The organism is Candidatus Methanoperedens nitratireducens (assembly GCF_900196725.1).
In the GTDB taxonomy this organism is placed as follows: domain Archaea; phylum Halobacteriota; class Methanosarcinia; order Methanosarcinales; family Methanoperedenaceae; genus Methanoperedens; species Methanoperedens nitroreducens_A.
Genome location: NZ_FZMP01000203.1, coordinates 1 through 57,671, shown reverse-complemented (window position 1 = coordinate 57,671; position 57,671 = coordinate 1). Strand labels below are relative to the sequence as shown.

General features: G+C 46.2%; 60 protein-coding genes and 4 tRNA genes (1 of these 64 running past the window's edge). 41 read left to right on the top strand and 23 right to left on the bottom strand.

Going from position 1 to position 57,671, the window contains the following annotated elements:
- The 7 genes from MNV_RS14340 to MNV_RS14310 all read left to right on the top strand — a co-directional run.
- On the top strand, positions 1 to 56 hold the 3' portion of the coding sequence (locus tag MNV_RS14340) for a vWA domain-containing protein (protein ID WP_096206634.1). 1,183 nt of this gene lie to the left of the window's left edge; only the last 56 of its 1,239 coding nucleotides appear in the window; its start codon lies beyond the left edge, outside the window; its stop codon occupies positions 54 to 56.
- 115 nt (positions 57 to 171) lie between these two features.
- Positions 172 to 678 carry a deoxyuridine 5'-triphosphate nucleotidohydrolase gene (locus MNV_RS14335; protein WP_394336550.1) on the top strand — a complete coding sequence of 169 codons (507 nt, stop codon included), beginning with the start codon at positions 172 to 174 and terminating at the stop codon, positions 676 to 678.
- Positions 679 to 947: 269 nt separating this feature from the next.
- On the top strand, positions 948 to 3,179 hold the full coding sequence (locus MNV_RS14330; RefSeq protein WP_096206632.1) for a hypothetical protein: 2,232 nt from the start codon (positions 948 to 950) through the stop codon (positions 3,177 to 3,179).
- Positions 3,180 to 3,193: 14 nt separating this feature from the next.
- Positions 3,194 to 5,110 (top strand): P-loop NTPase family protein, encoded by a 1,917-nt coding sequence (locus MNV_RS14325; RefSeq protein WP_096206631.1) that lies wholly within the window; start codon positions 3,194 to 3,196, stop codon positions 5,108 to 5,110.
- Positions 5,110 to 6,240, top strand: a complete 1,131-nt coding sequence (locus MNV_RS14320; protein WP_096206630.1) for a DUF444 family protein — start codon at positions 5,110 to 5,112, stop codon at positions 6,238 to 6,240. The genes MNV_RS14325 and MNV_RS14320 overlap by 1 nt, the downstream gene beginning before the upstream one ends.
- Before the next feature lies 1 nt (position 6,241).
- Positions 6,242 to 7,894, top strand: coding sequence for a SpoVR family protein (locus MNV_RS14315; protein WP_096206629.1), 1,653 nt, complete (start codon positions 6,242 to 6,244; stop codon positions 7,892 to 7,894).
- Between the two features lie 136 nt (positions 7,895 to 8,030).
- On the top strand, positions 8,031 to 8,645 hold the full coding sequence (locus MNV_RS14310; RefSeq protein WP_306453655.1) for a methyltransferase domain-containing protein: 615 nt from the start codon (positions 8,031 to 8,033) through the stop codon (positions 8,643 to 8,645).
- Between the two features lie 556 nt (positions 8,646 to 9,201).
- On the opposite strand, the gene MNV_RS14305 is transcribed toward MNV_RS14310, so the two are convergent.
- Entirely contained in the window at positions 9,202 to 9,651 is a 450-nt protein-coding gene (locus MNV_RS14305; RefSeq protein ID WP_096206627.1) for a hypothetical protein, read from the bottom strand.
- Between the two features lie 95 nt (positions 9,652 to 9,746).
- On the opposite strand from MNV_RS14305, the gene MNV_RS19825 reads away from it, so the two are divergent.
- Positions 9,747 to 9,905: a hypothetical protein gene (locus MNV_RS19825; protein WP_179294003.1), complete on the top strand. Its 159-nt coding sequence runs from the start codon at positions 9,747 to 9,749 to the stop codon at positions 9,903 to 9,905.
- 247 nt (positions 9,906 to 10,152) lie between these two features.
- Here MNV_RS19825 and MNV_RS14295 read toward each other — a convergent pair whose 3' ends face one another.
- The 3 genes from MNV_RS14295 to MNV_RS14285 form a co-directional block, all read right to left on the bottom strand.
- The gene (locus MNV_RS14295; RefSeq protein WP_096206625.1) at positions 10,153 to 10,482 is read right to left on the bottom strand and encodes a type II toxin-antitoxin system PemK/MazF family toxin; all 330 of its coding nucleotides are present in this window, start codon (positions 10,480 to 10,482) and stop codon (positions 10,153 to 10,155) included.
- Complete coding sequence (locus tag MNV_RS14290; RefSeq protein WP_218838036.1) at positions 10,479 to 10,670, bottom strand: hypothetical protein; 192 nt, start codon at positions 10,668 to 10,670, stop codon at positions 10,479 to 10,481. Before MNV_RS14290 ends, MNV_RS14295 begins: the two co-directional genes overlap by 4 nt.
- A 118-nt stretch (positions 10,671 to 10,788) precedes the next feature.
- Positions 10,789 to 11,994, bottom strand: coding sequence for a TIGR00375 family protein (locus MNV_RS14285; RefSeq protein ID WP_096206624.1), 1,206 nt, complete (start codon positions 11,992 to 11,994; stop codon positions 10,789 to 10,791).
- Between the two features lie 108 nt (positions 11,995 to 12,102).
- On the opposite strand from MNV_RS14285, the gene MNV_RS14280 reads away from it, so the two are divergent.
- Together MNV_RS14280 and MNV_RS14275 are read left to right on the top strand one after the other, a co-directional pair.
- Positions 12,103 to 12,747, top strand: a complete 645-nt coding sequence (locus MNV_RS14280) for a molybdopterin-dependent oxidoreductase (RefSeq protein WP_179294002.1) — start codon at positions 12,103 to 12,105, stop codon at positions 12,745 to 12,747.
- Positions 12,744 to 13,343 (top strand): cytochrome b/b6 domain-containing protein, encoded by a 600-nt coding sequence (locus MNV_RS14275; RefSeq protein WP_179294001.1) that lies wholly within the window; start codon positions 12,744 to 12,746, stop codon positions 13,341 to 13,343. Before MNV_RS14280 ends, MNV_RS14275 begins: the two co-directional genes overlap by 4 nt.
- Positions 13,344 to 13,347: 4 nt before the next feature.
- Here the strand turns inward: MNV_RS14275 and MNV_RS14270 are convergent, their stop codons facing one another.
- A complete protein-coding gene (locus tag MNV_RS14270) occupies positions 13,348 to 13,983 on the bottom strand; it encodes a translation initiation factor IF-2 subunit beta (protein ID WP_096206621.1) in 636 nt (211 codons plus the stop codon).
- A 4-nt stretch (positions 13,984 to 13,987) separates the two neighbouring features.
- The gene (locus tag MNV_RS14265) at positions 13,988 to 14,509 is read right to left on the bottom strand and encodes a 50S ribosomal protein L16 (protein WP_096206620.1); all 522 of its coding nucleotides are present in this window, start codon (positions 14,507 to 14,509) and stop codon (positions 13,988 to 13,990) included.
- Between the two features lie 180 nt (positions 14,510 to 14,689).
- Between MNV_RS14265 and MNV_RS14260 the strand changes: the two genes are divergently transcribed.
- Positions 14,690 to 15,247 carry a CBS domain-containing protein gene (locus MNV_RS14260; protein WP_096206619.1) on the top strand — a complete coding sequence of 186 codons (558 nt, stop codon included), beginning with the start codon at positions 14,690 to 14,692 and terminating at the stop codon, positions 15,245 to 15,247.
- A gap of 105 nt (positions 15,248 to 15,352) precedes the next feature.
- On the opposite strand, the gene MNV_RS14255 is transcribed toward MNV_RS14260, so the two are convergent.
- The 16 genes from MNV_RS14255 to MNV_RS14190 form a co-directional block, all read right to left on the bottom strand.
- Complete coding sequence (locus MNV_RS14255) at positions 15,353 to 18,508, bottom strand: type I restriction endonuclease subunit R (protein ID WP_096206618.1); 3,156 nt, start codon at positions 18,506 to 18,508, stop codon at positions 15,353 to 15,355.
- On the bottom strand, positions 18,505 to 19,626 hold the full coding sequence (locus MNV_RS14250; RefSeq protein ID WP_096206663.1) for a Fic family protein: 1,122 nt from the start codon (positions 19,624 to 19,626) through the stop codon (positions 18,505 to 18,507). Before MNV_RS14250 ends, MNV_RS14255 begins: the two co-directional genes overlap by 4 nt.
- A 13-nt stretch (positions 19,627 to 19,639) precedes the next feature.
- Positions 19,640 to 19,744, bottom strand: a complete 105-nt coding sequence (locus MNV_RS19095; RefSeq protein ID WP_143311808.1) for a DUF2283 domain-containing protein — start codon at positions 19,742 to 19,744, stop codon at positions 19,640 to 19,642.
- 61 nt (positions 19,745 to 19,805) lie between these two features.
- Entirely contained in the window at positions 19,806 to 21,014 is a 1,209-nt protein-coding gene (locus MNV_RS14245; RefSeq protein WP_096206617.1) for a restriction endonuclease subunit S, read from the bottom strand.
- Complete coding sequence (locus tag MNV_RS14240; protein ID WP_096206616.1) at positions 21,014 to 21,541, bottom strand: hypothetical protein; 528 nt, start codon at positions 21,539 to 21,541, stop codon at positions 21,014 to 21,016. Before MNV_RS14240 ends, MNV_RS14245 begins: the two co-directional genes overlap by 1 nt.
- Positions 21,542 to 21,549: 8 nt before the next feature.
- Entirely contained in the window at positions 21,550 to 22,038 is a 489-nt protein-coding gene (locus MNV_RS14235; protein ID WP_179294000.1) for a type II toxin-antitoxin system VapC family toxin, read from the bottom strand.
- 1 nt (position 22,039) lies between these two features.
- The gene (locus MNV_RS19820) at positions 22,040 to 22,216 is read right to left on the bottom strand and encodes a hypothetical protein (protein WP_179293999.1); all 177 of its coding nucleotides are present in this window, start codon (positions 22,214 to 22,216) and stop codon (positions 22,040 to 22,042) included.
- 99 nt (positions 22,217 to 22,315) lie between these two features.
- Complete coding sequence (locus MNV_RS14230; protein WP_218838035.1) at positions 22,316 to 22,549, bottom strand: hypothetical protein; 234 nt, start codon at positions 22,547 to 22,549, stop codon at positions 22,316 to 22,318.
- Positions 22,546 to 22,980 (bottom strand): HEPN domain-containing protein, encoded by a 435-nt coding sequence (locus MNV_RS14225; protein WP_218838034.1) that lies wholly within the window; start codon positions 22,978 to 22,980, stop codon positions 22,546 to 22,548. Before MNV_RS14225 ends, MNV_RS14230 begins: the two co-directional genes overlap by 4 nt.
- A complete protein-coding gene (locus MNV_RS14220; RefSeq protein WP_096206612.1) occupies positions 22,973 to 23,506 on the bottom strand; it encodes a nucleotidyltransferase family protein in 534 nt (177 codons plus the stop codon). The genes MNV_RS14225 and MNV_RS14220 overlap by 8 nt, the downstream gene beginning before the upstream one ends.
- 132 nt (positions 23,507 to 23,638) lie before the next feature.
- Positions 23,639 to 25,189 carry a type I restriction-modification system subunit M gene (locus MNV_RS14215; RefSeq protein WP_096206611.1) on the bottom strand — a complete coding sequence of 517 codons (1,551 nt, stop codon included), beginning with the start codon at positions 25,187 to 25,189 and terminating at the stop codon, positions 23,639 to 23,641.
- 64 nt (positions 25,190 to 25,253) lie between these two features.
- Positions 25,254 to 25,325 (bottom strand) — tRNA-Thr (locus tag MNV_RS14210).
- A 35-nt stretch (positions 25,326 to 25,360) separates the two neighbouring features.
- Positions 25,361 to 25,435 (bottom strand) — tRNA-Arg (locus MNV_RS14205).
- A gap of 95 nt (positions 25,436 to 25,530) precedes the next feature.
- Positions 25,531 to 26,574, bottom strand: a complete 1,044-nt coding sequence (locus MNV_RS14200; protein ID WP_096206610.1) for a DUF1464 family protein — start codon at positions 26,572 to 26,574, stop codon at positions 25,531 to 25,533.
- Positions 26,575 to 26,623: 49 nt separating this feature from the next.
- Positions 26,624 to 26,830 carry a hypothetical protein gene (locus MNV_RS14195; protein WP_096206609.1) on the bottom strand — a complete coding sequence of 69 codons (207 nt, stop codon included), beginning with the start codon at positions 26,828 to 26,830 and terminating at the stop codon, positions 26,624 to 26,626.
- 70 nt (positions 26,831 to 26,900) lie between these two features.
- Positions 26,901 to 26,973, bottom strand: a tRNA-Asp gene (locus MNV_RS14190).
- A 197-nt stretch (positions 26,974 to 27,170) separates the two neighbouring features.
- Here MNV_RS14190 and MNV_RS14185 point away from each other — a divergent pair.
- From MNV_RS14185 to MNV_RS14065, 25 genes are all read left to right on the top strand, one after another.
- A complete protein-coding gene (locus tag MNV_RS14185; RefSeq protein WP_096206608.1) occupies positions 27,171 to 27,542 on the top strand; it encodes a hypothetical protein in 372 nt (123 codons plus the stop codon).
- Positions 27,543 to 27,843: 301 nt separating this feature from the next.
- Positions 27,844 to 27,917: transfer RNA gene (locus tag MNV_RS14180), tRNA-Val, on the top strand.
- A 332-nt stretch (positions 27,918 to 28,249) separates the two neighbouring features.
- Positions 28,250 to 28,465 (top strand): hypothetical protein, encoded by a 216-nt coding sequence (locus MNV_RS14175; RefSeq protein WP_257000074.1) that lies wholly within the window; start codon positions 28,250 to 28,252, stop codon positions 28,463 to 28,465.
- 6 nt (positions 28,466 to 28,471) lie between these two features.
- Positions 28,472 to 30,661, top strand: a complete 2,190-nt coding sequence (locus MNV_RS14170) for an AAA family ATPase (RefSeq protein ID WP_096206606.1) — start codon at positions 28,472 to 28,474, stop codon at positions 30,659 to 30,661.
- Complete coding sequence (locus tag MNV_RS14165) at positions 30,661 to 31,233, top strand: DUF4255 domain-containing protein (RefSeq protein ID WP_096206605.1); 573 nt, start codon at positions 30,661 to 30,663, stop codon at positions 31,231 to 31,233. Before MNV_RS14170 ends, MNV_RS14165 begins: the two co-directional genes overlap by 1 nt.
- A gap of 87 nt (positions 31,234 to 31,320) precedes the next feature.
- The gene (locus MNV_RS14160; protein WP_096206604.1) at positions 31,321 to 31,557 is read left to right on the top strand and encodes a hypothetical protein; all 237 of its coding nucleotides are present in this window, start codon (positions 31,321 to 31,323) and stop codon (positions 31,555 to 31,557) included.
- A gap of 14 nt (positions 31,558 to 31,571) precedes the next feature.
- Positions 31,572 to 33,095 (top strand): phage tail sheath family protein, encoded by a 1,524-nt coding sequence (locus MNV_RS14155; RefSeq protein ID WP_096206603.1) that lies wholly within the window; start codon positions 31,572 to 31,574, stop codon positions 33,093 to 33,095.
- Positions 33,096 to 33,118: 23 nt separating this feature from the next.
- Positions 33,119 to 33,562, top strand: coding sequence for a phage tail protein (locus tag MNV_RS14150; RefSeq protein ID WP_096206602.1), 444 nt, complete (start codon positions 33,119 to 33,121; stop codon positions 33,560 to 33,562).
- Positions 33,563 to 33,573: 11 nt separating this feature from the next.
- Positions 33,574 to 33,942, top strand: a complete 369-nt coding sequence (locus tag MNV_RS14145) for a hypothetical protein (protein ID WP_096206601.1) — start codon at positions 33,574 to 33,576, stop codon at positions 33,940 to 33,942.
- On the top strand, positions 33,909 to 34,121 hold the full coding sequence (locus MNV_RS21045) for a DUF6760 family protein (protein WP_306453654.1): 213 nt from the start codon (positions 33,909 to 33,911) through the stop codon (positions 34,119 to 34,121). Before MNV_RS14145 ends, MNV_RS21045 begins: the two co-directional genes overlap by 34 nt.
- A gap of 8 nt (positions 34,122 to 34,129) precedes the next feature.
- The gene (locus MNV_RS14135) at positions 34,130 to 34,558 is read left to right on the top strand and encodes a phage tail protein (RefSeq protein WP_096206599.1); all 429 of its coding nucleotides are present in this window, start codon (positions 34,130 to 34,132) and stop codon (positions 34,556 to 34,558) included.
- Between the two features lie 20 nt (positions 34,559 to 34,578).
- On the top strand, positions 34,579 to 35,904 hold the full coding sequence (locus MNV_RS14130) for a hypothetical protein (RefSeq protein WP_096206598.1): 1,326 nt from the start codon (positions 34,579 to 34,581) through the stop codon (positions 35,902 to 35,904).
- Positions 35,905 to 36,567 carry a CIS tube protein gene (locus MNV_RS14125; RefSeq protein ID WP_096206597.1) on the top strand — a complete coding sequence of 221 codons (663 nt, stop codon included), beginning with the start codon at positions 35,905 to 35,907 and terminating at the stop codon, positions 36,565 to 36,567.
- 11 nt (positions 36,568 to 36,578) lie between these two features.
- The gene (locus MNV_RS14120; protein ID WP_096206596.1) at positions 36,579 to 37,640 is read left to right on the top strand and encodes a phage late control D family protein; all 1,062 of its coding nucleotides are present in this window, start codon (positions 36,579 to 36,581) and stop codon (positions 37,638 to 37,640) included.
- Complete coding sequence (locus tag MNV_RS14115; protein ID WP_096206595.1) at positions 37,637 to 38,272, top strand: phage baseplate assembly protein V; 636 nt, start codon at positions 37,637 to 37,639, stop codon at positions 38,270 to 38,272. Before MNV_RS14120 ends, MNV_RS14115 begins: the two co-directional genes overlap by 4 nt.
- 1 nt (position 38,273) lies before the next feature.
- The gene (locus MNV_RS14110; RefSeq protein WP_096206594.1) at positions 38,274 to 38,666 is read left to right on the top strand and encodes a PAAR domain-containing protein; all 393 of its coding nucleotides are present in this window, start codon (positions 38,274 to 38,276) and stop codon (positions 38,664 to 38,666) included.
- 4 nt (positions 38,667 to 38,670) lie between these two features.
- Positions 38,671 to 39,060, top strand: coding sequence for a GPW/gp25 family protein (locus MNV_RS14105; protein WP_096206593.1), 390 nt, complete (start codon positions 38,671 to 38,673; stop codon positions 39,058 to 39,060).
- Entirely contained in the window at positions 39,061 to 42,333 is a 3,273-nt protein-coding gene (locus MNV_RS14100) for a putative baseplate assembly protein (RefSeq protein WP_096206592.1), read from the top strand.
- Positions 42,334 to 42,337: 4 nt separating this feature from the next.
- Complete coding sequence (locus tag MNV_RS14095; protein ID WP_096206591.1) at positions 42,338 to 43,264, top strand: baseplate J/gp47 family protein; 927 nt, start codon at positions 42,338 to 42,340, stop codon at positions 43,262 to 43,264.
- Entirely contained in the window at positions 43,261 to 44,016 is a 756-nt protein-coding gene (locus MNV_RS14090; protein ID WP_096206590.1) for a phage tail protein, read from the top strand. Before MNV_RS14095 ends, MNV_RS14090 begins: the two co-directional genes overlap by 4 nt.
- Positions 44,017 to 44,032: 16 nt before the next feature.
- On the top strand, positions 44,033 to 46,474 hold the full coding sequence (locus MNV_RS14085) for a tail fiber domain-containing protein (protein WP_096206589.1): 2,442 nt from the start codon (positions 44,033 to 44,035) through the stop codon (positions 46,472 to 46,474).
- A gap of 108 nt (positions 46,475 to 46,582) precedes the next feature.
- Positions 46,583 to 46,723: a hypothetical protein gene (locus MNV_RS14080; RefSeq protein WP_218838033.1), complete on the top strand. Its 141-nt coding sequence runs from the start codon at positions 46,583 to 46,585 to the stop codon at positions 46,721 to 46,723.
- 152 nt (positions 46,724 to 46,875) lie between these two features.
- Positions 46,876 to 47,529: a hypothetical protein gene (locus MNV_RS14075; protein WP_096206588.1), complete on the top strand. Its 654-nt coding sequence runs from the start codon at positions 46,876 to 46,878 to the stop codon at positions 47,527 to 47,529.
- 171 nt (positions 47,530 to 47,700) lie between these two features.
- On the top strand, positions 47,701 to 47,925 hold the full coding sequence (locus tag MNV_RS14070) for a hypothetical protein (RefSeq protein ID WP_096206587.1): 225 nt from the start codon (positions 47,701 to 47,703) through the stop codon (positions 47,923 to 47,925).
- 314 nt (positions 47,926 to 48,239) lie between these two features.
- Entirely contained in the window at positions 48,240 to 50,954 is a 2,715-nt protein-coding gene (locus MNV_RS14065; protein ID WP_096206586.1) for an eCIS core domain-containing protein, read from the top strand.
- A 44-nt stretch (positions 50,955 to 50,998) separates the two neighbouring features.
- Here MNV_RS14065 and MNV_RS19090 read toward each other — a convergent pair whose 3' ends face one another.
- A complete protein-coding gene (locus MNV_RS19090; protein WP_179293998.1) occupies positions 50,999 to 51,139 on the bottom strand; it encodes a hypothetical protein in 141 nt (46 codons plus the stop codon).
- A gap of 188 nt (positions 51,140 to 51,327) precedes the next feature.
- Between MNV_RS19090 and MNV_RS14060 the strand changes: the two genes are divergently transcribed.
- The 5 genes from MNV_RS14060 (at position 51,328) to MNV_RS14040 (ending at position 57,550) form a co-directional block, all read left to right on the top strand.
- Positions 51,328 to 52,356: a DUF362 domain-containing protein gene (locus tag MNV_RS14060; protein ID WP_096206585.1), complete on the top strand. Its 1,029-nt coding sequence runs from the start codon at positions 51,328 to 51,330 to the stop codon at positions 52,354 to 52,356.
- A 36-nt stretch (positions 52,357 to 52,392) separates the two neighbouring features.
- Positions 52,393 to 53,043, top strand: coding sequence for a DUF116 domain-containing protein (locus tag MNV_RS14055; protein WP_257000073.1), 651 nt, complete (start codon positions 52,393 to 52,395; stop codon positions 53,041 to 53,043).
- Between the two features lie 176 nt (positions 53,044 to 53,219).
- Positions 53,220 to 53,549 (top strand): coiled-coil domain-containing protein, encoded by a 330-nt coding sequence (locus tag MNV_RS14050; RefSeq protein ID WP_096206584.1) that lies wholly within the window; start codon positions 53,220 to 53,222, stop codon positions 53,547 to 53,549.
- A gap of 584 nt (positions 53,550 to 54,133) precedes the next feature.
- A complete protein-coding gene (gene cyaB / locus MNV_RS14045; protein WP_096206583.1) occupies positions 54,134 to 54,667 on the top strand; it encodes a class IV adenylate cyclase in 534 nt (177 codons plus the stop codon).
- A 63-nt stretch (positions 54,668 to 54,730) separates the two neighbouring features.
- Positions 54,731 to 57,550: a DEAD/DEAH box helicase gene (locus tag MNV_RS14040; protein WP_096206582.1), complete on the top strand. Its 2,820-nt coding sequence runs from the start codon at positions 54,731 to 54,733 to the stop codon at positions 57,548 to 57,550.
- Positions 57,551 to 57,671 lie beyond the last annotated feature (121 nt).

Here is a 57,671-nt window from a genome sequence, read left to right as displayed (position 1 = left end):
TCCTATCGGTATCTGGCAACCTGGAAAATGGAAATCAACAGGCACACAACGAATGAACATTGTATAAATATTTATGGGGTTTAACCCTCTCTTATTTTTTAATTTTAAAGATTAAAGTTTCATCTCTTATTCTCAGCAATATTTATCTCAATGTATTCTAATTATGTTCTCATGCTATCCTACAATGAACTGATTTCTTCGATCAATAAAAAACCTCCCCTGGTGGAAGAGATGATCGACCCCGGTATCCAGGTCCAGCCAAATGGCATTGAGCTGACTTTGCAGAGGGTCGAGGTTCATAGTGGTTCAGGTGCTATAGCTTTTGACAATTCAGAGCGAAAGCTCCCTCAAACCAAAAACCTTGAGTTCGATAAAGATGGCTGGGTATATCTAGCCAAAGGCAGCTACAAGATCGTATTCAACGAAATCGTGAATATCCCTAAAAACATCGCTGCAATAGCCAAACCCCGCTCAAGCCTGCTCCGGTGCGGGGCGACGGTTGAGACCGCCGTGTGGGATGCAGGATACAGCGGGAGAAGCGAGAGCCTGCTTGTTGTGTATAACGAGAAGGGTTTTAAGCTTCGGAAAAATGCGCGGGTATTGCAACTGCTGTTTTTCAGGCTGGGCGAAGACGTGCCGCAGGGTTATTCAGGTGTTTACCAGAACGAGAACATTTGAGATCATAGGGTTGTGGGAAGAACATTAGTTTTTCTTTTTTTATAACCAGTCTGTTTTTAAATTAAGGCTACCGGTAATTAAAAATTGCATATTTTTAGTTATTTTTTATGAGTAATAATTTTTATAGTTGGCTTGCTGCCATTGGTTACGCAACATTATAAAAAAACACAAGATTAAATTTTATCTAAAGATACTGCCGTCCGATAATGTTTTATAACTCTTCGTTGTATTGAAAAATAAACCTCAATTTTAACTAAAAGGGTTAAAACATGGAAACTCAAGAAACTGGAAAAGAACTTAAAGAGGTTGTATACCTTGGTGACGATGTAATAAGAATCGACCCGGATGAATTTGAGCGCAAGGAACTCAGCCTGGACGATTTTCTAACTATGTTCCAGGAACGCCCGTCCCTGGGCTTTAACGCGTTCCAGCGGTTATATGCCGCACTGAGAATGTTCGGGACTGAGGAATCCAGAAAGCCCTGGAAACACAGGAGATGGAGATTCCTGGATGACAGGGTAGAAAGCCCCTGGAAAAGAGCCGGGGCGACAAACCCGTTCGAGATATATCTTTACGGTATAGAAGAGCCGGTAAATGAGATCATGCATCACCTGGAAGAAGCATGTATAAACAGGGATGCTCAGAGCAGGTTCTTTATCCTGATAGGTCCTCCGAGTTCTGCAAAGACCGATTTGATCAATCTCATGGCATACACCCTTGATGGCTATGCGACAAAACCCGAAGGCGAACTGTACAGTATTAAATTCGATCTTGGCGGTGTCTCGGAACTCTTCGGCGGACTGACCGAGCTATACTGTCCAGCACATGAGAACCCGCTGAATTTTATTGACCGGAAAAAGCTTAAACCGGTTTTAGAGGAAGCCAATTCAAAGGTCCATCACAATTTCAGGTGGAGAGAGATATATCCGACGCTCTCAAGATGCCCGACCTGCCAGCACGTTATACAGGTACTTAAGAACAACGGCGAAAAGGACTGGAAAGAGAGGGTCAAGGTTGTAAATCTGCTTCCGCAGACGGACGCAATGATGGAAGAGTTCCGCCCGACAGCTGAGAAGGCTTATGACCCCTCAAAGATCTTCGGTGGTTCCGTGAACATGAAAAGGTTCTCAAAATTCCTTGACAAAGAGCATCCGCTGGCGCTTAATTACGGAATAGGCGGCGCTATAGACGCCCCCTCGCCGCAGCACCATATCGTACATTTCTCCGAGATGTACAAAGCGCATGAGGTCGGCCTGCTGGATGAAGTGCTTGACTTGATCACGAGCAGGAACCTGAAGGTCATCGGGAAATACGATGTCAGGATAGATTCGGTCATATTTGCCACGACCAACCTTGAGGAGTACGGTAAAATAAGCTCCATACCGAGACTGGGGGAATATCTTAAAACACGGTCTAACAAGATTGTGATGGGGCATCTGGTAGTAATGGATGACCTGGCAGAAGCCCTGAAAAGAAGGATTTTCAAAAACCTGTCTGAGAAAAGAGGCATCCATGTGCCGCCGCATTATATTGAAAGGCTGCTGGCACCGATAGCTGTACTCTCGACCCTGGACGCACCTGATTCCTCGCTAAAAGTAACACTGCTCCAGAAGGCGCTGGTATATAACGGCGAGATACCCCATGGATTTGAGAGAAAACTGGAAGAGATGCACCAGGAATTAAAAGACGCAGCCCAGTTAAAACCCATGGAAGAACTGACCGAGGGAATAAAATACGGCATACCCTTCAGGTTTTTCCAGGACCTCCCGGCAAGGATGCTGTTAGCACTGGATAAGATCCCGGAGGAAAGTAAAGCCGAGATCCTTGACCCCGGTTACAAAGGCTGCCTGTGCATGATTAATATCCTGAGCTTTTACAATGAGGTCGTCCGGACTTATGACGGGATAAACCCGGAAACAAGAAGAAGGATAGTGGACATGAGAACACCCGGGCAGAAGAACGAGCCTGCCGAGCTGTCTCTTTTTGAAGCGAACGAACTTTATCACCAGTCGGTCGTCAAGGATGTCAGTAAAGCCATCCTCGGAGAGGAACGGATAAAAAATATAGCCCTCCGGTACCTGGTACAGGTATACGAGGATGAGATCGGGAAAAAGGATTATAAAGACAAGACCGGGAAGACCCAGTCCATAGATTATAGCTTCCTGGAATCTATAGAAAAAGCTTCCGGGATAGCTAACCCGAAGGACTTCAGGAAGAACTTCGCCAATCACGTAAAGTACAGGCTCCATGACTTTACCGAAGAAAAATACCCGATGGAGAAGCTGACCCTGCAGCTTCTGGCAGAGGACAGGACTTTCAGGAAAGCCATAGAGGATTATGCCATAAAAAATGTCCTCCCAAGCATGGTCGATGATGTTTCAATAGTATACAGCCCTGCAAATGAACCTGTGATGCAGGAACTGTACAAGGCAGGCTACTGCAAGTCGTGCGCATCCATAGTGCTCCAGATAGCCTCAAAAGTCAGGAGAGAAAAGAAATAACAGTCTATGCTATCATGGCTGAAACAAAAAAAGATATAAACAAACTACATAGCCAGACCCAATCCCTGTTCTCAGGGATATCGTTCTCAGATTATCTGGCGCTGGTTAAAGAAGATAGCTCCATTGCCGAAAAAAGCGCACAGAGGCTATACAGGATAATCTCAGCCAATTACAGAAAGTCAGGCGGGCTCCGGGAATACCCTTTTTTTAAGGAAGGGAAGTATAAGATAGAAGGTCTTTTTGAATCTCTGGGCAGGTTTGTCAGGGGCGTTTACATCGTATCAAAATCCTATGAAAGAGGGTTGGTGCCGCTTGTCCTGCTCATAGGTCCTACCGGCAGCGGAAAAACCGAGATAAGTAAGATCCTGGATAAAGGGTTGACAGAAGACCTGGAAAAAAACCCGAGGTTTACATTCTATTTCGTCGATAAAGATAAAGAGATATATTGTCCGTTTAACGAAGACCCCCTGAACCTCATCACCACTTCAAATTCGTTGATCCCTGAGGAGCTAAGGGAAAAATACTCAAAATACGGCGGAAGTAATTTATGTCCCGCATGCTCGAAGATCTATAAAAGGCTGGTCAGGAAGGCTGCTAAAAGACTTGAGGATAACCTCCGGGAAATGAAAAAAGAAAACACATCGGATATAATAGCCTCAATCGAAGATGAAAATGAGATTATCTATATCCTGGATGACATTGTCCGGGTAATCAGGCTTGAGCCTCAGATAGCCTCGGTAGAACTTGTGCATAAAGACTTTCCGGATATTTTCGAAGATGTGCTGAAGAAAGCCAACCGGGGTATCCTGAATATAGAGATTGATGATAAAGCCATTAACACAACCCCTGATACGAACTACCAGCTTCTGCTAAGGCTCAGGGACCTGAAAATCCCGCTCAGGGACGGTTCGATATTTTCTCCAGATATGGTCGTGCTGATGTACGCGAACACGGAGATGCATGAGATAAATAAAGCAGCCCCTTTAAAAGATGCGATATATCCGGTTTTTATAAGAAGGAACCTGTCCTGCACGGCAGAGGAAAATATCCTTAAGAAGGGGGAATTGCCGTTCAGGCATATTTCTCCCGAAGCCCTGGCTATCTTGGCAAAGTTCGCCGTAGGGAGCAGGATAGATGTAAATTCTACAGCAGATCTGAAGAAGTACCTGGACGCTTATGAAAAATACGAGTATGGGAAAAGACTTTCGGAAGAGGAGACAGAGCTGATAAGGAAAAGGGTTCCTGAGGCGGCAGAAAGCAAGGACGGCTGGAAAAAAGGGCTCTCATCAAGAACGCTTCTTTTTGACCTGTTCAACATGGCAAGACCCGATGAATGCCTTACTCTGGAGCATGTCGAGGGGTATCTTGAGAAGAGAAAAGAAGATTCCAACTTCAAAACATCAGCAGAGGTACCACTTGAGGCGTTAAGGAATACAGCGCTCAGGGATGTCATACTTGCTTACACGGTAAACTCTCTCGGTTTTGATAGTACTATTAATGATGCGGAAAAACTGTTCTCCTACTACATCAGCCTGTTCAAATCGAAAAAATTCGAAACCAAATCAAAAATACAGGTAGTCGGGGTCGGTGAAGTTCCTGTACAGGAAGAGATGGAAAGAATAGCCAGGAAACTCAATGTTTACAAAGCAGATGGAAAGGTACTGGATGCTGCTATCGATAAGTACTTCATCGAAAATAAAGAGCCTCCGGCATTCTCCCAGCTTCTGGCAATGAGACCCGACGTAATAGCGATCGATGAGGAGATGCTGAATTTCATACCATGGAAAGAACTGAAGCAAAGCGGAGAACTTAATCCGAAAGACTCCGAAAGGCTTGGAAAAATTACCAGTATTTTGAAAAAAGAACTTGGATACTGTGATGACTGCGCCGAATCTGTGGTCAGGATAACATCAAGGGCGGTGATAAAATAATGAGCGATCCAATAGGCTCGGCAAGAAAGAAATACAGGAAAAGGGTGGAGGAAGCGAAAAAGAAGACAATAGGCCAGCTAAAATACATCGAGCTCGGCTCGATGAAAAGAGGAGAAGTAATAAGGCTGAGGATACCCATCGTCCATCTCCCGCATATAAAATACGGCCCATGGACGCCGGGAGTCGGTTCAGGTCCGGGGAAGGAAGGGGATAAGGTATTCCCGAGCGAGGGAGGGGCAGGAGGAAGGAAAGGTGGAAGGGGCGTAGTTGAGGCGATATACGAAGATATTACGATAAAAGACCTTGTAAGCTGGATGAAGAACGAGCTTGAACTGGAAACGATCAAACCCTCTAAAAGGAAGAAAGAGATTGATAAAATAACCTATCCTGCAATCTCTAAAAGGGGTTCGGAATCGCTTCTTGACCTGGATGAAACCCTGTATGCCATGGTGGACAGGCAGATAGTTGCCGGTGAAATGAAGCCCGGAGACGGGTTGCGGATAAAGATAGATGAAGAAGACCTCAGGTACAGGTTCCCGAAGGTGAAATACAAGCCGTCCAAGGATGCACTTGTGATTTATATCCGGGATGTTTCACAGTCAGTTACACCGGCTGACCTGGAAGCCTCGTACATACTGAGTTTCCTGGTGGATACGTGGTTAAAGGAGTTCTATCCGAAAGTAGAGAGAGTTTACATAGCGCATAATGATTTTGCCTGGGAGGAGTCAGAAGAGAACTATTACAGGCTCCAGGCAAGCGGCGGAACGAGCTTCGGTCCTGCCTATGAGATACTGAATGCAATGATGACGGGCAGGGATTACGAAAGAAAAACGCAGGTAAAAAGAAGGATAGATAAAGGCGATGTTGATATTTACTTAATTCAGATGACCGACGGGGAGAACTGGGACCACGAGGTAGCCCTCTCCAGGCTTGCAAAACTGATGCCAGACCTGACCAGGCTATGTTTCCTTGAGACCCATCTTTACGAGGAAGAGGATACTAAATTCCTGACCGCACTGAGGAACATATACAGTCCCCTGGTCAGCGAAGGGAAGGTCAGGTTATGCACGATCGGTAAAAAGGACGACCTGTGGAAAGCCATGAGAGAATTTTTCGGCAAAAGAGGATAAGATGAGAAAACCGATAATAAAAGTCTGGAACGACGGGATGGTTGATAAAGAGCTTACTGAAATAGCAAATGAGATAGCGGAGTTCTGCGTGGAAAAATACAGGCTTGACATCACCGATATAAATTTCAATATTGTAAACCTGGAAGACCTGTGCAGTATTATTGCGACCGGCGGATGGGTGATGTTCCCTCAGCACTGGAGCCTCGGGCAGCAGTATTTCATACAGAAGAAAGGGCATACTCTGGGATACTGGCAGGTTTATGAGATAGTAGTCCCGAGCGAAGTCTGGGAAGAGAAAAGAAAGGAGCCTGCTGAAGCTTATATCTACAGCGGCGACAGTCTTACGGACATCAAGCTCGTCATGGCGCATGTTTACGGTCATATACATGCCTTTGAGAACAACTGGAAAATGAACGAGTTCAAGCCTTCTTCACCCATGGCGTTCATGGCAGAACAGAAGGAAAGGATAGCAGAGATCGAGAAGGATGTGGGTGAAGAGAATGTTGAAAGGCTTATGGACATAGGATATACGTTATCCACACTTGTTGACAGGTATCCGGTAAAAAAGAACGGTGAAGAGGTTGTCAAGGAGTTACCGTTTGAGAAGTTCGTTATTTCGCCGGGTGAGAAGAAAAAAAGGCTGATAGATGAGATCGAAAAGAAATCAAAAAGAGAGAATATCCCGGAAGAAAGGGATTATGACGTTTTTAAGTTCATAGTAGATAATGCCGATACGCTTGCGGATTGGGAAAGGGAGATATTAAGTATGACGTGGGAGCAAAACCGCTACCTTTCTACATGGGGGCTCTGCAGGTACCTGAATGAGGGTTTTGCAGCGCTTGTCGATTTAAAGTACTGTCTTGACAGTAGGCTTCCAATGGGTGAAACTTTCAGGTGGCTGAAACAGAGGACGACCGGAACTTACCAGCCCGGGCAGAGTGAGAAGGAAGGACAGGAAGGTTCTGAATCGCATGGCGGCAGGACCGTAGAAATAAATCCATACTGGCTTGGCATGAATATGCTGCTGGACGTTATCGAGAAATGGGATAAGGGACGGTTTGACCTTGACTATGAGCAGTTGGAAGATGCCAGGGAAAGACATGATTTTAATCTGAGGCTTGACAGGGGCTGGGATAAAGTCTTGGAAATAGTTGCGACCAACACGGATTATACTTTCATCAACAGCTATTTTACGGAGGATTTCTTTACTAGGGTCGCAAGCGGCATGTTCGTGTATGCAGGCAAAGAGCCTGAAAAAGATAAAAGGGTGGAGGATACCTATACCATAACAAGCAGGAAGTACCAGAGTATAAAAGATACTTTGCTTTTTGAGACTTATAATAACGGTCTGCCCAGGCTATATGTGGAGAAGGGCGGAGGGAATTATAATAATAAGAAAGAGCTGTACCTCGTCCAGGACTTTTCAGGTTATGATAAACTGGGTCTTTCTCCCAGAGAGCTGACGCTCCAGCCTGCAGAAACAAGCGAGGTATTGCTGAAAGCCCTGTATGAGGCATGGAGAAGACCGGTGCACCTTGAGACCGTTAACAGGGAAGGAAAAACCATCGTGCTCAGCACTTACGATGGAAAGGAGATAAAGGAGAACCGCCAGGATGGCAAGAAAACAGATGTGGTTGTCGTTCCGGTACATTAGTGGGGCGGGTAAGGCGGAAAAAGTGCCGGTGGGGTTTGGTTATTGGGCAAGGCGCAGTATAAAGTTTAAAATAGTATAGAAGCAATGTTTTAAACCGGGTAACGTCCATCGGTATTGGAAAAAAGGAGGAAAAGATATCTCAATTGAATATCTTGGATATGTCAATCCGGAATATCTGGAGACCCTTGCTCTAAAAGTTAAGCCGCTTAAAGAACGCAGTTACGAATTAATGCATTTACAGACCGGGTACCAGGTTATCGATTTAGGCTGCGGTTCAGGTACAGATACAATCCCATTGGCTGAATTTGTTGGCCCTGCCGGCAAGGTAATCGGAGTAGATACCGATAACCAGATGATCGTAACCGCTAACAAAAAAGCGAAAGAAGCTGGTGTTGCGGATCGGGTGATACATAAGCATTATGACGCAATTTCACTTCCCTGCGACTCTAACTACTTTGACTCCTGCCGTACTGAGCGTTTGTTCCAGCATGTGTTAAACCCTGAGAAGGTCTTATCCGAGATGGTCAGAATTACCAAACCAGGAGGATGGATTGTAGCAGCAGATTCAGATCATAGTACATTGAGTATAGACAATTCTGTTACTGATGTTGAGTGGAGAATGCGTCGCTTTCGCACAGACAAGTTTAAAAGCGGCTATGCAGGTCGCCAATTATATCGCTTATTCAAGCAGCAAAACCTTGCAGATATCATCGTTGAAATATTCCCGTTTTTTCAACTGACTACACCTTAGTACGATATTTTGCTTTACTGGATGAAGCCGAGCGCGAGGCTATTGCCGCCGGTATTATCACTGAAGAGGAACTGCAACGCTGGCATGCGAATCTTGAACAGACTGATGAAGAGGGTGTGTTTTTTGCCAGTTTCACTATGATGTTGGTTGCGGGTCGTAAGATGCTTTAAGAGCCTATCCGAAAAGTTAAAACCACAGAGGCACAGATATTTTTAAACACATCTCTGTGTTCTCTGTGCCTGGTATGAAAACAGACACTATTTAAACAACGAACTAATACGAACTCACAACGAACTCCGGTTGCGTGAGTTCGTATTAGTTCGTACGAGTTCGTTGTTAATGCCTGTTTTGTTGTACTTTTTCATGTTCATTTATGAACCCGCAGTTCATGGCAGACTCTGTGGCAAATATAATCAAAAGCCACAGAGACGTAGAGAGTTTTTTCAAAATACTTCTCTGCGTCTCTGTAGTTCATTCGGAATATACTATTGATTGATTTCCTGAATAGGATCTTACAGCCATTCCCAACCGGTATTGGCACGAAGGAATATCTATCTTAATTATCCCTGTACTCTATTGATGGCCGCCCCGATTTCAACAACCTGTCCATGCTGCGTGCAAACCCCCTCAGGAATCTCTGGCTCAGCACGTTGTTGAGTATAACAGGCTCACCTATCCTGAGCGGTTCCAGCCAGTCCCTCTTTTTTTTATCCATTAAAGGCAGGACAAGCTCGCCTATAGGCGATTTGGATGAGGCATCCGGTGAGGTCTCATCAAGGGGAACAACAGTGAAATACTCCTTTGCGAACAGAGGCTGCGGTCTGTTATTCTCCAATTTCGATACAAGCACACTATCCTCGTATGGCACTATATCCGTATTTACAGCGAGCGCTTTCTTGTTCACTCCGATCTGGTTCGGTTTCAACTCTGCGGACTGACCGCCAATTATAGTGACATACCAGTGCTTAAGGGTCTCAACCGGATAAGGATACAGGTTATTTCTCATAGATTTAATTCTATCTCTCATTGTTCTTAAATATTAACCATCCCGGCAGAATCACCAAAAATACTTATCTACCTTTAGAATTAAATATGGGCTTCATGGGAGAAACAATCATCAGCCCGATCACTTCCGATGGTAAGATAACGCTTCCCAGAGAGCTAATAGAAAAATTCAATCTTAAGGACTTTGTGGAAATTGAAGAAACGCTCTGCAACAAAGGGATATTGATAAGAAAGCACTCGGAAGAGAAACTATAGGTAATTTGCGAAAACAATTAGATATCACAAAGATCCATACGTAATCGGTTAAAGAAACATTACGATAAAACATGGATAGCACGGATGCGCGCTGATTTCGTATCCGTGAACATCCGTCTGATCCGTGTCATCCGTGTCCTGCGTCGTAGCGTTTTTCATACTAAGGCGCAAAATACGAGTTTAACAAGAAACAATGATGAAACCGGTACATACAGGACTCGCAAATAATACTGGATTTGCGAATTTACTATATCTCCAATACTTTTTTTATTTTTTGATTTACTTCTCTCCTTAATTCCTGATCAAGTTCCCCAATCTCGCCCACAATTAAATCTTTCAGTACAGTTGCGATTTTATCAAGCTTTATAACTGAATCCACTTTCAATCCTGCGTTTTTAAAAGCAGAATGATTCTTTGTTATTAAAACATCTACCATAGAAGGTTCTGATGGTAGTTTTGAGGAAATAAATGCCATGATTGCATCCTTGTCGCCGTCGTATAGCACTAAAGCTGGTCTGAGCTTTGCAGCAGTTAAGTCAGTAAACGGAAAAGGCACAAGCACTATTTTTCCTTTCATTTATATCTGACCTTTAAATCCTCTAATTTATAAATATCCGGCTCATTCTCAAAAAAACCTGATAAAGACTTTTCAGCAAGCTTCATCATCGAAATGATTTCTTTTTCGTATAAAAGCTCATCAACTTTTTTAGAAATCTCGATTACATATCGCTTTATATCCTTTACCTCGGTTTCTATATCTATCATATTGTTATCTTTACGATATGTACATATAAAAATATGATTGAGAAGTCTTTTAAAATAACTTGCAATAATTTCTTTTCTTGGCACTTTTAAAATTTTTAAGAATTATTTGCAGCTAATTTCAATAATCAAACAAAGACCTCTGAGGTTCAGGTCTGTCAGGAACCGACTCAGCCTCCGATAGCTCAATCTTCCCATACTGCCCCCCGCCGCCCGGATGCACTTTCACCCTCCCTTCCCTGAAAGCCGCTATCGCATTGATAACGCGCTCATCCACCCCCGAATCCTTAACATTGGCATCGACCAGCACCGTTACCTCGGAGCCGTATTGCTCTATCAGCGCATCCCATATCTTCTTCACACCCTTCGTATTCGTCCCTATCCCCAGAGCCATAGCAATTATTTCGGATAACGGTATCAGGTGAAGATAAGGCGGTCTATGCGGCGGATGCTGCGGCTTATCATACATTGCAAGCTCATTGACCCTGTCCTTTACGCCCTTTTTTATCATCCCGCCGCAGGAGCATGTCCAGTTCTTGATAATGCTCTCCCGCAATGTGTAATGCTTGAAGCACCGGATGCATGCGCTCTCGTTATATTTTCCCTCTTCCGGAGGCAGACCAACATTGAGAACTGGCTTTCTTCCTTTTTCGCGTATTATCGCCATCTTCAATTCATCAAAACTGATGCTCTCCATCTCAAAGCGGTTGAACTCGCGCGCCAGTTTATTCACGTAGGGGGAATGGGCATCGGAGTTTGTGAGGAAAGTGAGGCAGCGAAGCTCCGAAATCCTGTCAGCGTACGATGTATCAGCGCTCAGGCCAAGCTCGATAAGATAAATATAATCAGCCATGTCCCCGTAGCAGTCTTTCAGCGAGTTGTGATACGCGTACATCGCTGTCCATGGCGTGAACGCATGCGCAGGACCGATGAGCGCACCCGCATCCTTTGCAGCCTGTGCGATCTCGGCGCCGTTCATTCTCACGTTCGGCCTGCCGTCGGAGTCGATACTGTTCGACCTCGGTCTCATGAGTTCGTACAGTTCTTCAGCCTTGGATACGGAAGGGATGATGAGGAGATGATGCACCTGGTTCATGTCCTCGACCTCGGCAGTGAGGACAAAGAATGCCTCATTTAGCCTGAAAACCCCGTTCTCTTCTTTTAATTTCTTTATCTCAGCAAGCCACTTAGGGTGCAGGCAGTCTCCGGTGGCCACAAGCTGGATCCCTTTCTTCCCGGACTCTGCGGCAAGCGTGTGCAGGTCCATCTTGGGGGATGTCGCCATGCTGTATTTTGAATGGATGTGGAGGTCGGCGTTCACGAGCATGAGAGGAGCTAATGGATCAAATGGGATATAGGGATTGCGTTAATAATTTTTCATCAACAGTCAGGTATTTACCTTTTAGATGCTATCTTGGAACTGGGGGAATATCAAGTGAACAAGGAGAAAGAATCCAGGTCAGTCTTGAAGCGTATCAGCCGCAGAAAATTCCTGATATGGCTCGGCATTTTTCTGGGTATAATACTTGCAGGAATCAGCATAATCAAAGAGAAGGCGATAAGAACAATCAACAGATTCCGGATAAGAAGTGTTGAACAGACACCTTCTTTTGACCCTGATACATGGAAACTGGCAATAGACGGGCTCGTAGACAAACCTCTTACTATCTACTATAAAGAACTCCTGGAACTTAAAAGCGAAGAACAGATATCTGATTTTCACTGCGTGGAAGGCTGGTCTGTGGATAAAGTAAAATGGAAAGGCTTGCGGTTAAGAACTCTTTTCGATATGGCAGGGCTCAAGCCTGAAGCTACTGCTGTATCGTTCCATTCGGCAAGCGGCATATACACGGACAGCCTCACCATAAAAGAGGCGCTTGAGCCTGAGGTCATGCTGGCTTACATGCTGAACGATGAACCTTTGCCCGGAGAACAGGGAATGCCGCTGCGACTGGTGATGCCCAGGATGTTCGGATACAAGAGCGTGAAATGGGTCAACCGGATCACGCTCACGGCAGCGCAGGAGGTGGGTTACTGGGAGGCTCTTGGATACAAGATGGACGGAGTGACGTATCCGTGAGACTGCCAAGATTTGATGCTTCGGCAAGGGTTTTGCACTGGTCCCATGCTGTTATCTTTATCTGGCTCCTGGCAACAGGCATCCAGCTTTTCCTGACCCCAAAATCGCTTCTTGGCGACCCATTAATAAGAAGGATACATCTCTATGCTTCACTGCCTTTTATTCTACTGCCGGTCATGATTTATATCGCCGGAAGTTCCCTGACCCGCATAGATATAAAAGAGCTGATTTCGTGGACAGGCGATGACCTAAATTGGTTCGTCGAACTCTTAAAGAACAGAAAAACCGCAGCTACCGGAAAATTCAACGGCGGGCAGAAGGTAAATTTCATAGTGATGCTGCTGCTGATAGCAGGTCTCTCCTTTTCGGGTTTTGTGGTCTGGATGAAGTCGTTGTTCAGCGTAAATTTTGTGGAATTGAATTTCCTTGCCCATGACTCGCTGGCGATACTTTCCATATTGCTGCTTGCAGGTCACATCACATTCGCGCTGTATAACAGTGAATCCCTGCACGGTATCATTTTCGGGACGGTGGATGAAAAATGGGCGGAGGAACATTACCCGGCGTGGTTTGAACAGGAAACCGGAATTAAATAATACATCAAGCTTTCTTTTCAATAACCTTCTTTTCAATAAGTTCGGCAAAAGCGAGATTCCCTGTAATCTTTTTAATTTTTATTTTGACAGAATCCCCTTTAACAACACCCGGCACATAAATAGTATATTTATCCTTTTTGGCGATGCCGTCCCCTTTCCTTCCGACAGCAGCTATCATTATATCGTAGGTTTCGCCTTCTTTCAGCGCTTCTTCCTTTATGATAACGCCCGCTTGCCGTTTTGTGACCGGTCTGTGGGCACCGCATGCATCGCATCGCAACGTCAAAATCCTGTCAACCTTGATCAGGTGCGTATCCGGACGCCCGCATTCGGAGCATGTTACGTATTCCTGGATATACGCATCGATAAGCTCCGAAATAACGCCTGATGTGAATTTGCCATGGAATACCGCCCTTGAACCTTCTAGTTTACCGGCTGTACCCAGTTCCCTGAGCAGGAATTTAAATACATGCTCAGGTTCGCGGTTCAATTTATCTGCTATGGCAGCGAAGTTCTCAAGTACCGTCGTCTTTCCTTCGGTAAGCAGCCTGGGCTCAGGAACTACAAAACGCTCCCCTGAGCCTTTTATTTCAGGCAGCTTGGAAAGTGCCCTGTCAAGATCTGCAAGATAATCGTTCATGAGTTTAAGTTAAAACCAGTTCCTGGCCCTTTTCGACGACCAGTCTGATCGGTGTCGGCAGTTTATGTCCTGCTGAGACCAGTGCTTTTTTTGCCGCAATAAAGCTTGCCGGATGTATGGATAATGTCATGAGCTTTTGACCTGCCTTTACCCTGGCAGCAGTGCCCACAGCCTTTCCGAAAGCCTGGCGCATTCCCTGTGATACACGGTCTGCTCCTGCCCCGGTCGCCTGTTTGTTCTCCCTGAGAACCTCATGCGGAAAGACCCTTATCTTCAAGTGGTAGCTGTTAGGTCCGACGCCTTCAAGCAGCGGCCTGTTCGCGGCGATGCGTGCAGCTTCAAGAGCGCTGTGCCGTATCTGGCACGCTTCTTTAGCTACGACGGATATTTCTACAGGGAACTCATCTTTTAAGTTCCCAATGTCAAATGTTACGATCTTGCTTCCAGGCACACCGCCCATGTACTCCCGTCTGGTATATGAGCGCTGGGTGATGTTCCTGTACATTCTTCCTGGTTTTCTTGCCATTGGATAATCCTCCGATAATCTGGATATGCGTATAAAAATGTATTACGCGGTTTCAACTCAGATTACTTCCAAGCATATAAGCTTTATTGAAACTGGAAGCGATGGCGGGAAGTTAAGAATTTACAAAATAATATATCCAACCGAAATATTAATATATATCTTATTACTCACAGTAATATAATGTTTCTCCCTACACCAGCTGATTTAAAAAAGCTCCGGACAGATTTGCATCTTACCCAGCATGAACTCGCTTCCCGCGCCGGGGTAAGCCAGCCGCTGATAGCGCGCATCGAGGCAGGAGATGTTGATCCCAGGCTCTCCACGCTGCGTAAGATATTCAATGCCTTTGATGCTGCAAGAAAGGAGAAGATAGACGTTATTAATATAATGCATGCCCCCGTCATACATACAAGCTCGGATAGTTCGATAGAGGAAGCTGCAAGGATCATGGAAGAGCACGGCTTTTCCCAGATGCCTGTCATCGACAGTGGAGTCCCGGTGGGCAGCATCTCTACCGACCAGATCGTGCACTCGATGACAGATCAGGATATAAAAAAGGTATCGCATTTCCTTGTGCGTAACATCATGGGCGACTCATTCCCGACCGTATCCCCGACGACAGATATGAATACAGTGTCAAGGATACTTGAGGAGAATCCTGCCGTGCTCGTGCTTGAGAAAGGGAAAGTTGTGGGTGTTGTGACCAAGCATGATTTCATGAAGATGTTAAGGGGATAACGACCGGAAAATGTATAAGTGGAAACGATGTGAAGAACATTTACTAAAATGCAATATCGATGGACCCAACGAACAAACTCATTTGATATCTTTACCTTTCGTAGTTCAAACCGCTGGCGAATAAATACTCTGCCCCTGCCCAAAATAAGAATCATATATGTGTTGATACACCACATCGCACTTATGCTGATATAATTCAGGTATATAGCTTCGCGGCAGGCGGTCCAGAATCTCTTCGATAGACAGCCTTACAGCTGCCCTTGATTGCTGGCGTTTACGCCAATCAAGAACAAGTTTTTCCTTTTTAAGTGTCTCCAGAAGATCATGCGCCACCTTCTTGACCTCTTGCTCCTCCTTCTTGCTCAGTGTCATCTCCGGTTTTGTGAGCAGGTCGAATATTGCCAGTTCTTCCTCGGTAAGATTCTCCGCAATTCCTCTCTTTTCTTCTGCATTGAGTCCCTTGGCGAATTCCACAAGTTTGGTGAAGAACGTTTCTACATTATAGGAGCCTGAATTGTATTCATCTATCAGTTTCTGGAATTTCTCCAGGTAATCCACCCGGTTTTTGTTTAAGCTGACCATCTGGACCAGTTTGCGATTGATGGCGCCTCTGAGTTTTTCTGCCTCAATCCGCTTGCGGCTGTTCTCAAATTTCGCTTTTAATGCCTCAAAGTCAATCCGGCTCAAATCCACAGGGCGATACTCATCAGAGCTTTCCCGGATAACATATCCCTCAGTGGCGATGGATTTATCAAGCAGATTTTCGACCGAATCCATAATCTCGGAAATGTCAGTTTCCGGCGCCAGTGAGCGAATCGTTTCTGCAATTTTAGCCAGGAGCATTTGCATTAAGCCGAACTCGTTTGCTGCCGGGTCTGGGAGGATAGCCCTGTATATTCTGACCACGTTTCCTGCCATAGACAGATACTTCGCCTTTGAATCATCGCTGGTCAATATTGCATTGATCGCGTCATCCATCAACTTAACACGCTCAAAGCCCTGGGCAGCCTGTATCTTCGAGAGGTCGATACTTCGTTCTGTGCAAAATGCTGTGGCATCCTCGATCGACTGCTTTAGCAGCTCAACAAGCACGCTCTTGTCCTTTACCGGAGTATCGCCTTCTTTTATTCCCCCTCCTGCGCCAGAGCCGTAGATTGCCAGTGCTTTTTGCAGGTTCCTGAACACGCCGACGTAATCCACTACCAGGCCATTTAATTTATCCCTGAACACCCGGTTCGCACGCGCTATGGTCTGCATGAGTGTGTGGTTGCGCATTGGTTTGTCAAGGTAGATGGTGGAACAGGATGGTACATCAAAGCCAGTCATCCACATGGCGCAAACGAATACGATGCGGAACGGGTCATCCGGGTCCTTGAATTTCGTGTCGAGGTCCTCTTTTACAATTCTCTTGCGATGCTGAGCTATGTCCAGACCCTTTTTCTTAAAGTCTTCAATCTCATTTTGCGACTGGGACACCACGACGGCCATATCGGTCTCGTCCATGAATTTGATTTTCTCTTCAAGTTCCTGCTTCTCAAATTTATCGCATTTTACCAGCTTAGCCTGCAGGTCATTCAAGTATTTTTTCCAATACTTCTGAACCTTATCGTGCATCCTTAAGGCAGTTGCTTTATCGATGGAGACGACCATTGCCTTCCCAAATTGCCCGCGTCCCATGAAATGAGCGACAATGTCCCTGGCTATCTTATCCAGCCTGTCGTCCCTCGTAATCAGGTGGTATTCACGCGCGAACTCTCGCTCAAGCTTTTTCTCCTGCTCTTCATCCAGTTCTGCCTCGTCGATGAGGCGCTGGAGGTCTTCATTCAATTCCTTGTTGGTCAGTTGAAGCTCTGGGATGCGATTTTCATAATAAAGCGGAACAGTGGCGCCATCATCTACAGACTGTTTGAAGTTGTAGATGCTGACATAATCCCCGAAAACCTCTTTTGTCTTTTCTTCACCGAAAATGAGAGGCGTGCCTGTGAAGGCGATGAATGCAGCGTTGGGCAGGGCATTTCGCATGTTCAGGGCAAGGGCATCGTACTGGCTTCGATGCGCCTCGTCCGTGATAACGATGATATCCTTGCGGGCTGAAAGCATGGGATAGGTTTCGCCCTTCTTTTTATGGAACTTCTGGATAAGAGTGAAGATATAGCGGTGGTCTTCACGCAATAGCTGTTTCAGGTGTTCCCCGCTCAGCGCCTGCACCTGCTCCTCAGTCACAGCGCCTGCGCCTGCAAAGTTCTTGTAAATCTGGTTGTCCAGATCCTGCCTGTCGGTCACGATAACGAACGTGAAATTACCGGGAATTTTTCGCAGCACTTTCTGGGAGAAGAAGACCATGGAATAGCTTTTCCCGCTGCCCTGTGTGTGCCAGAAGACTCCGAGGCGTCCCCTGTTCTTTTCTATCTGCTTCAGTGCCTCAGTAGCATTATTCACACCCAGATATTGGTGGTTTTTCGCAACAAGTTTTACGAGACCGCCTGTAGCTTCGTTGAATAGCATGAAATTTTCAAGAATATCAAGAAGACGAGCTGGCTCGCATGTTCCCCGGATCATTGTATCCAGTGAAACAATACCCTCTTCACCTTCGCTGTTTATCTTTTTCCATTCTGCGAAGTGCTCCCACTCTGCTGTCATGCTGCCTATTTTGCTCTGGCTTCCGTTTGAAAGAATAATGAAGCCATTATACCAGAAGATCTGCGGTATATTTGATTTGTAATCACGCAGATTACCCTTAAAAGCATGTTCCAGCCTCTTATATGAGGCTTTGAGTTCGATGAAGACAAGCGGAAGACCATTAACAAAACCAACCAGGTCAGCACGGCGCTTGTACATCTCGCCCGACACCCAGAATTGCGAAGCAAGGAAGAAGTCGTTATTGGAAGGCTCATTCCAGTCAATTACCCGGACGTTCTCAACGGTCTCTTCATTTTCTTTGCCCCGGAAAGCGACTTTCACGCCGTTCTTGAGCAAACGATATACCTCGCGGTTGGCATTTGCCGGGCTCATGATGCTGCGGTCGCGGGTGAGTTCTTCGATGGCGAGTTCAATTGCTTCAGGAGGCAGACTGGGGTTCAAACGCTTCAGGGCTTCACGCAATCTTAGCACAAGAATAACTTCACCTGTCGTTTCACGTCCAAGTGTGCTTTTTTCCCCGAACTTCTCGTAAAAACAATTCGCAGCCTCCCAGCCGAGGTCAGAAAAGAGTTCGATAGCGGGCTGTTCGACAAGTGAGTCTTCGGAGTAATCAAAGCTCATTTTTTAATCCTCTTCATTGCCGATAAACTGTCGATATATTGCCGATAAATTGCCGATAAACCATATGCTCGTTTTCGGTTGGATGGATTTGCTATAACCAACCAGCCATCTTTGACCCACGTATTGAGCAACACCCGCGCCATACGCTCTGAAAGTCCCAGAGTGGTAGCGACCTGTGAAGTAGTAACCTGTTCTGCTCTGGCGAATAACGCAAGAACAGTCCGCGCCCTGTGGTCAAGACGGCGCAGTTCTTCGGGTTCTGCCGGCACACACTGCGCAGCATAGTGCAGCGCCTCATCTTTTGCTGCGGTGAACACACGAGCCAGGGTTCTGGCAAAATATTCAAGCCATGGCGTCAGGTCAGCTTCTGCCCGCCCTTCGTAATAGTTATGATGCGGATGTACAGCAAGGGAGCGGTAATAGCCCTCCAGGTCGCGCGCATGATGTTCTTCCAGCGAGAAGAAGCCGTTCAGTCCGTAGCCGCCCCGGTGCAGGATAAATGTCGCAAGCAGGCGCGCCGTCCTCCCGTTGCCGTCATAGTAAGGATGAATGGTAACGAACTGGTAATGCACAAGACCGGCGATGAGCGGTACAGGCAGCCCCTCTTTTTCTGCCCTGTGCACCCACCCGACCAGCGCCGCCATGAGCGCGGGCACATCTTTTGCTTCGGGCGGCAGATAAATTATTGCACCTGATGCCAAATCGCGAATTACGTTCTGACCATCCCGGTAAGGTGTGGGTTTAGCACGCGCTCCCTCTTTTATGAGCGCATGAAGCCTTTGAATAAGCTCTTCTGTGAGCGGCATCTTTTTAGCAGCCCATTCCTCTACGCGCAGCAGCGCATTCCAGTAATTCTTCACTTCGCTGACATCCCGCTCCCGCCCGTGAAAATGTGCCTGTTTTCCCTCGATGACCTGTTCAGCCTCCGCCAGCGTCAGGCGGTTGCCTTCGATGCGCGTGGAATAATGTGTAGAACGTATGCGCGCGCGGCGGCGCAGTTCAGCCTCTGCTGCCGGAGGAAGAGGAGTATGCTCGACCACGGCGCGCGCTGCTTCGATATCCATGAGCGCGCGGGCGATGGCGGGGGTGAGGGTGTAGCGGGGGTGCCAGAGGGGCATGTTCTCAGACATCCTAGCCTACAATGAGATCTTTACTTATTTCCTCGCTTTCTTCTATCGGATCCTCGCTTATCCTGAAATCGAGCGCATCGCTTTCCAGATCGATTTTTATTCTCATCTTCGGTTCCTCAACCTTTTATCATAATTTAGGACATTTAATATATAAAAACTCTCCATATCTATGCTCCTCCTGAGCCGTTATTCTTCATTCGCACTTGGATATTCTCCACATCCATCTCGCCTGATATGAGCTTCGGCAGCAGCAGGTCGCGGGTGCGGCGGAGGTTGGCATTTTTGTTTCTCAAATTTTTGGTATGTCTAAAGACATCTTTAACAAAATTCTCAAAATTCAATAAAATATCCTTCTTCGGCAGCAAGAAGGGTAACATGTACGCCTGATTTCTATTTAGTCCGGGAACAGCGGCATCATTATTAATGAAGTTTTGCGATTGCAGGTTATAATAAATATAAGGTAGCGGGATTATGCTCTTTACATAATAAACGGTATCTATTGGGAAGAAATCATAATCCGACCAGTATACGCTACCCACATTACCTTTACGACCAACAATAATCCCAGGCCCTTTAACTAAACACTCATTATGATAACCAACAACACCACCAGAGCCATAAACTGGAAATGAACCTTCAACTCTATCATCTGCTTTCAGGGCTTTACCATATGCGAGTTCAACAACATCACCTAATTTTTTCACATCCCACCCCTCCGGCACCATCCCCAGCTCCGATTCTACCATCCTCACCTTCTCATGCCCCGGAAACCTGAACTTCACAAACCACTCACGGTAGAGCGCCTGCGCCATCTCTTCCAAGAGTTTGATGCGCCGCGTGTTGTTTTCGATGAGGTCGTCGTAGGCGCTGAGGATGGCGGCGATTTTGCGCTGGGTGGGGAGAGGGGGATATGTGATGGGTACGCTACGGATAATATCTGTATTCAGATTTGGCAGTGTTGCACCAATTGCTTTGTTATAAATCCACGATATTACTTGCAGTTGCCCTAAATAGTAGTAAAGGAAAACTGGATCTAATACAGAGTTTCCTAAGCTGATGCGAAGGCAACCTGTTCCACATAGCCATCCATCCTCCCTTTCGGTTATGAGAGCTCGGCGACCTATGTCACCTCTGCGGCCATAGACGATGTCACCCTTTTGAAGCCTATGTTGGGAAAGGCGAGATACATCAAAATCCCCAATACGTGCAATCCCTTCCGTAGATACTTTGCCATCGATTATGTTCTTTGGCATGATAACAGGAACACCCTCATCTTGATAATCAGATTCATGCAACTGTGATCCAAAAGGACCTGTGCGGATAATACCCCCAACTTCATCGCAAATATTCCCAAGGGTGCGTGTATTGAAGTTCATCACTTCGCCCCCTCCAGCAGCTTCGCGCTCTGCCGGGGCGCGGTGGGCTGGCACTTCCAATTTGACAGGATAACAGGATTTATAGGATTAAAAAATGAAGCGTATCCTGTAAATCCTGTAAATCCTGTCCGAAAAATCACCCAATTTAAAAACCGCAGATGAACGCAGATAAACGCAGATACCTTCATGCATGTTGGTTTCATGCCAGAAAAACTATAAAAGAACACGGATTGCACGGATGACACGGATGCGCACGGATTAATCGTATCCGTAAAAATCCGTCTAATCCATATCATCCGTGTTCTAAGTTCGCTGAGGCGGTGCTTTTTCATGCTATGAAGCAGAGGACACAAAGGTTCCTGCCGCTTTACTTTGCGCTCTTTGCGTCCTTTGCGGTGTAATTTCTCATCAAATTCCGTCACGGAAAATAACCAGTCAACAAAAAGTTCTATAAACCCTCTCACAAGAAAAAATCTGCGTTCATCTGCGGTTTTTAGATTAAATAATGAATAAATGAATACAGGCATATGCTAAATCATGGTCTCCAGTTCTTCAGAAAATCGACCCTATCGAAATCCTGGTCATTAGTGGCAATATTTTTTATACCATAAACTTCGCATGATGCAGCATGTATAGCATCCGAAAATAAGAGGTTATGATTCTTTGATAATGTTTTTGCATGGTGCAGCACCTCCAAAGTGAGAGGCAATATAACAATACTAGAATCAAATACATCATCAAGCGCGCTATAGGCAACCGAACACTCGGAGATTACATTCGGATGCTCTTTAATGAAACGGATGATTTCAACGTCCCCGTATTTCAGTCTAACTTCCCCAATAAGTATTGAATGAAATAGCTCATTAATCACTGTTGAAGATGTAAAACCAATCGTTTCGCCCTGATTGATTCTTGATAGAAGTTCCTCGCATATATTTTTATAGCGATGCTTCTTTGCCAGCGCATAGATAAAAATATTGGTATCTCTAAAAATCTCCGGCTCAGTAAATTCTGCAATATTCATTCTACCACTGGGATATCTCATCGCTCAGTAGCTCATCAATTTTTTCTTCAGGAACATCCATTTCAACATGAAAGAACCGTTTCTCTTTTTTCTTAGGGACTGTAATGAGCCTATCACCTACAAGTTTTATATCTTTATGTTTAATGATAGCTGTAATATCATTTTCACTTATCGCCATTTTTCTCACCAGTATGTATTATTTGTAACACCATATATATGTCTTTAGTCATTAATAGCGGATATTCCTGACAATTGATTACATGAAGATTCGCATTTTTCATCTACGCCTCATCATAGCGTTCAGCCAAGGCGCAGGCTGGTACTTCGAACGTAAAGACTCCAGCCGCTTTTCTTTGCGCTTTTTGCATCCTTTGCGGTGGGTTGCGCCGAAATCCGTTACGGAAAATAACTTGCCATTAAAGAAACTTATAAAATCCGTTACGGGTTTATATCTGCGTTCATCTGCGTTTATCTGCGGTTCCTTTTCTCTAAATCCACATGCAGCCATCACGCCACCCCCTCCAGCAGCTTTTCCATCCGATTCACGAACTTCCCGGCGATATCGATTCCTGATTCCACCTCTTCCTTTGAAGGATGCGCCTGGAATGAGTACTGGTCGGCGTGCCGTACGCTCCTCATCCTGTCGAATATCAAAACCCAGTCCTCCTCTAAAACGCCCTGCTCAACATATTTCCCAAGATAAACACCCACACAGTAATGACTCTTCTCCCTCACCCCATCCCTGAACAGCACCGCCCTGGCAGAATGAAAGATCGCAAGATATAATGATGAAATGGCTGATTTATACGCCTCTGCCAAAACATTTTTTCTCGCTTCGGATAGCCATTCCCTTGCCTCAGCTATTGACTCCTTGCTTTTTGTTAAAGAAGGCTCCACTTTTCGCAATAGACCCTTCCTGAAACAATCCTCTATATTATTCAATCGAACCACCCTTTAGCACAATAGATGTTCGCAGCAGCGAATTATAGAACGGCTGGTCTGCCATTTTGATTGATTTAATTTTTTCCGGCGTCAGGACAAGCATATTAACTTCCACGCCAGCCATTGCACTTATATCTCTCTGCAAACGCGCCATCTGATATTCGGTTGGATAAGCATCGACTTTAACCCATATATCAAGGTCACTCTCATGGGTATTTGTTCCCTGCGCCCAGCTTCCAAATATACCAATGCCTGTTATCCAGCTTATATCCAGGGACTTTATATTGATTTTATTCAGGTTCAAGAGCAATTTGATGGCTCTGGTATGAGCGCAGTCGATTGGTTGGTATATGTTTTTTATCTTTGTAAAAAGTCCGACTCCATACACGTATTTAAGGTATCGGGAGACAAGACCTTTTGTAATCCCTGTTTCATTTGAAACCTGGTTAACTGTAAAACTTTTATGATACAATATATACGAAATGATTCTAACTCGTTCTTTTGTTTTAAAAAGCTCGGTCAGCATAATAACTTACACGAGTTTACAAATTATAAACTTTTTGTTTACGGTTCATAAACAATATGTTTACGATTTGTAAATTAATCTGTAATCGCACATTCGGACCCATATCAGCATGATACATATCCGAATCCTTTGTCACTCAGCCTCCAGCAGCCTTTCAACATTCTCAGCAATACGCACTTCCAGTTCCTGCGCCTCTGTATTGAGCGTCTCAAGCTCCTCGTTCAGTTCCTCAAGGCGCTCCTTGAAATCAAAATCATCAGCCTCGCGCTCAGCCACTCCCACATAGCGCCCCGGGTTCAAGCTCCAACCCTGCGCTTCTATCTCAGAAAGTGCAGCCACCTTACATAAGCCAGGTATATCCACGTACTTATCTTCTGGGAACTTCTCTTTTAACATCGGCGCGCTGCCATTCGTTACCTCAGGCTGTTCGCCCCGGTAGAGCCTTACGATATTGGCAAGGAACTCAATCTGGTCAGGAATAAAGTCGCGATGGGCGCGGTCAACCTGATGAAATATGTGCCGTGCATCAAGAAACAGGACTTTGTCTTTGCGCGGTGTTTTTACCTTGCCGCGATCAAGGAACCAGAGGGTGCATGGTAACGTGACTGTATAGAAGAAGTTTGAGCCCACAGCAACCATTACATCCACCGCGCCTGCTTCAATAAGCGACTTTCGGATATCCTGCTCACTTCCACGGGCATCGCTGGCAGAGTTTGCCATCACGAATCCGCTGCGTCCATTGTCATTCAGGGCGCTGTAAAATATCTGAATCCAGAGATAATTAGCATTATCGGGCTTTGGCATACCAAAAGGGAAGCGGGGGTCGTCCTTGATCCGCTCCTTGTCCACCCTATCTACATTGAAAGGTGGATTTGCCATCACGAAATCGAACTTGCCGACGCTTTTGTGAATATCTTCGTAATAGCTGTTGCCCTCGCGAATATCTCCGGAAAGACCATGCACAGCGAGGTTCATCTTGCACAGGCGCACGGTCTCAGCGGTCTTCTCCTGCCCATAGACGCTGATTTCGGCGTTGGGATTCTTCTTATGGTTTCCTACAAAGCGCGCACTCTGTACGAACATGCCGCCTGAGCCGCAGGCAGGGTCAAAGATGCGCCCGTGGTAGGGTTCGATTACCTCCACGATGAGTTTAACAACAGAAGTAGGTGTAAAGAACTCGCCTCCTTTCTGCCCCTCGCTCATGGCGAATTTGCCCAGGAAATACTCGTAAATCTTACCGAAAGCATCACCTTCGATGTCCATAGGCACAGAATTGAAAGTCTTTAATAACTCTACCAGGGTGCTGTTATCAAGATGGTTATAGGTCTTGGGAAGGATATCCTTGAGCTCTTCGTTCTCAGCCTCGATTGCGCGCATCGCCTCATTGATGGCTTTTCCGATATCAGCACCTTCAGTAAGGTTGAGAAGCTTTGAGAATCTTGAGGTTTCAGGCAGGTACAGGACACCGCGCGCCTGGTAATCGGTCTTGCCCACGGGGCGCCTGTCTGTGCTTTTGCCTGCCAGTTCTTTCTGGGCTATGGTGAATTTGTGGTCGGCATAGCGGAGAAAGATGAGCCCTAGAACCGGGACCGAGTATTCCGAGGATTTCAGCTTTGAATTTGCTCGCAGTTCGTCTGCGGCATCCCAAAGGCGTTTTTCAATCTCGTTGTGATTGCCCGGCATTTTTACACCTTATGTCTCCTTTTTTACCACAACCAACATAGATGATTGGTGTCACTTTAAAGTAAGCCCCGGGAGGGATTTGAACCCTCGACCTCGTCCTTACCAAGGACGCGCTATACCCCTAAGCCACCGAGGCGCGATATCTCGATTTGCGTTAATTTTACTCTTAAGCGGGCCCGGAGGGATTCGAACCCTCGACATCCGGGTTAGAAGCCCGGCGCTATATCCAAGCTAAGCCACGAGCCCAGCGCGAACCCTCAAGATGTCTTGATTATTTAAAAAGCTTTGGCATTTGTATAAGAAACCTGAGAGCTCGACTATGCACTGAATTATAAGCTGAATTATACACCGTATTCTTTTTTCAACGCCTCTATCTCTGGCAGCAATATATAATCCAGCGATGTCCCTTTTGCCTCTTTTATTCTCATCACGTCCGTAAGCTCGCTATATTTACCTCCTGCAATGCCGCTGGCAATAAGGGCGGCACCCTGTGCAGCTTCTTTGACCTTTTTGACCTTGAGTCCTTCAAGTCTCCTTACAGGCGCAAGAGTAAGGCGTTCTTTTAAATAATCGAATATTCCCCCGACTCTTGACATCCTGCCTGAGACCAGGATTTCCTGCGGTATTACCGAGGCAGTAAGCGATATAATATCTTTAACTGCACCTTCAAGATACGCATTCAGGGCGTTCCTGTTCTCCATCAGTTTTTCAGGCGTTCCTGCGAGCGTCTCCACACCCCCTCTGAACAGGAGTTCTTTGTTAAAGCCTCCAAGCAGATATGCAAGCTCGGCATCCATACACCCCATCGAGAGAAAACCGATACTGCCATTACTTCCTCCGATCCCATCCACGATTTCCCCGTCCTTAACCGCAATTGCAGCGGTGTACCCGAAGCCCATCTCAAGCAATATAAAAGAGGTTTCACCGAAACTCTTATCGAGCCTCCGTGCCTGTTCCCATATTCCGAGCGCAGCGCAGCAGAGCTTATCAGCCGTGCCAATATCTATTTTATTGATTTTCCGGTAATCCGGGACTGTAGGAAGGTGGATAACAGCAGGAAGGAAAACGACCGGAAGGTTGTGCTGTTTCATGCGGTTTATGGATTGCCGCATGCCCAGCATACTTTTCTTATCTCCCTTTTTAATGAGCGACATAAGAAACAGTTCCCGCTCCCCTATATCCCGGATAGGTGTCAGCGGAATGCCAAAGCCAGATGGTCCTGCGACCAGGTCAGCCCCTGTTTTTATTATTATATCCGAGATCAGCTCCGGCTCACTGGCAATATCCTGTGTGGATACGGACCTGTCAAGGATAACCGTATCTTCATCAAGACCGCAAAAATCAAAACTTTTTGTTCCGGGGTCTATGCCTATTACTCTGACCATACCTCAAAGAAGACATCCTGATTATTAATATTTGTGTTTTAATTCGTTGTTATGTCTTTGCAGGCTTCCTCTCGACCACTACTACCCAGTGACCAGGGCTTACCTCTGCAAGAATTGGAGCTTGCGGTGGAATTTCATCAAAATAAACGGTCTCACTGCCGAAGGAGACGGTTTCTTCTTCACCCAGCGGATGCAGATCCCTGCCGCATACCGGGCATTTTTCAGCATATGTTTTCCTTTTCTTTAGAACTGGCATAGAGCGTAACCTCCCTATAATATCTCGGTTATATGACAGCATAAGAGTATTGGTTGCGAAAAAAGTAAAACGTCCGGACCGGGATTTGAACCCGGGTCGAAGGCTCGACAGGCCTCCATGATAGGCCGCTACACTATCCGGACATGGGATTCGCTTAAAGGGTTTATTCGCATTTAAGCCTTTTGATAATAGCTGGCTTTCTGGCAGGTTGTCCTGGTCTAGAATTCATGTTGCCGTATCAAAGCACGCAATGTATCAAAGCATGTAGTATACCATATACACTGCAACCGTGAGCAGGTTTGGTAGAGTCGTTAACTGAGGAAGCTATCTATAGTACCAGATGTTAAGGAAAATGATACCTTCTGACAATGTGCGCAGGCTTCTTAATATGGGGACGGCGGTCGAGAACATACACATAACAATGCTCGAATCGCTGATGGACCCGACGACAAGCCATTTAGAGCATGCGATGATCGGCGAACTGATGGAAATAAAAGCCCACCGCCAGGGAGTGCAGTTCGCACAGAGCGACAGCGCAAGGTCTGCGCATGAATATGCCCTGAATGAAGACGAGGAACACCTGAGCTGGCTCAGGGACGTCTACAGCGCCTACGGCTCATCCGCGAAATTCAAGGCTACGGACAAGCTCTTTGCAAGACCCCAGATGTCAGCCAGCGAGTATATCAGCCAGATGGCTGCTGCTACAGCCTGATAAGGATTAAAGCATCAGGATTAAAGCAGATATTAAAGCAGATGGGCGCAGAACTTTAGCGCACCTGCGTTCATCTGCGGTTCGTTTTAGTATATAAACCACAGAGTCGGCTATAACTGCGGTTATAGATAACGATTAAAAGGTACAACAAAATAGGCATCAGTAACAAACTCATACGAACTCACACAATCGGAGTTCGTTGTGAGTTCGTATGAGTTCGTTGTTAATCTAAATTTGATTACACATTTCTACCTTAAATGCAAAATCTTATTAGGGATACACGCTATCATTGCGCATCGAAGGGCTCGTGGTCTAGTCGGCTATGACGTCGCTCTCACACAGCGGAGATCCTGAGTTCGAATCTCAGCGGGCCCATTCAACACCAAGTTTATTTTCTTCTTATTAATTTATAAATCCCGGCAGCCCACAAACTAAAATGCGTCCTCCGCCATTGTTACAAATGTATATATACACGCTCATATACATGTGATTCTAATTATAATGATTGGTCATCTAAAAAGGAGCGAGCAGTTGGGCGATGAATCTCCTTCTGATTAGAGGACTTTATATACTTTTTTAAAAAAGGTGGTGTTAAAACGATAATATGCGAATGTGGAGAGATTATCAAGCACTGTAGTTTTAAGGATTACATACGAACCTCTGCAAATCCTTCGACGCCGACCATAGGACATAAAAAATGCGGGCATGTGTTCAATTTTATTGATGACAGGATGCCCAGGAAATATTCGTCCAAAAAAGAACTGAAGAGCCTTGCGATGAGGTTCGCGGAGAAAAATCATCTTGATTGTGCAGGCAGCGAGAGGTTTTTGATCGAAGTGGACAGACTGAAGTCTTGCGGGAACCTGACAGACTGCGACATACTGGTTGCAGCGTTCCAAAAGATTGTAGAGAATACAATATAATCCAATATGACCATCTACGAAAATAACCTTGAACATCTTCTTGATGAGTTGTACAGGATTGACCTTATAATCCGTCTCAACATTGAAAAATGGAGAGCTGAGCATAGCGGGAGCGCAGATGGTTTTCAGGGATTATATATATCCGAGAATGAAGTGAACGCACTTCTGCAGAACACGCCTTACGAGTTAAGTATGGATACCTGCCCCGCAATGGAAAAAGAAATCAGGGAGATCGAAGCAAAAACCAGGGAAATAGAAAGGAAAAAAATTGAGAGCATAAAGCAGGGGAAAGAGCTCAGGCTTCAAATACTATCCGAACTCTTCCACCTCCAGCCTTTTGAGATCGATGCGCTTTTGATCAGTCTTGCCCCGGAGCTGGAATTAAGGTATGAAAAACTGTATTCCTACCTCCAGAACGATGTGACAAGAAAACGTCCGACCGTAGACCTGGTGATGAGACTCCTGTGCTGCTCAGTTGAAGAAAGATACAAGGCAAGAGAGAAATTTTTGCCTTATGCGCCTCTTGTCGGGCACCGGCTTCTTTATCTTATGGCGGACGGGCAGGAGAGCCAGCTTCCGCTTTTATCTAAATCCATCAAGGTCGATGAAAGGATAATCAGCTTCCTGCTCGGAACTGACGGGATAGACCAGAGGTTACAGAACTTCTCAGCGATAGTAGAGCCGGAAAGCTCCTTTGACGATCTGATTTTAGCGGATGATACAAAAAATACGTTAATAGAATTAACTGAAGGACATCCCGGTTTGGATTCTCCGCTGATGTTCTATTTCCATGGTGCGTACGGCACAGGAAAGAAAATGGCTGCCGAGGCCGTTTGCAGGGAACTGGGAACTCCACTGCTTATAGTGGATTCAAAGGCTTTGATAAAAAATGATCCGAATGAATCATTTGAAATTTTAAAAATAGTCCTGCGCGAAGCCCTGCTGCAGGGTTCGTCCGTATATCTTGAAGGGTTTGATGCGCTGTGGAAGACAAAGGAGCCGGGAGTTGCGGCGGTAGATTTGGTCCGGGAGCTGGATAACCTTCCGGGCTGGGTTTTCCTGTCCGGGGACCTGCCGTGTGAGCCTTCGGGAGTATTAAAAAACCACATCTTCATAAACGTTGCCTTTCCCGTACCCTCCTTTGAACTCCGTAAGCGGCTGTGGGAATCATTTTTGAACGGCAACGCATCGAAGGATGTCGATATCGCTGCCCTTGCAAATAAATTCAAACTCAGCGGCGGTCAGATAAAAGCTGCCGTGTTCACAGCATGCAATACCGCCCTGGCAAAAAAGCCCGGCAGCAGATTATCCATGGATGACCTCTACCACGGCTGCAGGACGCAGTCTAACAGGAACCTTTCTGCCTTTGCCAGAAAGGTAGAGCCGCATTATACCTGGGAAGATATCGTCCTTCCGAGCGATATAAAAAACCAGTTAAAAGAGATATGTGAATACATCAAATACAGGGAAATAGTCTATACCGACTGGGGATTTGATAAGAAACTATCCCTGGGAAAGGGGCTGAACGTTCTTTTCTCAGGACCATCCGGCACAGGAAAGACCATGTCTTCCGAGATAATCGCCAGGGACGCAGGACTTGAACTTTATAAGATCGACCTGTCTTCGGTTGTCAGCAAATACATCGGCGAGACTGAGAAAAACCTGAGCAACATCTTTAAAGAAGCTGAGGCCAGCAATGCTATACTCTTCTTTGATGAGGCGGATGCCCTTTTCGGGAAAAGGTCCGAGGTAAAAGACGCACACGACAGGTACGCCAATATAGAGATAGGGTATCTCCTGCAGAAGATGGAGGAATACGAAGGTGTTGTTATACTTGCCACGAACCTGAGCAAAAATATAGATGATGCTTTCCTGAGAAGGATGCAGTTCGTGGTAGAGTTCCCCTTCCCCGATGAGCCGCAGAGGAAATTGATATGGACAGGGTTGTTCCCGAAAGAAGCCCCGCTGGCAAAGGACATAGACTACAAATTCATCTCCGAAAAACTGAAACTTGCAGGAGGGAATATTAAAAATATCGCCCTTACTGCGGCATTTTACGCAGCTTCGGACACAGAAGAAATAAAAATGCATCACATCATGCGTGCAGCGAAAAGAGAATACCAGAAGATCGGGAAACCCTTCTTAAAGGCTGATTTTGAACCTTATTATGAACTTACGGAGACAGGTGTGAAATAATGGCAGTATTAAGAGATGTGGGTCTATCCTTAAAGAAACTCCTTCAGCAGAAGATCACCGAGCTTTCTCAGGAGAATTCCATCATCTTTGAGTCGCCTGCCGACATCGAACCTACGGCGAACCCGCGGCTCTCCATCTTCCTGTACCAGGTCGCTGAGAATACTTATTTGAGGAATACCGGGTCAGAGCCGGTAAATACCGACCGCATGCGTTATCCGCCCCTTACTCTCGACCTGCATTATATTTTTACCCCGTACCACCAGAACAGGGAGATAGAACTCATAATCCTGGAGAGGCTTATGCAGGTATTCCACGATAATCCCGTGATAAGGGATGCGATGCTTGAGGGCAGCCTGAAAGAAAGCGGGAATGATGAGATAAGGATAGTCAGCAACAACCTCAAGCTTGAAGAGATAAGCCAGCTGTGGGAGAGATTCCCGAATAAGGCTTTTAAGATATCTATCTCGTACATCCTGACGCCCGTGAGAATACCGTCCGAGAAGGAGCCGGTCAAGGTCGCAAAGGTGAAGGAAAAGGACATCCGTGTACTTGTGACGGATACCGTCAGATGAGCGTTGCTCTGCAATGCGGAAAATCCAATATAAATATTAATAATATTCATATTAATAATATTAAAATATTTTTTATTCGGAGGTGCTATGGTTGTAGTTCGAAACAGATTGAACCAGAGATTAATAGTTAATTTGATAGGCGGTAAAAATATCGACCTTCTGGCAAAAAGTAAAGCAGAATTCTCAGGGGAGGAATCATTATCGCCCCATCTGCAAACCCTTATCGCAAAAGGTGATATTTCCGTGGTTGAAACTATCGAAGAACAGGTAGAAGAAATACAATTGACCAGGAAAAAAGGAAAAAGTAAAAAATCAACTAAGTAATCCGGAGGTAAATTATGGCTAGGTACAGTTCACCAGGAGTTTATGTAGAAGAAGTATCAGGCGGGGTCAAACCCATAGCCGGTGTCGGCACATCCACAGGAGCGTTTGTGGGTCTTGCCGAGAAAGGAGATATAGGCAAAGCTAAATTGATCACAAACTGGAGCCAGTATGTAAAAGAATTCGGCAGCTTTATTCCGAACGGGTATCTTGCATACGCGGTATATGCGTTCCTCGCAGAAGGCGGAACAAGCTGTTACGTGGTCAGGGCATCATCCGATAAAGCAAAGAGCTCCCATGTGACCATCAAGGATTCCGGCGGCGGGGGCGCTGCTGCCAATGTACTTACAGTAACCGCCAGGTCAGAGGGAAAATGGGGCGACAGGGTAACTATAGTGATCGGAGATCCGTCTGAGAAACCCAAAGAAACCCACTTTAAACTTACAATTAATTACAAAGAGAAGGAGACTTTTAAAGAAGAGTTTGAGGGTGAGGTGTCCGAAGTATTCGATAATATTTCCTCTGCAAACATCGAAGATACTATAAATAACGTGTCTGGTTTTATAAAAATGCATGCGGATGCCACTGATAAAAGACCTGCAAATGACAGTTACCCGTTAACCGGCGGAGAGGACGGTATTGAAGATGCTGATTTTACAGGTACCAGTGACAACAAAAAAGGGCTTCATGCATTTGATGAGATCGATGACATAAATATCGTGGCTATACCCGATAAGTACGGGGACAGGGAAGTTATCCTTGCCGGCCTTAACTATTGTAAAGACAGGAAGGATTGCTTCTTTATTGCAGACCCCCCGTACGGGATATCACCAACAGATTCGACCAAGGGAGGAGTGAAGGAGTTCAAGAACGGGACAACAGATACTTACAAGGGCAATGCATTCAACTCATCCTGCGGCGCCCTGTATTATCCCTGGCTCTGGGTAAGCGACCCGTTAACAGGAGGTAAAAGACTTATTCCCCCATCAGGGCTGGTCGCAGGAAAGTACGCATACACAGACGCAACAAGAGGCGTCCATAAAGCACCTGCGGGCATTTCCGAGGGTTATCTAGGTACCGCCGTTGGTATTGAGAGGATAGTTACAAGAGGCGAACATGATGTACTGCACCCTCTTGGTATCAACGTTATCCGTTCTTTCCCGACATCGGGTATCTGCATCTGGGGCGCAAGCACGCTCTCGGCAGATCCCGAGTGGAAATATGTGAACGTCAGGAGGCTCCTACTCTATATCGAGGAATCAATCGATGAAGGGTCACAGTGGGTGGTTTTTGAACCCAACGATCCCGGGCTCTGGGGAAAAGTGATAAGGAACGTTACCGCGTTTCTGCTTCGGGTATGGAGGGACGGGGCTTTATTCGGAAGCACCCCGGAAGAGGCATTCTATGTCAAAGTCGATGCAGAGAACAATCCGCCTGAGGAACGGGATGCGGGATACCTGCACATCGAGGTCGGGGTCGCGCCTGTAAAACCTGCCGAGTTCGTAGTTATCCAGATCAAACAGAAAACGCAGACCAAATAGAATAATTACAGGAGGAAAATAATATGCCAACAGGAAAAAGAGAAGACCCCTACAGGAATTTCAGGTTCAGAGTTGAGATAGACGGCATTACTACAGCAAGTTTCGCAGAAGCCACGATCCCTGAATCAACCACAGACCCGGTCGAGTACAGGGAAGGCACTGACCTGCCGACCCAGAAAAAGCTGTCAGGTCTTACCAAATACGGGAACATAACCCTGAAAAAAGGACTGGTAGACTCAATGGAGCTTTATCAGTGGAGAAAATCCGTCGAACAATCGGGCGCAAAAAAAGCACGGAAAAATATATCCATTGTTTTGATAGACGAGGACGGGGCGGATAAGGCACGATGGGATATTGTAGAAGCATGGCCCACAAAATATAGTCCGTCTGGCTTGAATGCCAAGGGAAATGAGGTGCTTGTGGAATCAATCGAGATAGTTCACGAGGGAATAAAGAGGACGAAATAACAGGAGGCTAAATGGGAGTTTTACAGACCGAGTATGATTTTTCCCTGCCCATGGGATACGTGGATGAGACCGGCACTCTTCATAAAGAAGGAAAAATGAGGCTGGCTACGGCAGCGGATGAGATACTTCCCATGAAAGACCCGAGAGTCCAGAGTAATCCGGCGTACCTGACCGTTATCCTTCTTTCCAGGGTCGTTACCGGCCTTGGAGACTTGAAGATGATAACCCCGAAGGTCATCGAAGGACTCTTTGCAGGGGATTTTGCATATCTTCAGGAGATGTACACAAGGATAAACCAGAACGGCTCGAATTCTATCAGGACCGTATGTCCGAAGTGTGAGCATAAATTCGAGATAGAGGTACAACCGCAGGGGGAATAGCCGGCTACCCCCTCGACCGGCTGTACGAGGAGGTAGCCTTTTTAGCATACTACCTGCACTGGGACCATGAAACTATTATGAACCTTGAACACCGTGAGAGGCAGCAGTGGTGTGAAGAGGTAAGTAAGATCAATAAAAGACTGAATCCGCAAGAGCAAAAAAATCTTTTTGATGTATAGGAGGAGATATGCCTGAAGTCGGGAAAAGGTCTGACCCTTACGGTGCCTTTAACTTTCTTGTGGAAATAGAGGGCATTATAGAAGGCGGATTTACAGAAGTCTCCGGCCTGAGCATCCAGACTGAGTATGATACTGTAAAGGAAGGAGGCAACAACAGTTTTGAGCACAAGCTCCCTAAAGGGACAAAATATACCGACATCACATTGAAGCGCGGGATCACGGACTGGAAACTGTACGACTGGTACAGGGATGTGATAAACGGGAAAATAGAACGGAAAAGCGGCAGTATTTATCTCATCGACAGTGAGGGAGACAGGGTTATGGAGTGGGATTTTCTTGAAGCGTTCCCTGTAAAGTGGGACGGACCTGTTTTCAATGCCGGAAGTAATGCGATAGCCACCGAAACACTGGTGCTTGCGCATCACGGTCTGATGTAATTTCAGCATTGTGGTAAACTATGAACAGATACAGGAATTTTTCTGAGAAAATCATAAAAAAATATAGCTTTTTCAGAAAATCAGGCAGGCTGCCTGCACTTGTATTCCTTCGGTTGTTCGGCTTAAGAGAAACTGACAGAAATAGTTCCCTTGAGAAAAACACCGGTTCCGAATGGAGAATTAACAATTACTTCGAATTCCAATTCCATTTTTATACCGGAGTAATCAGGAAATCGATAAAGACGCATGAAAACAGGCATCGGAAACAATATAACGTAAGTTTTTACAGGAATATAATCCAATCCGGAATGGCTGGAGGTCTGGTCGGTCAGCGGTCATCAGCGTCCCAAAAATTTTTCCAGATTTTTGGCGGCTCAGCAACTTCATACCCTGCCGTAGAAAGAAAGGGGTTGCTTCCAGTGTTTTATACAGTAACAGGGTCAGATAAGCTGACTGTAAAACCAACCGTAAAATCAACCGTAAAACTAACAGTACTTCCTGCCAGGCATATGACAGGCAGCCATTTACAAAATATTTTTAACATTGTAAACACCGGGTCAGGTTCTCCTGCAACTGCTACGAAAGAGCTTTTGATGAATAAAAGCAAAAACGTTGAAGCAGATAATATTCCGGTATTGCAGCAAAATGTAAGTCCAGTATTGCAGCAGAGTGTAAGAAATCACGATGGAAATATCCCGCAGAAATATGAAAAGAATGGAAAAAATATTTTATTCCCGGTCTTAGTCCCGATAACCAGCCCTGCAAAAACAGTTTTAGATCCCATGAATCCCGCAAGCAATGGTCATTCACAAATAACCAGTGCCAGAGATGGCCTGGAATATAATAAAACTACTCTCCCGTCCGGTATTCATGATCCAAATAAAGAGAGCCGGTCCTCTGAATTAATTCTAACAAGGGTGAAAACATTAACTTACGGACATGTACCCTCAGAAAGGGCGGATACCGGATTAATACGAGAGGAAAGATTTGTAAAAACAGTACTCAAGAGAAATATCTTTACAGGGTTGACATTGAACGTGCAAAAAATGAATGAACGATTATCCGGCAGGGAACGTACCTTGTTCCCTGATAATATTGTCCCGGAGGCGAACCCCGCTCTCCATTTTGCCGGCAATTCGGGGAAAAAGGAAAAACCGGTGCGGATTGAGGATACGATAGATACCATTGTCATGAAAACAACTAATGAAGATGTCCGGGAAAGGAATGTTAATAAAAGCATCTCGCTGGAAAGGAAGCCTGGTGATATAAATACCATCGCCGATACGGTCTATAAACTGATCGAAAGAAGGCTTTTGATCGAAAAAGAAAAACGGGGGCTTGTATAAATGGCAAAGGCAATGATATGTGTCCTGGATAAAAAGGGCAATGAGATAAAAGATAAAAGGATCGAGGTACTGTTCAATCCATCAGACTACGCTACGGCTGTAAATGTGAGCTGGGTTGAAAAGGAAGGCTCACCACCGGAGTTTAAAGGTTCGAATTTCGATAAGTTCACCGTGACCCTCCTTTTTGATACTTATGAGAGCCAGACAGATGTCAGGGAGGACCACACGGACTCCGGAACCGGAAAAATGATCAAAGGGACTAAAAGCCTGGTCGAGCTGACATTCCCATCCGAGTCTGGAGAAAATTCAAAAAACCCTCCCATGTGCCTTTTCACCTGGGGGAAATTCAACTTTAAAGGCTACGTGGAAAAAGTTGACCAGAAATTCACCATGTTCCTGTCAGACGGCATACCTGTCAGGGCAACGGCGACACTGACAATGAGACCGGCGGTCACTGCACAGGAGATGCTTAAACTCAAGGGCGCCGAAGCATGCAGGAAGGTCAGGGTCGTTAAAGAAGGTGAGCGGCTTGACTTTATCGCATCCGAAGAGCTGAAAAATCCGCTCCTGTGGCGCGAGATCGCCGAGGCGAACGATATCGCTGACCCGTTCAATTTCCCGGGACCGCAGGATATTGGCAGGATACTAATAATACCCGGTTAGGAGGGTCCTGATTGGCAGATGATAGACCCTTAAGAGTTCCTAATTTCAAGGTTGAAGTGGACGGCAAAGAAATTTCCGGAGAGATCAGGTCAACTGTCCAGGGCGTGGCGTTTGAGGAAGAGATCAATACCGCATCCATGTTCATTATTAGGCTCTCCACAGCCAACCTGGAAAAGGGCTCGTGGAGGTACCTTGACCTTGCCGACTTCAAGCTCGGAAGCGAGGTCAAGCTGTACATGGGTATGGACAAGGTCGAACCGATGATAACCGGTGAGGTCACTTCCCTTGAGCCGTCCTTCGGGAAGGAGCAGTCAATAATCGAGGTGCGGGGCTTTGACAGGCTGCACAGGCTGCGCTTCGGGAGAAAGAAAAGGACTTTCGCAGGCGCAAAAGACAGCGACATCGCCTCTACCCTGGCAGGTGACTGGGGCTTGAGCGCGGATGCGGAAGATACGGGAACGGTCTATCCGAGCATCTACCAGAACAACCTGAACGATTTTGAATTCCTTCTGGAGAGGGCTAAAAGGATAAGGTACGAAGTAATGGTCGATGATAAAAAATTACTCTTCAGGAAAGCGCGGGAAAACGATGCTGTCTCCCTTACCCTTGAATACAGGGTTGATATCGATGAGTTCTCCTGCAAGTTAAGCACTCGATATGATGCTAACGAAGTCGTGGTGCAGGGATGGGATTTCATGAAAAAGGAAGCAATATCCGCAAAAGCAAAGGAAGGGAACGAGGTATCGAAAATGTCTGCTGATGAGACGGGAACAGCGATGGCAAAGTCCGCATTCGGCAGTTCCTCGTCCGCCGTGTCCGCTGTTATAGGTGAGTATCTCGTGGACGTTTCAGATGCGGAGAAGCTTGCAATCGCGAGGTACAATGCACAACTGGTCGGGTTCGTAACAGGCGAAGGGAAATGCCAGGGAATACCCGGGCTGCGAGCTGGCAAGAATATAGATATCAAGGGGCTGGGAAAGTTCAGCGGTACGTACTATGTGACTTCAACAACACATACCATCGGCTCGCACGGGTATGATACATCATTTAAAGTAAGAAGGGTCGGCGTATGAGTTTAATAGATCTGATAGAAGATACATCCCCTAAGGAACATATAACCGGGGTCGTGATAGGCATAGTGACGAATAATAAAGACCCGGACGACCTCGGCAGGGTCAAGGTGAAATTCCCCTGGCTGAGCGATACCGATGAATCCAACTGGGCAAGGGTCGTATCACTCATGGCAGGTAAAGAGCGCGGGATATACTTCCTTCCTGAGGTCGATGACGAGGTGCTTGTGGCTTTTGAGTTCGGGGACATCAACATGCCTTATGTTATCGGTTCGTTATGGAACGGCAAGGACAAGCCGCCGCAGACGAACAGCGATGGAAAGAACAATATGAGGATCATCAAATCAAGAAGCGGTCATCTGATAAAACTGGATGACACGGACGGGGCGGAAAAAATCGAGATAATCGACAAATCGGAAAAAAATAAGATCGTTATCGACGCAAAAAATGAGAAGATCTCTATTATTTCCAGCAAGGATATCTCGATATCCGCACCGAACGGGAAGGTAACTATCGAGGCTAACGATATCGAAGCAAAATCAAACGCATCTACAAAAATAGAGGCATCGGCAGGGATGGATTTGAAAGCTTCAGGGAACATGAATGTCAAAGGGGCAACGGTGAACCTTAATTAATATGGGAATGCCGGCAGCCAAACAGGGAGACCAGGTCATGGCAACGGATACGCATATAGTGATGATACCGTCACCGAGCGGTTCTGTGCCCACCCCTCTTCCTCATCCTTTTACAGGAATTATCGACGGCGCACTCAGCCAGGATGTAAAGATAATGGGCTCACCAGCCGCGACCGTTGATTCGACGGCAACCAATACGCCTTCTCATATCCCGCAGGGCGGGCCATTCCAGAGCCCTCCTTCGAATAAGGCGGCGATCAAAATTGGGAGCGCTACCGTGAAGATAAACGGGAAGATGGCTGCCAGGAACGGGGATACGGCAACGACATGCAACGATCCCTCAGACCTTCCTGCCGGGACAGTAGTGGCTGCCGGCACAGTGCTAATAGGGTGATAATATGGAAAAGGATTTTCTCGGCGTCGGAGTAAGATTTCCGTTACAGGTCAAAGAAGGGAAGATAGCCTGGTCAGAGTACGAGGATTCCATCAGGGAATCGATAATGATAATCCTCGGCACTGCCAGGGGAGAGCGCGTCATGAGACCTGATTTCGGATGCGGGCTTTCGGAACTTGTTTTTTCCGGTAACGATACATCCACGGCTTCCCGTGCGATATTCTATGTCGAGGAGGCGTTAAAAAAGTGGGAGCCGCGCATAGAACTTATCAGGGTCGATGCGAATGCGGACGATGAGGAGAGGAACAAGCTTGTGATAAGCATTGAGTACAACGTGATTTCTTCGAACACACGGTATAACCTTGTGTATCCCTTTTATCTGGAGAGAAGATAGATGGAAACCAAAACTCCCAGGCTGGACAACAGGACATCCGCGGATATCTATAACCAGGCGCTTGAACTTGCGAAACATTACTGCCCGGAATGGGCAGATAAGGATTGGAAGCCGGGTCATTTTGATCCTGATGACCCGGGACTTGTAATATTCAAACTATTCTCAAAGATGTCTGAGCACCTGGTGACCCAGCTTAATAAGATACCCGATAAGCACCGCATAGCTTTCCTTGACTTTATGGGGATAGACCTTCTTGCTGCCAGGTCGGCACATGTCCCGTTAACATTCTATCTTGCGGAAGGAGCATCGGGAGCCGAAGTTCCTTCCGGTACTTCGGTGGCTTCGTCCAAAGACCCTGAAGTCGTTTTTGAGACTGAGCAGGATCTGCGGGTCATGCCTGCAAAACTGAGCGCGGTTTATTCGATCAACCCGGCAGACGATACGTACACAGACCATTCAAACGCCTCGGCTACGACAGATAAATTCTCAGTATTTGGAGGAGGTGTGGAAAAAAGTATAGACCATGTTCTATACCTTGGCGACGAAATGCTTTTTGATATAAGAAGACCTGTAAAATATCTTAAGATCCGGTTCAAAGGAGGGAACCTGTCCGGGGAATATTTTGACCACTGGTCAAACGGCGGGATTTCTCACGGACAGATAACATCGACCAGCGGTACTCAACTGGAAATACCCCTCACAGCGATACCGGTGATAAAGCGCTCCACAGTCGATGATACCGATAGTTTCTGGCTGTCCGTGCGTCCGGCAGGTGATACGAAAGTAGTTGATTCGGTGAAACTGCCTGAGATTTCCGCAATAACAGCAGACCTGACAGTAAGCGATATCCTGCCTGAGCAGGCGTTCTCTAACGATACCCCGGTAGATGTGAAGAAAGGGTTTTACCCGTTCGGGGAAATCCCCGGGGCAGGGGATACGCTGTACATTGGCTCAGAAGAAGCTTTTTCAAAAAAAGACGCTACCGTAACATTAAACATCAAGCTTAAAGACAATAGTCCTACCAGTGTGACGCTTAACTGGGAATTCTGGGATGGAAAACAATGGGCGCTTCTGGGCATTTCAGATGGGGCAGGCAGTACGTTTGTCGGAAATAAAGCGGCGGATTTCACGGACAGTACAAAAGCGTTCACAGATTCGACTAATACAGCGGTTTCGTTCACCTGTCCTCTCATTATATCCACAGCGATTAACGGGCAATCAAATAGATGGATCAGGGTGAAGATTGTTTCGGGTGATTATGGAAAATCCAGTACGTTCGGGGTAAAATCCATAGATGATGTTATTAAGATTTTACCGGCTGAAGCGGCGCTTACTGAGCAGCAGAAAAATGCAATTAAAAAGAAGCTGGAAGAAACGAAATATACCTGGGGTGAATATACTCCATCTAATCTTAAATCCCCGTTCATGGAATCTATTGCCATCCAGTACGATTATCAAAATAAACCTGTCCAGGAGATTAAGACTTACAACAATTTCCACTATAAAATCGTGAATATGGAAAAAGATAAGAAATTCAAGCCTTATGAGCCGCCTCAGGATAAAAGACCTGCTCTTTACCTTGGTTTTGAATATAATAAAAAAATAGCAGGAGCATCGATCTCAGTTTATTTCGCTGTTAAAGAGAAGCTCTTCAGCGCAGGCTTGAAATGGGAATACTTTTTTAGCAATGCACAGTGGAAGGAGTTCAGGGTTGAAGACGAAACAAACTCATTCACTACCGGGGGGATAGTATTCCTCCATATCCCTTCTGACATAACAAACACAGCCGAATTCGGGAAAAACCTGTGCTGGCTCAGGATATCTCCCAAAAATGAGCAGGCACTCTCTCTCCCTGAACTGAAAGGCATTTCCCCGAATACAGTATGGGCTGTGAACAGCAGCACGGTGAAAGATGAAATTCTCGGGTCAGGGACCGGAAAACCCGGTCTTTTGCTGTCCTTTTCAAAAAAACCCGTGCTTGAGGGAGAGGTTATCGAAATAAAAGAAGCCGGGATTCCGCCCGATAGCGAGATAAAAGCACTGGAATCGGAGACCGGCGTGAACCCCCTGCGGCTGGTAAAAGATGAAAAAACAGGGGAGATAAAAGAGATATGGATAAGCTGGAATGAGACCAGGGACTTTGCCCTTTCAGGCCCGGCAGGCAGGCATTATACCCTTGACCGTCTTAACGGGAAGATATTTTTCGGGGATGGCAAAAGGGGGATGCTCCCGCCGAGGGGAACGAACAACGTAGTAGCGAGGGAATATAAAAGCGGCGGCGGCTCAAAAGGAAACCAGGAGCCGGGTGCTGTTACATCGCTAAAAAGAAAAATCTCAAATATCGAGAGTGTGACCAATCATATTTCTTCATCCGGGGGAAAAGACCAGGAGAACCTTGAAAAAGCCATCACCCGGGGCCCCCATGCGCTTAAGAACAGGGGATCCGCCGTCACCAGGGAAGATTTTGAATGGCTTGCGCTTGAAGCTTCACAGGATGTTGTAAAAGCGAAATGCATTCCGAATCCCGGTGGAAAGATATACATTATAATAGTGCCGGACCGTGATGAAGAAACACCTCTGCCTGAATCCGGCATGATAGATACGGTTGAAAAGTATCTCAAAGAGAGAGCTCTTGTAACTATCCGCAGCAACGACAGGATAGAGGTGACAGGACCCAGGTACGAAAAGATAGACGTATATTTGACAGCTACACTTAAGCCGTTTGTCGAAAGCGTTAACGCCAGGGAGAGGATAACGGAGGAACTCAGGACATTCCTGCATCCCTTAAAAGGCGGGCAGCATGGTGAAGGATGGGACTTCGGGGATGGGATATTTATTTCTGAAGTGGCTGCTGTTGTTGAAAGCCTTGAAGGTATCGATTATATAACCGATATCAAACTGGAAAAGTATTTATTCAGCTGGGAAGATGTCCCCGGAAGCGATAGCGGTAAACTTTTAGCTTTTCTTAAAGATGAACTGGGTTTTAACCTTGTGGATACAGCAAAAATAACCAAGACCGACCAGGACACGAATATCCATGTACTTATTGCAGAGAAATCTGTAGATATCACGCTTGATGCGGATAAGGGAACAGCGCTCCTGAAAACCAGTGACAAAAGAACATACAACCTGCAAATCAGGGAAGAAAACGGTAAGCTTGGCGTATACAGGTCAGAACAGGCTGCCAGTGGTGATGCCAGAGGCGTTGGATACGTTACCCTCGGGGAGAATACATTGCCCTGTGCAGGAACTATAAACGTGGATACAGGGTGATAAAATGCCGATACAACTTCCTGACCTTGCCGGAAAGACATACGAGGATATAGTGGATGAAATGCTTGCCTCCATCCCCAATTACACAGACAGGTGGACCAATCATAATCCCTCAGACCCCGGCATTACGGTTCTTGAACTTCTTTCCTGGATCGCGGAGATGACGCTTTACAGGATAGACCGGATGCCCGGGGAATCGTATATCAATTTCTTAAGGCTGGTGGCAGGCACGTCAGGTGCTGAAGTTGAGGATGTCCTGCATGATCTTGAAAATAAACCCGACTCCGACAGGGCCAGAATAAAGCTTCTTAAGTTCCTGAATGAAATCGAGAGCGGAAGCAAGAAGAGCATCCCTGAAATAAAAGCTCATGTCCGGGATTTCCTGGATTCGCACTACAGGGCTATAACTAAAGACGATTTCCGCGCACTTTCAATGGAAGCTACGGAGGATGCTTCAGGGGCAAAGGTCGAAAGGGTCATCGTTTTTGAGCACCCTGATAAAGTAGAGGTCATAATCGTATCCAGCAATCGGGACAAATACGACGAACTTGTAAAAAAGGTAGCCGGATACCTGTATCCAAGGAGGCTCATAGGAACCAGGGTCCAGGTCAAGGCGCCTGAGTATACGGAAGTCAGGATAAATGCAGGCATCGTCTGCTCACTTCATGCCAATCCCCTCACAGTAGCAAAAAATGTTGAAACAAATATCCGGAAATATCTTGACCCGATAACAGGTGGGGCTGATAATGAAGGATGGGCATACAAAAGAACGCTGACAGTTTTTGAAATAGACCATATCATTGAGGAGACCGGTGGCGTTGAAAGGGCAAAATATGTAGATTTTAAAAATAATAAAAATTCTATTGAAATTGACGGACTTATAGACCTAAAAGAACTTACTGTTGAAGTTAAAAAGGATAAGGGAACTTGAAAACCAGAAGTAAATACATGAGGCATCTTCCTTCGATATATCAGGAGGGAGGAAAGGATGGAGAAGCACCATTTATAGAGGGCTATCTGAGCGTATTCGAAGCAATGCTGACCGGGGTTAAGAACAGCGAATTAAATGGGAAAAAAAGCCCCGGTGAGGTACTTGATATTATCAGCGATATCTTTTATCCCGGGTTCTCATTCCTGCAAACCGGGGAAGATACCGATTTCCTGCTGCGTATAACCGATAAAAAAAGAGAGGTTTTCAATAGCTATTTCAGTGTTGATATGGATGAGTTCCTTACCTGGATGGCGGGCTGGATGTCACTGGTTCTAAAAGATGACTGGGACCTTGAGAAAAAGAGGGAAGTTATAGCAAGGATAATCCCGATATACAAAATACGCGGGACAAAAGAAGGACTGGAAAGGTACCTCCAGATATATGCGGGCAAGGATACCTCTGTTTACGAGTTCTTAGAACCGTTCCAGGTCGGGGTTACTTCGACTGTTGGTGAGGATTCCATAGTCGGAGAGGGACGCCCCTATTACTTCCAGGTCAATATGACCCTGCCCATACCTGACCCTGATATACTGGAGAAGGAGGAGCAGGCTATCCGTGATGTTATAGAAATGGAAAAACCGGCACATACTGATTACGACCTTATAATTCAGGTTCCTACCCTGGAGATAGGAACCCACTCAACCGTGGGTGTCGATACCCTGCTGGGCGGACTGATTACGAGGCAAAAATAAGATAGGAGGATAAAAAATGGGAAACGAAGTCAGAAGTATACGCTATTTTGATGGTCTCTTCATGAAGGCTGAAGAGTTCATCCTGGAACAGAATTACCATACCCGGATGCGCCGTATTCATAACCGGTATCTCCACAGCTCGGGCATTGTCTGGGGTCTGGAAATCCTGAAATCCAAAAAACCCGGCGCCAATCCGGCGGATGTTACTATTACTCAGGGGATGGCGCTCAATAAAGTAGAGGAGGACGGGGAAGAGGTAAGCAAGGAGATAATCCTTACTGACGATACTGATGTAAGCCTCTCAAGCTATGGCGCAGGTAAGACAGTGTATATCTATATTTCCTACTCAAGAGAAGCTGCTCCAAAGAATTCTGAGGATTCCAAGAATATACACTGGCTTGAGGAGGGGAAGCCGGTGTCGGGGACGGATAGAAGCAAGATAAATGAAGATGAGAATGTCCTTCTTGGAAAGGTATCCCTGATAAGTGTAAACGGAACAGTAACTGTGGATAAGATCGACTATGAAGAAGGCGGCGGGTCTCTTCGTAAGTATGCAGGATTTTCGGGTAAGTCACTGCAGGCTGAGAAGATCATCCTGGCTATAGATGGGGTTACTTCCGGCTTTGCTTCTATAGAGGGGAAGCTGACAGGTGTAAATAAAGGTATCCAGATCAATTCGCAGATAACCGGTTTCTCAGGAGAGCTAAGTATCGGGGATAAGCTGGGAGTGGGCGGTAACGTCCAGTTGTCCGATAATAAGAGCCTTGTTCTCGGATACACGAACAAGATTAGCTTGCATAACAACAATGCAGCACCCGAACTATGGCTTGAGGCAACGGGTCAGCTATCATCTGCGCTTGTTATAGGCACGGCCTTTGACCCTGATAAGCAGGTGAAGGTCAAGTACGCCCCCGGCGCTGTAGGGGCAACAGCAGGCGAATTACGCATCGGGCAGGATGTAAAATTGGCCGGTGCCTTTACCCACGGCATCACGACGCTTTATACGAACGGCATGGAACGACTACGCATTGATGCGACTGGCAATGTCATAATCGGGACAGGGCATCTTAGGATACTCGGTCTTGATACTTTCCTGGATTTCGGTGCCGACCTGCGACAGATGCTTAATCTCGGTAACGGGTGTGGCATAGGTGTGCAGACCTGGACACAGTACTACCGTTCTACAGGCAATTTCGCCTGGTATGTCGGAGGAACGCATAATGATGCCGAATTGAATCCGGGGGGCGGGACCGTGGCTATGGTCATAAAGCGTGTTAGCGGCAACGTCGGCATCGGGACGATAAACCCGCCTCAAAAACTTTCTATCAGCGGACAGGAATCAAGCGCACATGGTATGGGCGCAGCAATCGGGATTTCAAATGCAGCCCCGGGGGGCGCGAACTGGTATTTAAGGGCAGGCGCAACAGGCACATCCACCCCTGAAAGCGGCTTTAGCATAGCAGATGATATCGGTTACAGGCTTGTAATTGATAAATCAGGCAACGTTGGCATAGGAACAAATTCACCTGGCGATAAACTGGACGTTGAAGGCAGCATCAGGGTAAATGACAATACTATCTGGCTGAGAGGAGGCGCAGACAACAATCATGGAATCGGATGGTATGGTGCAGGTAAACTTTTTGCAACTGCAAATATAGATGGCCCTGCGGTCTTTGGCTGTAGCGGCGGTGCGTTAGGAACGGCATGCGGCGGACAAAAAATAGCCCTCTACTGGAATGCTGCGGGTAACGTCGGCATCGGGACGGAAAATCCATTAGATTTATTGCATGTAAAAGGAAAGATACGTGTTGAAGAATCCGGAGGATTAAGTCAGATTCATTTCTACTCTGGAACAAGTATCGGAGCATTTTTGGAAAACACCGGTCTTGAGCAAACCAGTACATTTCGCGTTGGAACAAAATCAAATAATTCCCTTTCTCTATATACCAACAACTCAGCGAAACTGGTCATAGAAGGTACAGGCAACGTCGGCATAGGAATTACGAACCCACTGGTAAAAGTTCACGTTGTTGGCAACCGTATCCGTCTGCAGAAAGGAAACGGACACTATCTCGATATGAGGGCAGACGGGTCCGCTTTCGATATCGAATCACTGAATGAAGACCTGTACATAAATAACATTAGCAATACCTCAGTACGTATTAAGAATTTTGTGAATATCTCATCGCGGGAAATGAAGGAGAACTTCTCCGAATTATCCGGTAAAGAAGCATTTGAGACATTAGAGAATCTGAACCCTCTCAGATTCCAGTATAAAGGAGATACACGAGGAGAATTACACCTCGGTTTTATTGCAGAGGATGTTTCAAGGAATGTAGCGACAGCAGATAGAAAAGGTATCAGCCCAATGGCAATCATAGCTGTATTAACAAGGGTCGTGAAAGAGCAGCAGAAAATGATTTTGACATTACAAGAGTCAATAGGTTTTGCTAAATAAAAAAAGAAGGGATTTATTTGAAAGAACAATTACAAAAAAAGACTTCAGGAACTCAGAGCAGAATTCGAATCAGGTCAGAAGGCGCTGGCAGACCTTGAGGTAAAACAGATGAACCTGAGGAATACCCTGCTTCGCATCAGCGGGGCGATACAGGTCCTGGAAGAAGAACTGGCAAAAGAGGATCATTCCGCACAGGATGGTATCGGACGGCTCGAAGAAATTCCTAAATCAGAGCCAGTAACAGAATGAAGGTTCCGGAATCCCCGGAGACTTACAGTTGCACGGTATATGATAACCGTCCCCTGCCGGGGATTTGATTGTAAGGATAATGATAAATGGAAAGTATGGCTTGATTACGGGAGAAAGAACAGGTGAAACAAAAAATAAAGAGGCGATAAAATTTGTGTGAATCTTCCAGGCTTTATTTAAAAATACAGGAGGAAGAGAAAAAGAAATCCATCTCCGGCAAACAAAGGAGCAATACTGCACGAACTGTAAATTCTCCAGCCGGGCACATCCTCTCCCTTCAACGAGCTATCGGCAACCGGGCTATGCAAAGGCTGATCGGTTCAGGAGCAATGCATGCCAATCTTATTGCCAGCGAGCCTAAAGATATACACGTGCAAGAAGCTGCCAGAGTATGGTATGCGCTGGAACAGCAGACGGATAAGTCTGAGGATGGAATGAACCAGTCTCCTCCCTTTGAGTGCGCATGCGGGAGGAACATGGATGACGAACATATGTCGCCTCATGAGACAAGTAATAAAACATATAAGGATGAAGCTTCCGTCCCCGAACGTCCAGCAGAGGAGGGATGGGTGACAGGGAACTGGTATACCACAAAAAATACGATCATTTGCAATGGTAGCGGCAGTCTTGAGATACATGAGGCAACAAGCTATAAGCACGGCGTCCAGGAATGTACGCGTAAGCATGAGAGCCGGCATAGAAAAGACTGGTACACCCGCTACGGTGCTAAAATCTGCAAAGTCAGAAAAAGGGAGATCTCCCCACTTATGACCCGCCGGGAAAAGGGAAGTACGAGGACTTTCTGAAGAAATCCGAATGTGCAGCATGGAAGGTCGGTGAAAAATGCCGCAAAGAGAAACTCAAAGCCTGTGCTAATCAGGCATGCAAGGACTACGTACAGCCGCACGTGACGTTCGCAGAGCAGATGGTGAAGAAATACTGTTAGAGTTTGGTAATTTATCTAGAACAGGATAGATATGCGACAAAGGACCCCTATCGAAAAACAGCAGGCTATCAAGCTTGCAGTGGAAGCAGTAAGGGATAGCGGCAGGGATCCCTCGCGTTACAACATAACGGCTGAAGATGCCGGGACGGAATGGTCTGTCTCCTTTGAGGGTAAGCCCCCACGGCCACCTGGTGATGAACTGTTCGTCTATGTGTCAAAAGAAAGCAGTAAAACTCGCCTTATGCTCGGGGAATAATAGTTTTTCTGTGAGTACAATGCTGATTTATTGTAATATGATTAATTAACCCCGGAGTCTGGCTTAGCAACGAAATGGATGTTAACAACGGATTTACAGTGAACTCAATACAAACTCACAACGCCTGAGTTAGTATGAGTTCGTATTAGTTCGCTGTTAATTTTTGATGCGATATCAAGTTATATTTTTATATGGAGAACACAGATGGCCGATAGAGCATTAGCTGCAAAAAAACCTGAAACAAAAAAAGAAGTCCGCCTCAAGTACGTAGGGTGGAGCACTTTCAATCGGTAAGTTCTCCAGTTGACCGTATCATGTACCTCCAGAGAACTGCTGGCAACCAGGCTGTACAGAGGCTAATCAGGTCAGGTGCTTTGCAGGCAAAGCTCAGGGCCGGACCGCCGGGAGATAAATACGAGGAAGAGGCGGACAGGGTAGCGCAGCAGGTAGTTGCATTCAAAAGAACTCCTTCGCAGCATGCCGGATCCACAGCCAGGATAACAGGTGCATGCTCCTTACCGGATGAGGGAATGAATGAGATCCGGCGTAAAACCGAACCGGCTTCAGGAACTTCAATTATACCGGTCAATGACAGTTATATTCTTAACCCTGGCTCAGGTGACCCGCTGAATACATCGACGCGCGGTTCCATTGAATCTTACACTGGTGCTGACCTGAGCAATGTGAGAGTACATAATGACAGCGCTTCCCATGCGGCTGCAGGCGCGCTCAATGCCCGCGCGTTCACGTACCGCGAGCATATCTGGCTTGGGAGAGGAGAATCACAGACCGACCTGCGCCTGATGGCCCATGAGACGACTCACGTGCTGCAACAGGGCGCTGCTATCCAGAGGCTGCCTGTAGCAGTGACCCCGGCACCACAGGTAATCCAGCGAGGGCTGCTAGATTATATAGGAGACCCAAAAGAGAAGCTGCTTGAAAAGGCTGCGCAGTGGGTTGAGAATATCCCCGGGTTCCACCTGCTTACAGTCATCCTGGGAAAGAACCCTGTCACAGATAAGCCTGTGGAGCGCAATGCGATTAACCTGATCCGCGGTTTCCTGGGTCTGGTACCGGGCGGTGAGGCGATATTCCAGAACCTGCAAAAATCCGGGGCTATAGAGCAGGCTTTTGCCTGGTTAAATGACCAGATAGCAAAGCTCAATCTCACATGGGATTATATTAAGTCGCTTTTCAGGCAGGCATGGGATGCGCTCTCTGCTACAGATATCTTTAGTCCCGGTAAAGCTATTGAGAAAATTAAGGCCATTTTCGGTCCGCCTCTTGAACGTATCAAGAATTTTGCCGTAGCCGTGGGAAAGAAGATTGCCGAGTTCATATTCGAAGGCGTTCTTAAGCTGGCAGGACCGTTAGGGACAAAAGTTCTTGAAATCGTGAGAAAAGCAGGCAATGTTCTTTCTACTATTATCCACGACCCGATTGGTTTCGTAGGCAATCTTATCCAGGCTGTCCGGAAAGGGTTTGACAAGTTCTCAGCGAATATCCTTGTCCATCTCAAGGAGGGGTTAATGAAATGGCTGTTCGGCGCCCTTGCCGGAGCGGGTTTGAGACTGCCTCAGAAATTTGACCTCATGGGTATTCTCTCTCTTGTATTGCAAATATTAGCCCTGACCTATGACAGGCTTCGCGGGCTGCTTGTCAAGGCAATCGGTGAAAAACCGGTAGCGTATCTTGAGAAAACGTTTGAGTTCCTCGCGACTCTTGTCACAAAAGGGCTTGGTGCAGCGTGGGAAAAGCTCGTGGAATTCCTTGGTGACCTGAAGGAGATGGTGCTGGGGGGTATCCGCGACTGGGTTGTGACAACGATTGTCAAGAAAGCCATCACCAGGATTGCATCCATGTTCAACCCTGTCGGTGCTGTCATCCAGGCGATCATAATGGTCTATGACACTATCAAGTTCTTCATAGAGCGCTTCCAGCAGATAGCTGAACTGGCTAATGCCGTGTTCGAGTCGGTCGCCAATATAGCCGCGGGCAAGGTCGAAGCTGCTGCCAGTTATGTCGAAAAGACCATGGCGCGCACGATACCTGTTATCATCGGTTTCCTGGCGAGCCTGATCGGCCTGGGCGGCATAAGCCAGAAGATAAAGGACATCATCAAGACCATACAGGGTAAGGTCGAGACGGCGCTCAGCAAGCTTGTGAATTTCATTGTGGGCAAGGTTAAGGGGCTGCTGGGGAAGGGTAAGGAAGGAAAGCCACAGAAGGCTGAAACGCCTGAAGAACGATGGGATAACGGTGTCAAGGGTGTTAAGGCGGCTGTAGCCAAACTGGAGAAAGAGGGTGCCTCTGAAGAAAAAATCAAGGCACAATTACCTAAGTGGACTACTGATTTCGGGTTCAAGAAATTATCGCTGGATACAAAAGTGACGCCATGGGTTATAGAAGGCGAGATGAACCCGCATGGCACTGTCAGCTCTGTTTCCAGTACAGCTAAGGCACCAACTGGAAAAACTCGGGATGATCCGATACCGATGATCTGGTACAAACCAGTAGAAGAATATCCAAATGCTATTGTCTTGAGAGGTAAGATGGGTGATGAGGTTATACGTTTTGGTAAAACAAAAGAGTTTGAGATACCCAATATGGACGCTTTAATAGGAATACCAGGTGGCGCTGCTCTTCGCAGATATATTATTGGTCAAAAAATTGAGGTCGGTGTCTATCCGCAATTTATACCTGTCGTAAATAAAACCGTCTGGAAGAGAGTACCTTCAGCACGTATTGGAGAAAACCAGCCGGCATTCCGTGCGCTATTAAAAGCTCATGGCTACGATATGAGTGCCCGTGGTGAAGATGTAGACCACGTAAAAGATTTACAGTTCGAAGGCTTTGATGATTTTCCAAATTTATGGCCTCTGAAATCTAGTGTTAACCAGCGTTCAAGAGAATTCCTGAATCAAAAAGTCACTTATAAAGATGACAAGGGAAATTTGCAAGAACTGGAATTGGGTGATCCGAAATTATTAAATCGTTTCTTTAAGATCGTAGATATGAAGAAGTTCTAACAATAATGAAAAAACAGAAAAGCAGATGAGTTTTTTCCACCCGGCTACCCGTTCACCGCCACATCTCCCATTTTTATCTCAGCCCGGAAATTGATCCGATACCATTCATCGAAATCATATTCCTTATTTTTCAGCCTCCATGCCTGTTTCTGCAGGTCCACGTAATTTGAACAATTAACCCACATCCTGCAGGGACACTTTCGTTCTTTACATCCAGTTTCGGTCATAGTAGGTTTTATCCAATACCTTATGATTATGATAATAATAACTGCTTAGTATATATAATTTCCGGTCATAAAAATTAATTTTTATATATCTTTCTTAATTAGCCTGGTGAAGCAAATTTAATATAAGAAGGATTACACTATTGATTATGGTATCAAGAAGAGAACTTCTGGGATGGTTAGCTGCATTGTTCCTTTCTGCCGTATCAGGCTGCCTTTACAAAAAGGAAATCGGTGAAAAGGAAGCAGCAAGGGGGGAATCACCTGTGGAAAGTGCCATAAAATCGAAAGTATATGTAATTAAAACCGGTGACAGGAAAAGGGGAGTAAAAGAGCTGTTTGAGCATTTCGGATCTGAAAACCTGTCTGGAAAAAAGGCTGCGGTCAAAGCCAATTACAACAGCGCAGACCCTTTCCCGGCTTCTACGCATATAGATACGTTATCAGCAATCGTGGATGAACTCAAAGGGAGAGGAGCGCGCGTGGTAATGGCAGAGAGGAGCGGCATGGGGGATACAAAAGAAGTGCTTGAAGCGATGGGGGTCATGGAACTTGCGAAGGAGCGGGGATTTGATGTGGTAATACTTGATGAGCTAAAGGGCAGCGAATGGATAGGCGAAGCCCCCGACAAAAGCCGCTGGAAGAGGGGTTTCCTGTTCCCGAAGCTTTTCAAAGAAGCGGATGCTGTAGTGCAGACATGCTGTCTTAAGACCCACAGGTTCGGCGGCAATTTTACCATGTCCTTAAAGAACAGCGTCGGCATGGTTGCAGCGTATGGTCCGGATGATGGTTACGGCTATATGTCCGAACTGCATTCCTCCAGGTACCAGAGGCAGATGATAGCCGAGATCAACACTGCGTATAAACCCGGGTTCGTAATTATGGATGGGATACAGGGCTTCTCAAAAGGGGGACCGGAAGCGGGAACGCTGATAGAGCCGGGGATCATCATAGCCGGCAACGACCGGGTAGCAATAGATGCTGTGGGCGTGGCAGTCCTCCGGATTTACGGCACCACGGGCGATGTTTCAAAAGGAAACGTGTTTGAACAGGAGCAGATAGCCCGGGCGGCAGAACTTGGCATTGGCGCTTCAGGTGCAGAGGATATCGAGATAATCCCTGTCAATGATGAAGCGCAGGATATCTGTTCCCGGATAAGAGAATCTTTGGGCAGGTAAACTTATATAATTCTCAACGTATAGTTATAGGAATAAATGCAAATCGATCCGGGTCCATTATTCGCTGTAATCGGTCAGTCCGTAGTATATGCTGCAATAATCCTGTTCATAATTGCAATACTGGGTTCATTGTTAATTGCATATTCCTTTAAGACCGAGCGGTTCATATTCCCTAATTTCATGCTTTTCTCGATAACGATCCTTGAAACCCTGGTCAAGGCTTTATTCAGGCTGGTGGGAGCGGATGATTCCATTGTCGATAATGTGGGTATCGCACTCAAGAACAAGATATCCCTTAAAAAATTCAGGGGAACGCCTGTCAGCAGGAGGATGATATTCCTGCCACAGTGCCTGAGAGCCATAGACTGCCCTTCAAAACTGAGCCCTGAGGGCATAAAGTGCATCAACTGCGGCGGCTGCGAGATAGGAACTGCGAAGAAAAGCGCTGAGAAGCTTGGTTATATGGTATTCATAGTTCCCGGCTCAAGCTTTATAAGAAGGCTTGTGCGAAAACATAAACCCCTGGCAATACTGGGTGTAGGGTGCATGACGGAGATAAAAGCAGGGCTTGAGATGTGCCAGAAGCTCAACCTTTATGGCGTCGGTCTGGTTCTGGACAGGGCTGGATGTGTTTCGACTATTCTCAACTGGGACGATTTCTATGAATTTATTGAGACTGCTGGTTAAAATCCGAACCCTTTATTAACGTATATTTGAAAAACACGAATACTTATTTTTAAAAAGATGTTCTCTTATTTTATTAAGTTGTTTGTGACATAATCGTAGGTAGAAATAGAGCTGTTTACTTCCAACTCCGTACAGCTTAAGGTTAAATAGAAATAGCGTGTACTCAAGTATAGCTTATGCCTGCTGAAAAGATACCATCCTGGATAAAACAAGTGTTGATGCCTGAACTCAATGAGATAAAAGGCGAACTTAAGGCAATCAATACCCGGATTGATTCAACGAATGAACGGATAGACAGCCTCAGAAACGAAATGAAAATAGAAATAGGCAGCCTGAGAAATGAGACAAAGACAGAAATCGCCAGCGTAAGAAAAGAAATAGACAGCCTTAGAACAGAAATGAACGTAAAGTTTGATTCCCTGGAGAAGCGCATCCCAGTAATTGAAAAGATAACAGCTTTAGAGATTAAGATGGCTGATCTTGAGAAAAGGCTGGCTGCGGCTTAATCCGTAACGGTAATCTAAGGTTCTGTCAAGAGCCGACAACTTAACTGTACCAACAAAGTAAATACACAAATAGGTTAAAGTCGGGTCATGTCAGAAGTCGCTCTTTAACCCTGTATCCAAAAATTCTGTAGAGCTTGTCATTTTATCTCATCTCAATTACAACTGGAGGGTTGCGCATAAGTTTGCTCACATTTATACTATAAAACATCTATAGAATCCAGTAATATACTGAACAAAGATCAAGGGGACGGGAGACATGAGCAAACCGAAGTTATTGCGAGCTCCAGCAGCTCTACTAAGATATTTGAGAACAGCATCGATTGCAGTTTCTGCTATTGATTTCTTTGTATTAAGGGCTTTTAGAGATATTTATTGGAATGTTTATATTCTGAAAAGTTTTTAGCGGGAACTCTGAAAAAAGGTTACACTCCCATACATTAAGGGTAAACTTGTATTGTTACTTTGCTAATCAACTATGTTTCTTTACTTTTGCGCAACCCTCGTCTTAACTTTCGGTTTGTATGTCAGCTCTCTTCCGAAAAAAATGAACAATTTGATATACGAGTACGACAAAAAGGTAATAAATGATAGAAGTAGAAATAAAAGCGCGCGTAGAAGACCCAAAGTATATCGAGAGAACTATAATCGCTCTGGGCGCAACCCCTATCGGGATAGAGAACCAGGCAGATACGTATTACAATTCATCTTCTTATGATTTTGAAATAACAGACGAAGCGCTGAGAATAAGAGCCCAGGATAGCAAGTGTTTTTTTACCTACAAAGGCCCTAAGATGGACAATGTATCAAAAACGAGAAAAGAGTTTGAAGTGGAGATAAATGATGCGAATGTCATGGGAGATATATTATTGTCACTGGGATTTTCACCTGTGGCGACCATAGTCAAGAAACGAAAACTATACAGGATAGGGGATTTTTCCATATCCCTTGATAATGTGCGAAGTCTGGGTGATTTTATAGAGGTCGAGATAGCCCTCAGGGACCCTAAGAATTACGAAGAAAAAGTAGAGAGCATTTTCAGGTTTATTGATAAACTGGGAATAAACAGGGAATCGACGGTCCGTGAGTCCTACCTGGAGATGTTCCTCAACCAAAAATAAGACCTGGAATTGTTCGTATGTGATAGAATAATATATATACCGCAATCATCTTTTTCAGTGTTTATGAATGTTTTCGGCTTACTTAATACCAGGCTTCAGGGCGCACTTGTGAAGCAGGGTTTTACGACCCCCACCGAGCCGCAGGTAAAAACCATTCCCGCAGTACTGGCAGGGGAACACGTTCTGCTGATCGCACCTACCGGCTCAGGCAAGACAGAATCAGCCGTGCTCCCTGTATTTAACAGCATCATGCAGAAAGAAAAAGAAGAGAGGCGCGGGATATCAGTCCTGTACATCACCCCGCTTCGCGCGCTTAACAGGGATATGCTCTCACGCCTTGAATGGTGGGGAGAAGAGCTTGATATCAAGGTCGCGGTGAGGCACGGAGATACGACCACATACGAACGCCAGAAACAATCGCTAAACCCGCCGGATTTTCTCGTCACGACACCGGAAACATTGCAGTTATTGTTAACAGGGAAAAGGCTGCGGAACAACCTGAAGACGGTTACGCATGTAGTTATTGATGAGGTGCATGAGCTTGCCTCATCAAAGAGGGGCGCGCAGTTATCCATTGCGCTTGAGCGGCTTGTGGAAGTATGCGGTGAGTTCCAGAGGATAGGTCTTTCCGCGACTGTCGGAATGCCGGATGAGATAGGGCGTTTTCTTGCCGGAACCGGGAGGAGTTGCCGTGTAATTGAGGTCTCGCTCACCAAGCGGCTTGATTTCAGCGTGATATGTCCCCGGCCCGGCGCAAAGGACGTGGAATCATCAAAAAAACTGATGTGCACGCCTGAAGCGGCTTCGCATCTGCGGGTGATATCCGATATAGTCGGAGAGCATAAGTCCACTCTTATTTTCGTAAATACAAGGGAAGCGGCAGAGATGTTAGGCTCAAGGTTCAGGATGCTCAATATCCCTATCGGAGTCCATCACGGAAGCCTTTCGAGAGAGGCGCGTATAGAGGCTGAGAACAGTTTCAAAACAGGCATACTCCGGGGGCTTATCTGCACGTCATCCATGGAGCTTGGTATCGATATAGGCGATGTGGAGCACGTAATCCAGTACATGTCTCCCAGGGAGGTCACGCGGCTGATACAGAGAGTCGGGAGGTCAGGACACTGGGTAGGTGAGATATCAAGCGGGACGATAATCACGATAAGCGCGGATGATGCGGCGGAATCTTCTGCGATCACACGGAAAGCAAAGGCGGGCGAGATCGAGACAATCGATATCCACGAGAACAGCACAGATACGCTTGCGAACCAGATATGCGGCATGGCGCTTGATTTCAAGGAGCTTGCGATGGACAGGATATATTCGATAGTAAAAAGAGCCTATCCTTACCGCGACCTTAAGATCGAACTCTTGCGTGCGGTAATAAAGCAACTGGGCGATACAAGGCTCATATGGGTCGAGGAGGACAGGATAAGAAGGAAACGGCAGACGTTGCAGTATTTTTTCGAGAACCTCTCCATGATACCTGATGAAAAGCGCTTTGAGATATTCGATATCGTGAGCGGCAGGACCGTAGGCGCGCTGGATGAGGCGTTCGTTATGGATTTTGCAAGACCGGGAGCAGTATTCATTGCAAAGGGCGAGATGTGGCGGATTGTCGAATTAATAACCGAAAAAAGTATGATAAAGGTGGAGCCTATCAGCGACCCGCAGGGCGAGATACCGAACTGGGTTGGCGAGGAGATACCTGTGCCCTACGAGGTGGCGCAAGAAGTCGGAAGTATCAGGAAGCACATCGCGGGGAAGCTTGCAGCCGGTGAGGGCGCAGGGAAAATCATTGAGGATTATAGAAAAGAATACCCGGCTGACAGCGAAGCAGCGAATGAGATACTGGAACTTATAAAGAAGCAGGTTAAAGCTGGTCTTACTGTACCGACCGAAGATACAGTGGTTATCGAACAGGAAGGGGTGACTCTTGTGCTCAACATATGCGGAGGGCACAAGGTGAACGAGACCCTCGGGCGGGTAGTAACATCGCTGCTTGCAGCCAGGTTCGGCGCAAGCGTGGCTATGGAGATCGACCCGTACAGGATAAAGCTTGAGCTTCCAAGGATGTTCAGCGCGGAAAGATTGAGAGAACTGCTTCTCACAACAAGTCCCGACCATGTAGAGCCGATCATTGAGATGACGCTTAAGAACACGCAACTGCTTAAGTGGAAAATGGTGCACGTGGCGCGCAAGTTCGGCGCCCTGAGCAGGGATATCGATTATGAGCGCATAAGTATGAAGAAATTGCTTGACGTTTTTGAGCATACGCCCATGTACGACGAGGCTGTGCGCGAGATATTCCATGACAAGCTTGATATAACGAGAGCAAGGGAAGTCCTTGGCGCCATCCAGGGTGGGCACCTGAAACTCATAACCCAGCCCTCAAGCCCTATCGGCGAAGCTGGCTTCATGGGGGGGCGAGAGCTGATGGCGCCTGAGAGGGCTGATAGTTCTATAATCATGGCGCTTAAGAACAGGATAATGGATGACCATGTTATCCTGTTCTGCGTGAACTGCAAGAAATGGAAGTCAAGCAAGCTGGTGAAGAGTGTGCCCGAGCGCCCTGAGTGCCCGTTGTGCAACAGCAGGCTTATCGCGGCGCTCAAGCCCTGGGAGGAAGAGGAGATAAAGATAGTGAAGAAGCCTGAGAAAGAAAAGACCGAAGAGGAGAGGAAAAGGACGGCGCGGGTTTACCGCAACGCCAATCTTGTTCTCTCGCAGGGGAAGACTGCAGCGATTGCCTTAGCGTCGAGGGGGATTGGACCTGAGACTGCTTCGAGGGTTATTCGGAAGATGAGGGAGGATGAGGAGGAGTTTTATCGGGATATTCTGATCGCGGAGAGGAACTATGCGAAGACGAAGAGGTTCTGGGAGTAGCTAGGTGAATATTCATTGTTCGAGGATAATCTTTTTAATAAATAATATATGGGAGTGTAATGAATTTTGCTGAAACTTCTATAAACTAAAACCAATATTATAGGAGTCGAGAGAAATGGCA

What these genes read in the sequence shown, in the direction of transcription:
- MNV_RS14335 (WP_394336550.1), top strand. Translation starts at nt 172, where the DNA reads ATGCTATCCTACAATGAACTGATTTCTTCGATCAATAAAAAACCTCCC.
- MNV_RS14330 (WP_096206632.1), top strand. Translation starts at nt 948, where the DNA reads ATGGAAACTCAAGAAACTGGAAAAGAACTTAAAGAGGTTGTATACCTT.
- MNV_RS14325 (WP_096206631.1), top strand. Translation starts at nt 3,194, where the DNA reads ATGGCTGAAACAAAAAAAGATATAAACAAACTACATAGCCAGACCCAA.
- MNV_RS14320 (WP_096206630.1), top strand. Translation starts at nt 5,110, where the DNA reads ATGAGCGATCCAATAGGCTCGGCAAGAAAGAAATACAGGAAAAGGGTG.
- MNV_RS14315 (WP_096206629.1), top strand. Translation starts at nt 6,242, where the DNA reads ATGAGAAAACCGATAATAAAAGTCTGGAACGACGGGATGGTTGATAAA.
- MNV_RS14305 (WP_096206627.1), bottom strand. Translation starts at nt 9,651, where the DNA reads ATGAGAAATAACCTGTATCCTTATCCGGTTGAGACCCTTAAGCACTGG.
- MNV_RS19825 (WP_179294003.1), top strand. Translation starts at nt 9,747, where the DNA reads ATGGGAGAAACAATCATCAGCCCGATCACTTCCGATGGTAAGATAACG.
- MNV_RS14295 (WP_096206625.1), bottom strand. Translation starts at nt 10,482, where the DNA reads ATGAAAGGAAAAATAGTGCTTGTGCCTTTTCCGTTTACTGACTTAACT.
- MNV_RS14290 (WP_218838036.1), bottom strand. Translation starts at nt 10,670, where the DNA reads ATGATAGATATAGAAACCGAGGTAAAGGATATAAAGCGATATGTAATC.
- MNV_RS14285 (WP_096206624.1), bottom strand. Translation starts at nt 11,994, where the DNA reads ATGCTCGTGAACGCCGACCTCCACATCCATTCAAAATACAGCATGGCG.
- MNV_RS14270 (WP_096206621.1), bottom strand. Translation starts at nt 13,983, where the DNA reads ATGAACGATTATCTTGCAGATCTTGACAGGGCACTTTCCAAGCTGCCT.
- MNV_RS14265 (WP_096206620.1), bottom strand. Translation starts at nt 14,509, where the DNA reads ATGGCAAGAAAACCAGGAAGAATGTACAGGAACATCACCCAGCGCTCA.
- MNV_RS14260 (WP_096206619.1), top strand. Translation starts at nt 14,690, where the DNA reads ATGTTTCTCCCTACACCAGCTGATTTAAAAAAGCTCCGGACAGATTTG.
- MNV_RS14255 (WP_096206618.1), bottom strand. Translation starts at nt 18,508, where the DNA reads ATGAGCTTTGATTACTCCGAAGACTCACTTGTCGAACAGCCCGCTATC.
- MNV_RS14250 (WP_096206663.1), bottom strand. Translation starts at nt 19,626, where the DNA reads ATGCCCCTCTGGCACCCCCGCTACACCCTCACCCCCGCCATCGCCCGC.
- MNV_RS19095 (WP_143311808.1), bottom strand. Translation starts at nt 19,744, where the DNA reads ATGAGAATAAAAATCGATCTGGAAAGCGATGCGCTCGATTTCAGGATA.
- MNV_RS14245 (WP_096206617.1), bottom strand. Translation starts at nt 21,014, where the DNA reads ATGAACTTCAATACACGCACCCTTGGGAATATTTGCGATGAAGTTGGG.
- MNV_RS14240 (WP_096206616.1), bottom strand. Translation starts at nt 21,541, where the DNA reads ATGCCTGTATTCATTTATTCATTATTTAATCTAAAAACCGCAGATGAA.
- MNV_RS14235 (WP_179294000.1), bottom strand. Translation starts at nt 22,038, where the DNA reads ATGAATATTGCAGAATTTACTGAGCCGGAGATTTTTAGAGATACCAAT.
- MNV_RS19820 (WP_179293999.1), bottom strand. Translation starts at nt 22,216, where the DNA reads ATGGCGATAAGTGAAAATGATATTACAGCTATCATTAAACATAAAGAT.
- MNV_RS14220 (WP_096206612.1), bottom strand. Translation starts at nt 23,506, where the DNA reads ATGCTGACCGAGCTTTTTAAAACAAAAGAACGAGTTAGAATCATTTCG.
- MNV_RS14215 (WP_096206611.1), bottom strand. Translation starts at nt 25,189, where the DNA reads ATGCCGGGCAATCACAACGAGATTGAAAAACGCCTTTGGGATGCCGCA.
- MNV_RS14200 (WP_096206610.1), bottom strand. Translation starts at nt 26,574, where the DNA reads ATGGTCAGAGTAATAGGCATAGACCCCGGAACAAAAAGTTTTGATTTT.
- MNV_RS14195 (WP_096206609.1), bottom strand. Translation starts at nt 26,830, where the DNA reads ATGCCAGTTCTAAAGAAAAGGAAAACATATGCTGAAAAATGCCCGGTA.
- MNV_RS14185 (WP_096206608.1), top strand. Translation starts at nt 27,171, where the DNA reads ATGTTAAGGAAAATGATACCTTCTGACAATGTGCGCAGGCTTCTTAAT.
- MNV_RS14170 (WP_096206606.1), top strand. Translation starts at nt 28,472, where the DNA reads ATGACCATCTACGAAAATAACCTTGAACATCTTCTTGATGAGTTGTAC.
- MNV_RS14165 (WP_096206605.1), top strand. Translation starts at nt 30,661, where the DNA reads ATGGCAGTATTAAGAGATGTGGGTCTATCCTTAAAGAAACTCCTTCAG.
- MNV_RS14160 (WP_096206604.1), top strand. Translation starts at nt 31,321, where the DNA reads ATGGTTGTAGTTCGAAACAGATTGAACCAGAGATTAATAGTTAATTTG.
- MNV_RS14155 (WP_096206603.1), top strand. Translation starts at nt 31,572, where the DNA reads ATGGCTAGGTACAGTTCACCAGGAGTTTATGTAGAAGAAGTATCAGGC.
- MNV_RS14150 (WP_096206602.1), top strand. Translation starts at nt 33,119, where the DNA reads ATGCCAACAGGAAAAAGAGAAGACCCCTACAGGAATTTCAGGTTCAGA.
- MNV_RS14145 (WP_096206601.1), top strand. Translation starts at nt 33,574, where the DNA reads ATGGGAGTTTTACAGACCGAGTATGATTTTTCCCTGCCCATGGGATAC.
- MNV_RS14135 (WP_096206599.1), top strand. Translation starts at nt 34,130, where the DNA reads ATGCCTGAAGTCGGGAAAAGGTCTGACCCTTACGGTGCCTTTAACTTT.
- MNV_RS14130 (WP_096206598.1), top strand. Translation starts at nt 34,579, where the DNA reads ATGAACAGATACAGGAATTTTTCTGAGAAAATCATAAAAAAATATAGC.
- MNV_RS14125 (WP_096206597.1), top strand. Translation starts at nt 35,905, where the DNA reads ATGGCAAAGGCAATGATATGTGTCCTGGATAAAAAGGGCAATGAGATA.
- MNV_RS14115 (WP_096206595.1), top strand. Translation starts at nt 37,637, where the DNA reads ATGAGTTTAATAGATCTGATAGAAGATACATCCCCTAAGGAACATATA.
- MNV_RS14110 (WP_096206594.1), top strand. Translation starts at nt 38,274, where the DNA reads ATGGGAATGCCGGCAGCCAAACAGGGAGACCAGGTCATGGCAACGGAT.
- MNV_RS14105 (WP_096206593.1), top strand. Translation starts at nt 38,671, where the DNA reads ATGGAAAAGGATTTTCTCGGCGTCGGAGTAAGATTTCCGTTACAGGTC.
- MNV_RS14100 (WP_096206592.1), top strand. Translation starts at nt 39,061, where the DNA reads ATGGAAACCAAAACTCCCAGGCTGGACAACAGGACATCCGCGGATATC.
- MNV_RS14095 (WP_096206591.1), top strand. Translation starts at nt 42,338, where the DNA reads ATGCCGATACAACTTCCTGACCTTGCCGGAAAGACATACGAGGATATA.
- MNV_RS14085 (WP_096206589.1), top strand. Translation starts at nt 44,033, where the DNA reads ATGGGAAACGAAGTCAGAAGTATACGCTATTTTGATGGTCTCTTCATG.
- MNV_RS14080 (WP_218838033.1), top strand. Translation starts at nt 46,583, where the DNA reads ATGAACCTGAGGAATACCCTGCTTCGCATCAGCGGGGCGATACAGGTC.
- MNV_RS14070 (WP_096206587.1), top strand. Translation starts at nt 47,701, where the DNA reads ATGCGACAAAGGACCCCTATCGAAAAACAGCAGGCTATCAAGCTTGCA.
- MNV_RS14065 (WP_096206586.1), top strand. Translation starts at nt 48,240, where the DNA reads ATGTACCTCCAGAGAACTGCTGGCAACCAGGCTGTACAGAGGCTAATC.
- MNV_RS19090 (WP_179293998.1), bottom strand. Translation starts at nt 51,139, where the DNA reads ATGTGGGTTAATTGTTCAAATTACGTGGACCTGCAGAAACAGGCATGG.
- MNV_RS14060 (WP_096206585.1), top strand. Translation starts at nt 51,328, where the DNA reads ATGGTATCAAGAAGAGAACTTCTGGGATGGTTAGCTGCATTGTTCCTT.
- MNV_RS14055 (WP_257000073.1), top strand. Translation starts at nt 52,393, where the DNA reads ATGCAAATCGATCCGGGTCCATTATTCGCTGTAATCGGTCAGTCCGTA.
- MNV_RS14050 (WP_096206584.1), top strand. Translation starts at nt 53,220, where the DNA reads ATGCCTGCTGAAAAGATACCATCCTGGATAAAACAAGTGTTGATGCCT.
- cyaB (WP_096206583.1), top strand. Translation starts at nt 54,134, where the DNA reads ATGATAGAAGTAGAAATAAAAGCGCGCGTAGAAGACCCAAAGTATATC.
- MNV_RS14040 (WP_096206582.1), top strand. Translation starts at nt 54,731, where the DNA reads ATGAATGTTTTCGGCTTACTTAATACCAGGCTTCAGGGCGCACTTGTG.